50 protein-coding genes (2 of these 50 cut by a window edge) are annotated in these 57,232 nt (G+C 72.8%); 15 read left to right on the top strand and 35 right to left on the bottom strand.

What is annotated here, in order from left to right; translation table 11 throughout:
• Positions 1–52, bottom strand: the 5' end (the start) of a protein-coding gene (locus ACK8HX_RS01850; RefSeq protein ID WP_411938939.1) for an Rne/Rng family ribonuclease. The gene continues 2,900 nt to the left of window position 1, outside the view; 52 of the gene's 2,952 nt are visible here — the first part of the coding sequence; the start codon lies at positions 50–52; its stop codon lies off the left edge, out of view.
• Between the two features lie 157 nt (positions 53–209).
• The gene (locus ACK8HX_RS01845) at positions 210–965 is read right to left on the bottom strand and encodes a TIGR03936 family radical SAM-associated protein (RefSeq protein WP_411938938.1); all 756 of its coding nucleotides are present in this window, start codon (positions 963–965) and stop codon (positions 210–212) included.
• Between the two features lie 153 nt (positions 966–1,118).
• On the opposite strand from ACK8HX_RS01845, the gene ACK8HX_RS01840 reads away from it, so the two are divergent.
• A complete protein-coding gene (locus ACK8HX_RS01840; protein ID WP_411938937.1) occupies positions 1,119–2,486 on the top strand; it encodes a transaminase in 1,368 nt (455 codons plus the stop codon).
• A gap of 119 nt (positions 2,487–2,605) precedes the next feature.
• Here the strand turns inward: ACK8HX_RS01840 and ACK8HX_RS01835 are convergent, their stop codons facing one another.
• Entirely contained in the window at positions 2,606–3,550 is a 945-nt protein-coding gene (locus ACK8HX_RS01835) for an acyl-CoA thioesterase (RefSeq protein WP_411938936.1), read from the bottom strand.
• 19 nt (positions 3,551–3,569) lie between these two features.
• Positions 3,570–5,540: a TIGR03960 family B12-binding radical SAM protein gene (locus ACK8HX_RS01830; protein ID WP_411938935.1), complete on the bottom strand. Its 1,971-nt coding sequence runs from the start codon at positions 5,538–5,540 to the stop codon at positions 3,570–3,572.
• Positions 5,541–5,604: 64 nt separating this feature from the next.
• On the opposite strand from ACK8HX_RS01830, the gene ACK8HX_RS01825 reads away from it, so the two are divergent.
• The gene (locus ACK8HX_RS01825; protein WP_411938934.1) at positions 5,605–6,987 is read left to right on the top strand and encodes a dihydrolipoyl dehydrogenase family protein; all 1,383 of its coding nucleotides are present in this window, start codon (positions 5,605–5,607) and stop codon (positions 6,985–6,987) included.
• Complete coding sequence (locus tag ACK8HX_RS01820; RefSeq protein WP_411938933.1) at positions 6,987–7,568, top strand: protein-L-isoaspartate O-methyltransferase family protein; 582 nt, start codon at positions 6,987–6,989, stop codon at positions 7,566–7,568. Before ACK8HX_RS01825 ends, ACK8HX_RS01820 begins: the two co-directional genes overlap by 1 nt.
• Before the next feature lie 62 nt (positions 7,569–7,630).
• Here ACK8HX_RS01820 and ACK8HX_RS01815 read toward each other — a convergent pair whose 3' ends face one another.
• The 9 genes from ACK8HX_RS01815 to rimP form a co-directional block, all read right to left on the bottom strand.
• Positions 7,631–9,502, bottom strand: a complete 1,872-nt coding sequence (locus tag ACK8HX_RS01815) for an AMP-dependent synthetase/ligase (protein WP_411938932.1) — start codon at positions 9,500–9,502, stop codon at positions 7,631–7,633.
• Between the two features lie 121 nt (positions 9,503–9,623).
• The gene (locus tag ACK8HX_RS01810) at positions 9,624–10,721 is read right to left on the bottom strand and encodes an FtsW/RodA/SpoVE family cell cycle protein (RefSeq protein WP_411938931.1); all 1,098 of its coding nucleotides are present in this window, start codon (positions 10,719–10,721) and stop codon (positions 9,624–9,626) included.
• A gap of 113 nt (positions 10,722–10,834) precedes the next feature.
• On the bottom strand, positions 10,835–11,797 hold the full coding sequence (locus ACK8HX_RS01805; RefSeq protein WP_411938930.1) for a bifunctional riboflavin kinase/FAD synthetase: 963 nt from the start codon (positions 11,795–11,797) through the stop codon (positions 10,835–10,837).
• 10 nt (positions 11,798–11,807) lie between these two features.
• On the bottom strand, positions 11,808–12,743 hold the full coding sequence (gene truB, locus ACK8HX_RS01800) for a tRNA pseudouridine(55) synthase TruB (protein WP_411939335.1): 936 nt from the start codon (positions 12,741–12,743) through the stop codon (positions 11,808–11,810).
• Positions 12,740–13,216: a 30S ribosome-binding factor RbfA gene (gene rbfA / locus ACK8HX_RS01795; RefSeq protein WP_411938929.1), complete on the bottom strand. Its 477-nt coding sequence runs from the start codon at positions 13,214–13,216 to the stop codon at positions 12,740–12,742. The genes truB and rbfA overlap by 4 nt, the downstream gene beginning before the upstream one ends.
• A 203-nt stretch (positions 13,217–13,419) precedes the next feature.
• Positions 13,420–16,254 carry a translation initiation factor IF-2 gene (gene infB, locus ACK8HX_RS01790; protein ID WP_411938928.1) on the bottom strand — a complete coding sequence of 945 codons (2,835 nt, stop codon included), beginning with the start codon at positions 16,252–16,254 and terminating at the stop codon, positions 13,420–13,422.
• Positions 16,255–16,350: 96 nt separating this feature from the next.
• Positions 16,351–16,605: a YlxR family protein gene (locus tag ACK8HX_RS01785; RefSeq protein WP_411938927.1), complete on the bottom strand. Its 255-nt coding sequence runs from the start codon at positions 16,603–16,605 to the stop codon at positions 16,351–16,353.
• Between the two features lie 104 nt (positions 16,606–16,709).
• A complete protein-coding gene (nusA, locus tag ACK8HX_RS01780) occupies positions 16,710–17,783 on the bottom strand; it encodes a transcription termination factor NusA (RefSeq protein WP_411938926.1) in 1,074 nt (357 codons plus the stop codon).
• Between the two features lies 1 nt (position 17,784).
• Positions 17,785–18,306, bottom strand: a complete 522-nt coding sequence (rimP, locus tag ACK8HX_RS01775; RefSeq protein WP_411938925.1) for a ribosome maturation factor RimP — start codon at positions 18,304–18,306, stop codon at positions 17,785–17,787.
• Between the two features lie 102 nt (positions 18,307–18,408).
• Between rimP and ACK8HX_RS01770 the strand changes: the two genes are divergently transcribed.
• The 3 genes from ACK8HX_RS01770 (at position 18,409) to ACK8HX_RS01760 (ending at position 22,436) form a co-directional block, all read left to right on the top strand.
• Complete coding sequence (locus ACK8HX_RS01770; protein ID WP_411938924.1) at positions 18,409–19,437, top strand: hypothetical protein; 1,029 nt, start codon at positions 18,409–18,411, stop codon at positions 19,435–19,437.
• 2 nt (positions 19,438–19,439) lie between these two features.
• Positions 19,440–20,345 carry an aminoglycoside phosphotransferase family protein gene (locus tag ACK8HX_RS01765; RefSeq protein ID WP_411938923.1) on the top strand — a complete coding sequence of 302 codons (906 nt, stop codon included), beginning with the start codon at positions 19,440–19,442 and terminating at the stop codon, positions 20,343–20,345.
• A 105-nt stretch (positions 20,346–20,450) separates the two neighbouring features.
• Entirely contained in the window at positions 20,451–22,436 is a 1,986-nt protein-coding gene (locus ACK8HX_RS01760; RefSeq protein ID WP_411938922.1) for a thioredoxin domain-containing protein, read from the top strand.
• Positions 22,437–22,744: 308 nt separating this feature from the next.
• Here the strand turns inward: ACK8HX_RS01760 and ACK8HX_RS01755 are convergent, their stop codons facing one another.
• The gene (locus ACK8HX_RS01755) at positions 22,745–23,218 is read right to left on the bottom strand and encodes a hypothetical protein (RefSeq protein ID WP_411938921.1); all 474 of its coding nucleotides are present in this window, start codon (positions 23,216–23,218) and stop codon (positions 22,745–22,747) included.
• Between the two features lie 393 nt (positions 23,219–23,611).
• On the opposite strand from ACK8HX_RS01755, the gene ACK8HX_RS01750 reads away from it, so the two are divergent.
• Positions 23,612–25,462, top strand: coding sequence for an alpha-amylase family protein (locus ACK8HX_RS01750; RefSeq protein ID WP_411938920.1), 1,851 nt, complete (start codon positions 23,612–23,614; stop codon positions 25,460–25,462).
• Positions 25,463–25,786: 324 nt separating this feature from the next.
• A complete protein-coding gene (locus tag ACK8HX_RS01745; RefSeq protein WP_411938919.1) occupies positions 25,787–26,719 on the top strand; it encodes a hypothetical protein in 933 nt (310 codons plus the stop codon).
• Between the two features lie 325 nt (positions 26,720–27,044).
• Here the strand turns inward: ACK8HX_RS01745 and ACK8HX_RS01740 are convergent, their stop codons facing one another.
• The 6 genes from ACK8HX_RS01740 to ACK8HX_RS01715 all read right to left on the bottom strand — a co-directional run bounded on the left by ACK8HX_RS01740 (position 27,045) and on the right by ACK8HX_RS01715 (position 32,251).
• Entirely contained in the window at positions 27,045–27,824 is a 780-nt protein-coding gene (locus tag ACK8HX_RS01740) for a TSUP family transporter (protein WP_411939334.1), read from the bottom strand.
• Positions 27,824–28,603 carry an HAD family hydrolase gene (locus ACK8HX_RS01735; protein ID WP_411938918.1) on the bottom strand — a complete coding sequence of 260 codons (780 nt, stop codon included), beginning with the start codon at positions 28,601–28,603 and terminating at the stop codon, positions 27,824–27,826. Before ACK8HX_RS01735 ends, ACK8HX_RS01740 begins: the two co-directional genes overlap by 1 nt.
• Positions 28,600–30,369 carry a proline--tRNA ligase gene (locus ACK8HX_RS01730; protein WP_411938917.1) on the bottom strand — a complete coding sequence of 590 codons (1,770 nt, stop codon included), beginning with the start codon at positions 30,367–30,369 and terminating at the stop codon, positions 28,600–28,602. The genes ACK8HX_RS01735 and ACK8HX_RS01730 overlap by 4 nt, the downstream gene beginning before the upstream one ends.
• Positions 30,370–30,450: 81 nt before the next feature.
• Entirely contained in the window at positions 30,451–30,867 is a 417-nt protein-coding gene (locus tag ACK8HX_RS01725) for a nuclear transport factor 2 family protein (protein ID WP_411938916.1), read from the bottom strand.
• 110 nt (positions 30,868–30,977) lie between these two features.
• Positions 30,978–31,844 (bottom strand): GNAT family N-acetyltransferase, encoded by an 867-nt coding sequence (locus tag ACK8HX_RS01720; protein WP_411938915.1) that lies wholly within the window; start codon positions 31,842–31,844, stop codon positions 30,978–30,980.
• A gap of 11 nt (positions 31,845–31,855) precedes the next feature.
• Positions 31,856–32,251 (bottom strand): DoxX family protein, encoded by a 396-nt coding sequence (locus ACK8HX_RS01715; protein ID WP_411938914.1) that lies wholly within the window; start codon positions 32,249–32,251, stop codon positions 31,856–31,858.
• A 167-nt stretch (positions 32,252–32,418) separates the two neighbouring features.
• Between ACK8HX_RS01715 and ACK8HX_RS01710 the strand changes: the two genes are divergently transcribed.
• The 4 genes from ACK8HX_RS01710 (at position 32,419) to ACK8HX_RS01695 (ending at position 37,953) form a co-directional block, all read left to right on the top strand.
• A complete protein-coding gene (locus ACK8HX_RS01710) occupies positions 32,419–33,690 on the top strand; it encodes an ROK family protein (RefSeq protein WP_411938913.1) in 1,272 nt (423 codons plus the stop codon).
• A 154-nt stretch (positions 33,691–33,844) separates the two neighbouring features.
• Positions 33,845–35,446 (top strand): multiple monosaccharide ABC transporter ATP-binding protein, encoded by a 1,602-nt coding sequence (mmsA, locus tag ACK8HX_RS01705; RefSeq protein ID WP_411938912.1) that lies wholly within the window; start codon positions 33,845–33,847, stop codon positions 35,444–35,446.
• Positions 35,447–35,468: 22 nt separating this feature from the next.
• On the top strand, positions 35,469–36,773 hold the full coding sequence (gene mmsB, locus ACK8HX_RS01700) for a multiple monosaccharide ABC transporter permease (protein ID WP_411938911.1): 1,305 nt from the start codon (positions 35,469–35,471) through the stop codon (positions 36,771–36,773).
• Positions 36,774–36,849: 76 nt separating this feature from the next.
• On the top strand, positions 36,850–37,953 hold the full coding sequence (locus tag ACK8HX_RS01695; protein WP_411938910.1) for a substrate-binding domain-containing protein: 1,104 nt from the start codon (positions 36,850–36,852) through the stop codon (positions 37,951–37,953).
• Between the two features lie 93 nt (positions 37,954–38,046).
• On the opposite strand, the gene ACK8HX_RS01690 is transcribed toward ACK8HX_RS01695, so the two are convergent.
• The 3 genes from ACK8HX_RS01690 to ACK8HX_RS01680 all read right to left on the bottom strand — a co-directional run bounded on the left by ACK8HX_RS01690 (position 38,047) and on the right by ACK8HX_RS01680 (position 40,018).
• Positions 38,047–38,892 carry a GNAT family N-acetyltransferase gene (locus tag ACK8HX_RS01690; RefSeq protein ID WP_411938909.1) on the bottom strand — a complete coding sequence of 282 codons (846 nt, stop codon included), beginning with the start codon at positions 38,890–38,892 and terminating at the stop codon, positions 38,047–38,049.
• 68 nt (positions 38,893–38,960) lie between these two features.
• The gene (locus tag ACK8HX_RS01685; RefSeq protein ID WP_411938908.1) at positions 38,961–39,488 is read right to left on the bottom strand and encodes a hypothetical protein; all 528 of its coding nucleotides are present in this window, start codon (positions 39,486–39,488) and stop codon (positions 38,961–38,963) included.
• The gene (locus ACK8HX_RS01680; protein ID WP_411938907.1) at positions 39,488–40,018 is read right to left on the bottom strand and encodes a hypothetical protein; all 531 of its coding nucleotides are present in this window, start codon (positions 40,016–40,018) and stop codon (positions 39,488–39,490) included. Before ACK8HX_RS01680 ends, ACK8HX_RS01685 begins: the two co-directional genes overlap by 1 nt.
• Before the next feature lie 166 nt (positions 40,019–40,184).
• Between ACK8HX_RS01680 and ACK8HX_RS01675 the strand changes: the two genes are divergently transcribed.
• Positions 40,185–40,724, top strand: coding sequence for an RNA polymerase sigma factor (locus tag ACK8HX_RS01675; protein WP_411938906.1), 540 nt, complete (start codon positions 40,185–40,187; stop codon positions 40,722–40,724).
• On the top strand, positions 40,721–41,356 hold the full coding sequence (locus tag ACK8HX_RS01670; RefSeq protein WP_411938905.1) for a hypothetical protein: 636 nt from the start codon (positions 40,721–40,723) through the stop codon (positions 41,354–41,356). Before ACK8HX_RS01675 ends, ACK8HX_RS01670 begins: the two co-directional genes overlap by 4 nt.
• Before the next feature lie 31 nt (positions 41,357–41,387).
• Here ACK8HX_RS01670 and ispG read toward each other — a convergent pair whose 3' ends face one another.
• Positions 41,388–42,551: a flavodoxin-dependent (E)-4-hydroxy-3-methylbut-2-enyl-diphosphate synthase gene (ispG, locus tag ACK8HX_RS01665; RefSeq protein WP_411938904.1), complete on the bottom strand. Its 1,164-nt coding sequence runs from the start codon at positions 42,549–42,551 to the stop codon at positions 41,388–41,390.
• 34 nt (positions 42,552–42,585) lie between these two features.
• On the opposite strand from ispG, the gene ACK8HX_RS01660 reads away from it, so the two are divergent.
• A complete protein-coding gene (locus ACK8HX_RS01660) occupies positions 42,586–43,545 on the top strand; it encodes a hypothetical protein (RefSeq protein WP_411938903.1) in 960 nt (319 codons plus the stop codon).
• A 31-nt stretch (positions 43,546–43,576) separates the two neighbouring features.
• Here ACK8HX_RS01660 and ACK8HX_RS01655 read toward each other — a convergent pair whose 3' ends face one another.
• The 11 genes from ACK8HX_RS01655 to ACK8HX_RS01605 all read right to left on the bottom strand — a co-directional run.
• Positions 43,577–45,007, bottom strand: a complete 1,431-nt coding sequence (locus ACK8HX_RS01655) for an ArnT family glycosyltransferase (protein ID WP_411938902.1) — start codon at positions 45,005–45,007, stop codon at positions 43,577–43,579.
• Between the two features lie 87 nt (positions 45,008–45,094).
• Positions 45,095–46,522, bottom strand: coding sequence for a hypothetical protein (locus ACK8HX_RS01650; RefSeq protein ID WP_411938901.1), 1,428 nt, complete (start codon positions 46,520–46,522; stop codon positions 45,095–45,097).
• Positions 46,523–46,570: 48 nt separating this feature from the next.
• Complete coding sequence (locus ACK8HX_RS01645; protein ID WP_411938900.1) at positions 46,571–47,935, bottom strand: M50 family metallopeptidase; 1,365 nt, start codon at positions 47,933–47,935, stop codon at positions 46,571–46,573.
• Positions 47,936–49,147: a 1-deoxy-D-xylulose-5-phosphate reductoisomerase gene (gene dxr / locus ACK8HX_RS01640; RefSeq protein ID WP_411938899.1), complete on the bottom strand. Its 1,212-nt coding sequence runs from the start codon at positions 49,145–49,147 to the stop codon at positions 47,936–47,938.
• 43 nt (positions 49,148–49,190) lie between these two features.
• Positions 49,191–50,243, bottom strand: coding sequence for a DnaB-like helicase C-terminal domain-containing protein (locus tag ACK8HX_RS01635; protein ID WP_411938898.1), 1,053 nt, complete (start codon positions 50,241–50,243; stop codon positions 49,191–49,193).
• A gap of 67 nt (positions 50,244–50,310) precedes the next feature.
• Positions 50,311–51,771, bottom strand: a complete 1,461-nt coding sequence (locus ACK8HX_RS01630; protein ID WP_411938897.1) for an NAD-dependent succinate-semialdehyde dehydrogenase — start codon at positions 51,769–51,771, stop codon at positions 50,311–50,313.
• Between the two features lie 92 nt (positions 51,772–51,863).
• Positions 51,864–53,147 (bottom strand): saccharopine dehydrogenase family protein, encoded by a 1,284-nt coding sequence (locus tag ACK8HX_RS01625; RefSeq protein ID WP_411938896.1) that lies wholly within the window; start codon positions 53,145–53,147, stop codon positions 51,864–51,866.
• A gap of 42 nt (positions 53,148–53,189) precedes the next feature.
• Positions 53,190–53,984, bottom strand: a complete 795-nt coding sequence (locus tag ACK8HX_RS01620) for an ABC transporter permease (RefSeq protein WP_411938895.1) — start codon at positions 53,982–53,984, stop codon at positions 53,190–53,192.
• 1 nt (position 53,985) lies between these two features.
• The gene (locus tag ACK8HX_RS01615; protein WP_411938894.1) at positions 53,986–54,900 is read right to left on the bottom strand and encodes an ABC transporter permease; all 915 of its coding nucleotides are present in this window, start codon (positions 54,898–54,900) and stop codon (positions 53,986–53,988) included.
• Complete coding sequence (locus ACK8HX_RS01610) at positions 54,897–56,021, bottom strand: ABC transporter ATP-binding protein (protein ID WP_411938893.1); 1,125 nt, start codon at positions 56,019–56,021, stop codon at positions 54,897–54,899. Before ACK8HX_RS01610 ends, ACK8HX_RS01615 begins: the two co-directional genes overlap by 4 nt.
• Positions 56,021–57,232: the 3' portion of a polyamine ABC transporter substrate-binding protein gene (locus ACK8HX_RS01605; protein ID WP_411938892.1), read on the bottom strand. Its footprint extends 36 nt past the window's final position; the window shows 1,212 of its 1,248 coding nt (coding positions 37–1,248); its start codon lies beyond the right edge, outside the window; its stop codon occupies positions 56,021–56,023. Before ACK8HX_RS01605 ends, ACK8HX_RS01610 begins: the two co-directional genes overlap by 1 nt.

The following is a 57,232-nucleotide window of genomic DNA, read 5'->3' as shown; positions in this document are numbered from 1 at the left end:
GCGCGGCCGGGACCTCGGTGTCGGGGGTGGTCGGGTCGTTCTCGGAAGCCACGATGGCTCCTTCCGTCACCCACGCGATGACGACCACACCGGAGGCCGGGGGACCGGCTCCTCGTCGACCGCGTGGTGTGCGATCGGATCGTGCGGGGGCGCACCCCACACGGAAGTCGACTGCTGCCCCGGAGCGGCTCGCGCGGGCGGCGCGGCACCTATCCGAGGCCGGCGGCGTCCTTGTCGGCGGCCAGTGGGTCGGCCACCCCGGCAGCTGCGCCTCGCAGAGGGCCTTGCGCCAGCCGGGTCACCAGGGGTGGGACCGGCGGCGAGAACCCGGTCACTGCGCGCAGTGCGGTCAGGATGTCGTCGGGGCGCACGGACGGTGTGGTGTGCCGTACGACCATCCGCAGTATCGCACACCCCTCCTCGTCGACCCCGTCGAGCACCAGCGACAGCACCGCGGCGCGCGTGTCGAACGTCCTCGGACCCGTCTTGAAGGTGCGGGTCGTCTCGGCGACCTCGGCGGCGAGGTAGCCGGCCACCGCCTCCTCGACCGCGGCGGGGTCCGCACCGCGCACGACGAGCTGCCACTCACTCGCCTCGAGCCGGTCGGCGAGGGCGCCGGGCCCGGCCTCGACGACCTCGAGGACGTCGAGGCCGTCGGGCAGCGCCTCGTCCAGGGCGGCGCGCACGGCCTCGGCGTCGACCCGTTCGGTGACGCGGATCTCGAAGTACTCGGCCTCGCTGGCCGTGCCGGTCGGCGCCCCGTTGGCGTAGGAGATGAGGGGGTGCGGGTGGAAGCCCGCGGAGAACGCCATCGGGACGTCGGCGCGTCGCAGGGCCCGCTCGAGGGCGCGCGAGAAGTCGCGGGTCGAGGAGAACCGGAGGCGGCCGCGCTTGGCGTACCGGATGCGGAGCTTCTGGACCGCCGGGGCGGGAGGGGGACCCTCGGGGGTGCGCTGGCGGGCCATGGGGACAAGCCTAGGAGCGGGCGCGCTCCTCCACCGAATCGGCGACCCAGCGGGCTCACGCTGCGGATTCCGAGGACGAGGCCCGCCATCCTCCACTGATCCGTGGCGGAAGCGGGGCTGACGGCGCTGCATCCGTGCCGATATCGTGCGGGCATGCCCGAGATCGACAGGTCCCGCCTCGCCGAGCTCCTCGCCGCCGAGCAGAGGACGTACACCGAGCGCCACCCGCGCAGCCGCGAGCTCTTCGAGGCGGGCGGCAACCTCTTCGGCCGCGTCCCGATGACGTGGATGAACAAGTGGAGCGGCGGCTTCCCGCTCTACCTCGACCACGCGCGCGGCAACCGCATCGCCGACGTCGACGGGCACACCTACGTCGACTTCGCCCTCGGGGACACCGGCGCGATGGCCGGCCACTCCCCCCGTGCCACCGTGGAGGCGGTGGGGCGCCGCCTCGGCGACCTCGGCGGCATCACGACGATGCTCCCGACGGAGGACGCGCAGTGGGTCGGCGCCGAGCTGACCGCCCGCTTCGGCCTGCCGCTGTGGAGCTTCACCCTGTCGGCCACCGACGCCAACCGGTGGGCGATCCGCCTCGCCCGCCTCGCCACCGGGCGACCCAAGGTCCTCGTCTTCGCGTACTGCTACCACGGGTCGGTCGACGAGGCCTTCGCGGTCCCGGGACCCGACGGCAAGGCCGAGTCGCGGCCGGGCAACGTCGCTCCCCCGGTCGACCTCGACCTCACCACCCGCGTCGCGACGTGGAACGACCTCGAGTCCGTCGAGCGCGAGCTCGCCCACGGCGACGTCGCGGTCGTCCTCACCGAGCCCGCGCTGACCAACATCGGGATCGTCCTGCCCGAGCCCGGCTTCCTCGAGGGCGTCCGCGAGCTCGCGACCCGGCACGGCTCGCTCCTGCTCATCGACGAGACGCACACCTTCTCGGCCGGATGGGGCGGCGCGACGCGCGAGTGGTCCCTCGAGCCGGACCTGTTCGTCATCGGCAAGTCGATCGGCGGCGGCATCCCCTGCGGCGCCTACGGCCTCACCGAGGAGGTCGCCGCGGCCATCACCCGGCACACCGACGGCGGGGACGCCGACATCGTCGACGTCGGCGGGGTCGGGGGAACCCTCGCCGGCAACGCGCTCTCGACGGCCGCGATGCGGGCGACGCTCGACCGGGTGCTGACGAAGGAGGCCTTCGCGCACATGACCGGGCTGGCGACGGCGTTCACCGAGGGGGTGCAGGCGACCCTCGACGAGCTGGACGTGCCGTGGTCGGTCTCGCAGCTGGGCGCGCGCAGCGAGTACCGGTTCGTGCGCCCCGCGCCGCGCTCCGGCGAGGAGTCGGCCGCCGCGCACGACGACGACCTCGACGCCTACCTGCACCTGGCGATGTGCAACCGCGGCATCCTCATGACCCCGTTCCACAACATGGCGCTCATGTGCCCGGACACCTCGCGGGCCGACGTGGACCGGCACACGGCCACCTTCCGCGAGGTCGTCACCGCGCTCGTGGGCTGACGGCGCGCCCGGACACCCGGCACCACTCCTGGGTTGTCGGGCACATGTCACCGAACCTCCGCCTGGGCACCCGATATCGGGTGCCCAGGCGGAGGTTCGGTGTCCAACGATGCCGTCTGTCAGTCGCCGAAGCGCTCGCGGATCCGGACCAGCTCGACGGCATGGGCGTCGAGGAGGCGGTCCTCGTCGGACACCGGCTCCCACCTCGGGCACGGCACCGCACGCCGCTCGTCGTCGATGCCGACGAAGATGGTCCGGCAGTAGGTCGTCAGCTCCATCCCGGAGGGCCCGGCCGTGGGGTCGCCGGACCGGACGTGGACCCCGATGTGCATCGAGGTCCGCCCCGTGTGCAGCAGCCGCGCCTCGACCTCGACGAGGTGGCCGATCCGCAGGGGCCGGTAGAACCGCACGCCGCCCGTGAAGATCGCGACGTTGGCCGCGTCGCCCGTCCACTGCGTCGCGAGGACGTGGGCGGCCTCGTCGATCCACCGCATGACGATGCCGCCGTGCACCTTGCCGCCCCAGTTGACGTCGGTGGGCGCAGCGAGGAAGCGCAGCCCGACCCGCGGGGCGGTCCCGGCGTCGGTGTACGAGACCCCCGCCATCGCCTCCTCGACCTCGGCACGCAGCTCCGCCCGGCGCACCGCCCAGGCCTGCTGCAGCTCCTCCCCCAGCGTCGACGGCGTGAACGCCCGGACCGGCGTCGAGCGCCCCTCCCCGTCGACCGCGACGAAGACCATGAGGCAACGGGTCGCGGGCGCCAGCTCGCGGGTGCGCGGCGGGCCCGAGGCGAGGTCGACCGTCACGTGCATCGAGGAGCGCCCGGTGTGGACGACGCGGGCGGTCGCCTCGACGAGGTCGCCGACCTCGACCGGACGCGTGAACCGGACGTTCCCGACGTAGGCCGTGACGCAGTACGTGCCGCTCCAGCCGGCGGCAGCGGCGTACCCGGCCTTGTCGATCCACTCCAGGACGCGCCCCGCGGACACCGAGCCCGACCGGCCGGCATCCGTCGGGGCGGCGAGGAACCGCAGGGTGATCTCGGCGGACGGGGACGCGCTCACACCGAGCAGTGTGCCCGGGTCAGGCGTGCGAGTGCTCGCGCATCGCCTCGCGGCCCGACCCGAGGACCGTGAGCGGCAGCAGCGTCTTGCCCGTGGGGCCGATCTCGATCTCGGTGTTCATCTGCGGGCAGACGCCGCAGTCGAAGCACGGGGTCCAGCGGCAGTCCTCGACCTCGGTCTCGTCGAGCGCGTCCAGCCAGTCCTGCCAGAGCCACTCCTTGTCCAGCCCGGAGTCGATGTGGTCCCAGGGCAGGACCTCGGTCTCGCCGCGCTCGCGCGTCGTGTACCAGGCCACGTCGACGCCGACGGCCGGGAGCTCGGAGGCCGCGGCCGCCATCCAGCGGTCGTACGAGAAGTGCTCGGACCAGCCGTCGAAGCGCCCACCGTCACGCCACACGGCCTCGATGACGCGACCGACCCGGCGGTCACCGCGCGAGAGGAGTCCCTCGACGATGCCGGGCTTGCCGTCGTGGTACCGGAACCCGATCGAGGAGCCGTACCGCCGGTCGGACCGGATGGCGTCGCGCAGCTTCTGCAGGCGCGCGTCGGTCTCCTCGGCGCCGAGCTGGGCGGCCCACTGGAAGGGGGTGTGCGGCTTCGGGACGAACCCGCCGATCGAGACGGTGCACCGGATGTCGCGGCGCCCGCTGACCTGGCGACCGGTCTCGATGACGCGCTTGGCGAGCTCGGCGATCTGCAGGACGTCGTCGTCGGTCTCGGTGGGGAGGCCGCACATGAAGTAGAGCTTCACCTGCCGCCAGCCCGCGCCGTAGGCGGCCGAGACGGTGCGGATCAGGTCGTCCTCGCTCACCATCTTGTTGATGACCTTGCGGATCCGCTCGGACCCGCCCTCGGGGGCGAAGGTCAGGCCGGAGCGGCGCCCGTTGCGCGTCAGCTCGTTGGCGAGGTCGATGTTGAAGGCGTCGACGCGCGTGGAGGGAAGCGACAGACCGGTGTTCGTGCCCTCGTATCGGTCGGCGAGGCCCTTGGCGACGTCGGCGATCTCGGAGTGGTCGGCACTCGACAGCGAGAGCAGCCCGACCTCCTCGAACCCCGTTGCGGCAAGGCCGCGCTCGACCATCTCGCCGATGCCGGTGATGGAGCGCTCGCGGACCGGGCGGGTGATCATCCCCGCCTGGCAGAAGCGGCAGCCACGCGTGCAGCCACGGAAGATCTCGACCGACATCCGCTCGTGGACCGACTCGGCCAGCGGCACGAGCGGCTGCTTCGGGTACGGCCAGGCGTCGAGGTCCATGACGGTGTGCTTCGAGACCCGCCACGGGATGCCGTGCTGGTTCGGAGCCACCCGCTGGATGCGCCCGTCGGGCAGGTAGGTGACGTCGAAGAACGCCGGGACGTACACGCCACCGGTGCGCGCGAGCCGGAGCAGCACCTCGTGGCGACCGCCGGGGCGGCCCTCGCGCTTCCACGCCGACACGATGTCGGTGACGGCGAGGACGGCCTCCTCGCCGTCGCCGACCACGGCCGCGTCGACGAAGTCGGCGATCGGCTCCGGGTTGAACGCGGCGTGCCCGCCGGCGACGACGATCGGGTGGCTCTCGTCGCGGTCGCGCGCGTGCAGCGGGATGCCCGCGAGGTCGAGCGCGGTGAGCATGTTCGTGTAGCCGAGCTCGGTGGAGAACGACAGGCCGAACAGGTCGAAGTCGCCGACCGGGCGGTGCGCGTCGACGGTGAACTGTGGGACGCCGTGCTGACGCATCAGCGCCTCGAGGTCCGGCCACACCGCGTAGGTGCGCTCGGCGAGGGCGTCCGGGCGCTCGTTGAGCACCTCGTAGAGGATCATGACGCCCTGGTTCGGTACCCCGACCTCGTAGGCGTCCGGGTACATCAGGGCCCAGCGGACGGTGGCGTCGCCGGCGAGGTCCCAGTCCTTGACCGTCGAGTTCAGCTCGCCGCCCACGTACTGGATGGGCTTGCTCACCTGCTCGAGCAAGGGCTCGAGGGAGCGGAAGACGGACTGACCGGGCATCCCCCAAGGGTAGGTCGGGTCGTGGCCGTCCCCCAAAACGGCCCGGAGCGCCCAAGATGGGGGCATGAGCACCGACGCGCACGTCGACCTCGTCGTCCTCGGCCTCGGGCCCGGCGGTGAGCACCTCGCCACCGAGGCCGCGAGGGCCGGCCTGACGGTCGTCGCCGTCGACGAGCGGCTCGTCGGCGGCGAGTGCCCGTACTACGGCTGCATCCCCTCGAAGATGGTGGTCCGTGCTGCGGGCACCCTCGCCGAGGCCCGCCGCGTCGGCGTGCTCGCCGGCGGCGCCGAGGTCGCACCCGACTGGTCGGTCGTCTCCCGGCGCATCCGCGAGGAGGCCACGGACGACTGGGACGACCGGGTGGCCGTCGAGCGCCTCGAGAAGGCGGGGGCCCGGTTCGTCCGCGGGCACGGACGGCTCGACGGCCCCGGGGCGGTCGTCGTCGGTGACCGGCGGTTCGTCGCGAGCCGCGGCGTCGTCCTCAACACCGGGACCGCCCCGGCCGCGCCCCCCGTCGACGGGCTCGCCGGCACCCCGTTCTGGACCAACCGGGACATCCTCGCGACCCCCGACCTGCCGGCCTCGATGGTCGTCGTCGGTGGCGGCGCCATCGGGGCCGAGCTCGCGCAGGCGTTCGCCCGGTTCGGCACCGAGGTCACCATCGTCGAGGTCGCGCCGCGGATCCTCGCGCTCGAGGAGCCCGAGGCGTCCGAGGTCGTGGCGAAGGCCTTCGCGGCCGAGGGCGTGCGCGTCCTCGCCGGCGCCGCGATCCACCGCGTGGGCCACGCCGACGGCCGGTTCACCGTGGCGGTCACCGACGCCGGCGGGACCGACCTCGACCTCACCGCCGAGCGCCTCCTCGTCGCCGCGGGCCGGCGCCCCAACCTCCACGACGTCGGCCTCGACACGGTGGGGCTCGACCCCACCGCCCGCAGCATCGACACCGACGAGCGGATGCGGGCGGGCGACCGGCTCTGGGCCGTCGGCGACATCGCCGGCCACGGAGCCTTCACCCACCTGTCGACGTACCAGGCCGGGATCGCGCTGGCCGACGTCCTCGGCGACGCCGACGGACCCGTCGCCGAGTACCACGCCGTCCCCCGGGTCACCTTCACCGACCCCGAGGTCGGCTCGGTGGGCCTGTCCGAGCAGCAGGCCCGCGACGCCGGGCTCGACGTGGCCGCCGCCTCGACCCCGATGCAGGCCTCGACCCGCGGCTGGATCCACGGTCCGGGCGGCGAGGGCGTCGTCAAGCTCGTCGCCGACCGGGAGGCAGGGCACCTCGTCGGCGCCACGGCCGTCGGCCCGAGCGGCGGTGAGGTGCTCTCGATGCTCGCCACCGCCGTGCACGCGAGGGTGCCCGTCGCCGCCCTGCGCGGCCTGGTCTTCGCCTACCCGACCTTCCACCGCGCCGTCTCGACCGCCCTGGCCGACCTGGACCTCTGATGGGGCGCAGCGAGCGGGTCGCCGCCGCACTGGCGGCCCAGCCCCGGGAGCGCTTCCTCCCCCGGGCGGTGCGCCGGGACGCCGGCTACGACGGCCCGCTGTCCATCGGGCACGGGCAGACGAACAGCCAGCCGCGCACCGTCCTCGCGATGCTCGAGCTGCTCGACGTGCGGCCCGGTCAGCACGTCCTCGACGTCGGGTCGGGGTCGGCGTGGACCACGGCCCTCCTCGCCGAGCTCACCGGCCCCACCGGGTCGGTCCTCGGGGTCGAGCGGGTGCCCGCGCTCGTCGCGGTCGGCCGCGAGAACCTCGACCGCACCGGGCTGCGCCACGCGCGCATCCGCGAGGCCGACCCCGACCGCCTCGGCGCCGCCGACGACGGCCCCTTCGACCGGATCCTCGTCTCGGCGATGGCGACGCGCCTGCCCGAGGAGCTCGTGGCCCAGCTCGCCGAGGGCGGCGTCCTCGTCCTGCCCGTCGACGGGGTGATGACGCGCGTCGTGCTCGACGCGGCCGCGCCCGGAGGACGCGTGGTCACCACCCACGGCCGCTACCGGTTCGTCCCCCTCGTCGGCGGGTGACACGACGACGCCCGGGCCGGTATGAGGACGGCCCGGGCGTCGCGGTTCGTGGCTGCTGGGGCCTAGCCCGAGTAGTGCGCGTCGAGGAGGTCCTTGTACTTCTCGGCGACGACCTTGCGCTTGAGCTTGAGCGAGGGCGTGAGCTCACCCTCCTCGACGGTGAGGTCGTGCTCGAGGATCGTGAACTTCTTGATCGTCTCCCAGCGGTTGAGGCCGGCGTTCAGCTGGTCGACGTAGCCCTGCACCATCTGCCGGCACGCGTCGGAGGAGACGATCTCCTCGTAGGACTTCCCCTCCATCCCGTTCTGCGCGGCCCAGCCCTGGATCGCGTCGGGGTCGAGGGTGATGAGGGCGGAGACGAAGTTGCGGTCGGCCCCGTAGACGACGAGCTGGCTGGCGTAGGGGCACAGGCCCTTGAAGGTCGACTCGATGATCGAGGGCGCGACGTACTTGCCACCGCTCGTCTTGAACAGGTCCTTCTTGCGGTCGGTGATCTTGAGGAAGCCGCGGTCGTCGAGCTCGCCGATGTCCCCGGTGTGCAGCCACCCGTCGGCGTCCAGAGCCTCGGACGTCGCCTCGGGGTTGTTGTGGTACCCCTCCATGATGCCGGGACCGCGCAGCAGCACCTCGCCGTCCTCGGCGATCCGGATCTCGGTCCCCGGCAGGGCCCAGCCGACCGTGCCGTACCGGTAGGCCTTGGTGCGCGCGACGAAGGAGGCGGCGCTGGACTCGGTGAGGCCGTAGCCCTCGGCGATCTGCATCCCCATCCCGTCGAACCAGCGTGCGACGTCGCCGTTGAGCGCGGCCGAGCCGGAGATGAAGAAGCGGATGTTCCCGCCGAAGCGGTCCCGGATCTTGGTGCCGATGATCTTGTCGGAGATGGCGTACTTGCGGGCGAGCATCCCCGAGGGGTTCTTGCCCTGTTCGCGCAGCTCGCTGACCTCGCGGCCGACACCGCTGGCCCACACGAAGAGCTTGTGCTTGAGGCCGCCCTCGCCGGCCATCATCGTCTGGATCCGGCCGTAGGCCTTCTCGAAGATGCGCGGGGCCGCACCCATGAAGGTGGGTCGGACGACGGCGAGGTTGTCGACGATCTTGTCGATCCGCCCGTCGATGGCCGTGGGGAAGCCGATCTGCAGGGGCAGGGTGAGCAGCACCTTGCCGAAGACGTGGGCGAGCGGCAGCCAGAGGTACTGCAGGTCGTCCTCGGCGAGGATGTTGATCGACGCGACGGCGGCCGACTCGTAGGTCCAGGCGCTGTGCCGCAGGCGGACACCCTTCGGGCGACCGGTCGTGCCCGAGGTGTAGATGATCGTCGCGAGCTGGTCGGGCTGGATGCGGTCGATGCGCGCGTCGATGGCGCCGGGGTCGCCCTCGAGGTACTCGCGGCCGAGGGTGCGGACGTCGTCGAGGCCGAGCGTCCACGCGTCGTCGTCGGACCCGCCGTCGAAGACGACGACCCGCGAGACGCCCGGGATCTGGCCGCGGATCGAGCGCAGCTTCTCGAGCTGCTCGGCGTTCTCGGCGAAGACGACCTTGGTGCCGGAGTCGGCGAGGATGAAGGCGACGTCGTCGGCGATCGTCGTCGGGTAGATCGTCGTCGTCGCACCGCCGCTCACCATGATGGCGAGGTCGGCGAGCGCCCACTCCCAGCGGGTGCTCGACGCGATGGCGACCCGGTCCTCGGGCTCGACGCCGAGGGCGACGAGGCCGGCGCCGACCTCGCGGACGACGGTGTCGACGTCACGCCAGGTCTCGGTGACCCACTCGTCGCCGGAGGGGGTGACGACGGCGTGCATGAAGGCCGGGCGGTCCGGGGTCGCGGCGACGCGGTCGCGGAAGAGGTGTCCAACGCTCGTGGCCCGCTGCTCCAGCACGGACTGGTCGACCGGCTCGTCGGCGGGAGCGTGGATCTGGGGGGAAGCAGTGAGCATCGCGGCATCGTCCTCGACATTGGGGGCGGGTGAGCGAATGCTGTCACAGGAGGGGCACAGAGGGGAACGCCTTGTTACCGGCGAGTCGGATTCGTGACCACCGGGTCGCCCGGGCGTCGCGTCACCGGTCCCGGTCGGCGCTGTGGGCGGCGTCGACGAGCCCGACCGCGAGCCACGAGACGACCATCGAGGACCCTCCGTACGACACGAACGGCAGGGGCAGGCCGGTCACCGGGAGCAGCCCGAGGTTCATCCCGACGTTCTGCACGACCTGGACCGCGAGCCAGGCCGCGACCCCCACGGCGACGAGCCTCCCGAACGGGTCCGCGACCCGCGCCGCCACGCGCAGCACGCGCAGGACGACGAAGGCGAGGAGAAGCAGCAGGCCGGTGGCGCCCACGAAGCCGAGCTCCTCCCCCGCGACCGAGAAGACGAAGTCGTTGAGCTGGTAGGGCACGTCACCGCCCTGGGTGCGCTCCCCCGCCATGAAGCCCTGCCCCCACAGACCGCCGCCGCCGATGGCGAGCCGCACCATCCGGGTCTGGTAGCCGCTGCCCTGCGGGTCGGCCGACGGGTCGGCGAACGCGGTGAGTCGGTCGCGCTGGTAGTCGCTGAGCAAGGGCGTCGTCAGCGCGGCGACGACGACCGCGACCCCGACCAGCCCCGCGACGAGGAGCCACCGCCGCGGGACCCCGGCGACCGCGACGACGACGGCGCCCATCGCGAGGACGACGGCCGCCGACCCGAGGTCGGGCTGGAGGAGGACGAGCCCCACCGGGAGCGCGACGAGGGCACCTGCAGCGAGCACCTCGCGCGTCCCCGGCGTCAGGCCGCGCTCGGCGGGGCCGGCGAGGAGCACGGCGAGGACGACGCACAGGCCGACCTTGACGAGCTCGGCCGGCTGGAGGGTGAAGCCGCCGACGAGCGGGATCCACGAGCGCGACCCGTTGACGGTCAGCCCGATCGGCGTGAGGACGAGGACGAGGGCGATGAGGGCCAGGGCGTAGACCACCGGGGCGGCGAGGCGGACCCGCGCCTGGCCGGCCCGCGAGACGAGGACGGCGAGCCCGAACCCGACGGCGGCGGCGACGAGGTGCCGGACGAGGTAGGCGCTGCCGTCGGTGCGCGCCGTGGCCGACCACACGAGCAGGCCACCGACGACGGAGGTCCCGGCGGCGGCGAGGTAGAGCCCCACGTCGTGCCGGACCCAGCTCGTCACCCGGGTGGGCTCGCCCGGCCGGGTCAGGCGGGCGGGCCCACGCGCTGACACGGTCGCTCGCGACCGGGTCAGGCGGGCGGGCCCACGCGCTGACACGGTCGCTCGCGACCGGGTCAGGCGGGGACGATCTTCGTGAGGAGCTCGCGGCACCGCGCGACGTCCTGGGTCATCGCGGCGGTCAGCTCGTCGACGCTCTCGAACCGCACGGTCGGCCGGATGTGCGCCGTGAACTCGACCATGACGGTCTCGTCGTAGAGGTCGAGGTCGTCGCGGTCGAGGACGTACGCCTCCACCGTGCGGCGGTCGTGGGTGTCGAACGTGGGGTTGGTGCCCACGCTGATGGCGCAGGGCATCGTGCGGTCGGTGTCGGCCTCGGGCCGGTCGACCCGGGTCAGCCACCCGGCGTAGACGCCCTCCTGCGGCACGAGCCCAAGGGAGTCGGCGGACAGGTTGGCCGTGGGGAACCCGAGGTCGCGGCCGCGGTGGTTGCCGTGGACGACGGTGCCGACGACGCGGTGCGGTCGGCCGAGGATCCGTGCCGCCCCGGCGACATCGCCCTCGGCGAGGAGGCGCCGGACGGTGGAGGAGGAGAAGCGCTCGCCCTCGCCGACGTCCTCGAGCGCCACGACCTCGAAGCCGTACCGGTCACCGAGCCCGACGAGCGTGGCGACGTCGCCGGAGTTGCGGTACCCGAACCGGGTGTCCCGGCCGACGACCACGGCGCGCGCGCCGAGGCCCTCGACGAAGACGGTCCGGACGAACTCCTCGGGCGACTGGTGGGCGAACTCGCGGGTGAACTCCAGGACGAGGAGCCCGTCGAGGCCGGTGTCGGCGAGGAGCTCGTCGCGCTGCTCGGCCGGGGTGATGAGCTGCGGGGCCTCGTCGGGGCGCAGGACGGCCACCGGGTGGGGGTCGAAGGTCACCGCGACGGCGGGCAGGTCGAGACGGTGGCCGGCCTCGACGAGGGCGGTGAGCACGGCCCGGTGTCCGCGGTGCACACCGTCGAAGTTGCCGAGGGTGACGACGCAGGGCGTGAGGTCTGCGGGCGTCTCGGCGGCGTCGGTCCAGCGGTGCACGGGGGACACTCTATGTAGTGGCCGGGGCGAACACGACGAGGCTGCGTGCCGTGGACCGCGACTCGTCGAGCATCGCGACGAGGGTCCCGTCCGGGGCGATGGCGGCGACCGGCTCGGCGCGTCCGGGGAGCGCCGAGGGCAGCCGCTGCCCGAAGCCGAGGGTGCGCGCCTCGGCCTCGTCGACCTCGCGCACCGCGAAGGCGGCGCGGGCGGCGTCGGCGAGGGGCGTGACGGGCATCGGCTCGCCCGCGGTGTGCCGCGCCTCGAGATCGGCGAGGGGGTGGGCGGCCTCGATCGTGAACCCACCGACCCGGGTCCGGCGCAGGGCCGTCAGGTGGCCGGCGGTGCCGAGGGCCGCCCCGAGGTCGCGGGCCAGGGCGCGGACGTAGGTGCCCGAGGACACGGTGACCTCGACGTCGACGTCGAGGACCTCGACGTCGCGGCCGCGCTGGTCGTCCCGCGCGGTGCCCCCTCGGACGTCGAGGACCTCGAACCTCGACACGGTGACGGCGCGGGCGGGGATCTCGACCGACTCCCCCGCCCGCACCCGGTGGTAGGCGCGCTCGCCCTTGACCTTGATCGCGCTCACCGCGCTCGGGACCTGCTGGATGGCGCCGGTGAGCCCGGCGACGGCCGCGCGGACGTCCTCCGCCCGGGTCGCCCCGACGCCGGGGGTCGCGGTGACCTCGCCCTCGGCGTCGTCGGTGAGCCTGGCCTGCCCGAGCCGGATCGTCGCGGTGTAGTCCTTGTCGGCACCGACGAGGAAGGTCAGCAGCTTCGTCGCGCGGCCCACACCGAGGACGAGGACGCCCGTCGCCATCGGGTCGAGGGTGCCGGCGTGGCCGACCTTGCGGGTGCCGCACAGCCGCCGCGAGCGGGCGACGACGTCGTGGCTCGTCCAGTCCTGCGGCTTGTCGACGACGAGGAGGCCGTCGGTCGCGGTCAGCGGACGTCCTGGCGCTCGTCGGCCCCGTCGAGCGCGTCGTCGAGGTCGTCGTCCTCGCGCTCCTTCTTGTACGGGTCGGCCTCACCGGCGTACCGGGCGCCCGCGGCGGACGCGGCGACCTCGGCGTCGCGCTCGCGGGCGGCGCGCAGCAGGTCGTCGATGTGGGCCGCGTTCTCGGGGATCGCGTCGGCGATGAACTCCAGGGTCGGCGTGAGCCGGATGCCGAGCTGCTTGCCGACGAACGAGCGCAGCCGCCCCTTGTGCTCCTCGAGGATGCGGGCGGTGGTCGCGCGCTGGGCCTCGTCGCCGAACACGGTGTAGAAGAGCGAGGCGTGCTGGAGGTCGCCGGTGACCCGCACGTCGGTGAGGGTGACGAAGCCGAGGTCGGGGTCCTTGACGATGCTGCCGAGGTTCGCGGCGGTGACCGTCTTGATGCGGTCGGCGATCTTCTGGGCGCGGGCGGTGTCAGCCATCGAGAACTCCTTCGTCGGGGGGACGTGGGGCGTCTCTCACTCTAGTGAGACGCGCTGGTCACGCGAGCGGGCGGCACCCCGTGAGGGGTGCCGCCCGCTCGTGCGTGCCGTGGGGAGGGCGCTCCGGGCCATGACCCGGACGAACCTCCCCGCGACGGGTCAGGCCCGGGGCTTCGCCCACGCGAAGCGTGGGGCCCGCCGCATCACGCTCGCGGCTTCTCCCGCATCTCGTACGTGGAGATGAGGTCCTCGAGCTGCAGGTCGTTGTAGGACCCGAGGTTGATGCCGCACTCGAAGCCCTCGCGGACCTCGGTGACGTCGTCCTTGAACCGGCGCAGACCGGCGATCTCGACGTTCTCGGCGACGACGACGCCCTGGCGCGTGATCCGCGCCTTGGTGCCGCGCCTGATCTCGCCGCTGCGGACGATCGAGCCGGCGATGTTGCCGAACTTGGAGGAGCGGAAGATCTCGCGGATCTCGGCGGTGCCGAGCTCGACCTCCTCGAACTCCGGCTTGAGCATGCCCTTGAGCGCCTGCTCGATCTCCTCGATCGCCTGGTAGATGACCGAGTAGTACCGGATCTCGACGCCCTCGCGCTCCGCGACCTCGGCGTTCTGGCCCTCGGCGCGGACGTTGAAGCCGATGATGATCGCCTGCGAGGCCATCGCGAGGTTGATGTTGTTCAGCGTGATGGCGCCGACACCGCGGTCGATGATCCGCAGGTCGACCTCGTCGCCGACGTCGATCTGGAGCAGGGCGTCCTCGAGCGCCTCGACCGAACCCGACACGTCACCCTTGAGGATGAGGTTGAGGGTGTCGACCTTGCCCGCCGCGAGGGCCTCGTTGAGGTCCTCGAGGGAGATGCGCTTGCGGGCCTTGGCCAGGGACGCCTGACGGTCGGCCGCCTCGCGCTTCTCGGCGATCTGGCGCGCGGTGCGGTCGTCCGGGGCGACGACGAAGGTGTCGCCGGCCCGCGGGACCGAGGACAGGCCGAGGACCTGCACCGGCCGCGACGGGAGCGCCTCCTCGACGTTGGCGCCGTGCTCGTCGAGCATCGCGCGGACGCGTCCGTGCGAGGAGCCCGCGACGATGGCGTCACCGACGCGCAGCGTGCCCGACTGGATGAGGACGGTCGCCGTGGCACCGCGGCCCTTGTCGAGGTTGGCCTCGATCGCGACACCACGGGCGTCACGGTCGGGGTTGGCCCGCAGGTCGAGCGCGGCGTCGGCGGTGAGCAGGACGGCCTCGAGCAGCTGGTCGATGTTCTGCCCCTGCTTGGCGGAGACGTCGACGAACATCGTCTCGCCGCCGTACTCCTCGGCGACGAGGTTGTACTCGGTGAGCTGCTGGCGGATCTTGCTCGGGTTCGCACCCTCGACGTCGATCTTGTTGACGGCAACGACGATCGGCACGTCCGCGGCCTGGGCGTGGTTGAGCGCCTCGATGGTCTGCGGCATGACGCCGTCGTCGGCGGCGACGACGAGGATCGCGATGTCCGTGACCTTCGCACCACGGGCACGCATGGCGGTGAACGCCTCGTGGCCCGGGGTGTCGATGAAGGTGATCGGACGGTCGACGCCCTCGTGCTCCTTGTGGATCTGGTAGGCACCGATGTGCTGGGTGATGCCGCCGGCCTCGCCCGCCGCGACCTCCGCGTTGCGGATGGCGTCGAGGAGGCGCGTCTTCCCGTGGTCGACGTGACCCATGACGGTGACGACCGGCGGGCGGGCCTCGAGGTCGTCCTCGTCCTCGCTGTCGACCCCGATCTCGAGGTCGATGTTGAACGAGTCGAAGAGCTCGCGCTCCTCCTCCTCGGGGGAGACCATCCGGATGTCGTAGCCGAGCTCGGTGCCGAGCACCTTGAAGGTGTCCTCGTCGAGGCTCTGCGTGGCCGTGGCCATCTCACCGAGGTGGAACAGCACGGTGACGAGCGACGCCGGGTTGGCGTTGATCTTGTCGGCGAAGTCGGTGAGCGAGGCGCCCTGGCGGATCTGGACGATCGTGCTGCCGTCGCCGCGGGGGACGCTGACGCCGCCGATCGAGGGAGCCTGCATCTCCTCGAACTCGAGACGCTTCGCGCGCTTGGACTTGCGGGCGCGACCGGGACGGCCACCACCGCGGCCGAAGGCACCAGCGGTGCCGCCGCGACCGGTGAAGCCACCACCACGACCGCCGCCGCCGGGACGACCGCCGAAGCCACCGCCACCACCGCCGGGGCCACCCGGACGACCGGGACCACCCGGACGGCCGGCGCCACCGCGGGCGGGGCGCTCACCGGGACGGGCGACCGCGCTGCGGTCGGGCATCATGCCCGGGCTCGGGCGCGGGCCACCGGGCCGGGGACCACCCGGACCCGCGGGGCCACCGGCGGGACGCGGCCCACCGGGACGGCTCTGCGGGCGCGGCATCCCCTGGCTCGGCGCGAACGGGTTGTTGCCCGGGCGCGCACCACCCTCGCGCTGGCGACCCATGCCCTGGCTCGGCGCGTAGGGGTTGTTGCCCGGACGCGGGGCGCCCGGACGGGGGCCGCCGGGACGCGGGGCGCCCTGTGCGGAGCCACCCTCTCGGGCAGCCGGCGCAGCCGGAGCCGCAGGGGCAGAAGGCGCCGGGGCGCTCGGGGCCGGAGCCGCGGGCGCCGGAGCCGCGGGAGCCGGCGCGGCCGGGCGCGACGGGGCCGGAGCACTCGGCGCGGGGGCCGACGCAGCCGGAGCCGGCGCGGGGGTGGCCGGCGCCGGCGGAGCGGAGGGGGCGGCGGGAGCCGCCGGGGCGGCCGGAGCAGCAGCGGCGGGGGCCGACGGGGCGGCCTCCTTCGCGGCGGCCGGCCGGGCGGGTGCCGGCTTCGCAGCAGCCTTCTTGGCCGGCGCCTCGGCCTTGGGGGCCGCTGCCGGGTACTTCTCGTTGTAGCGCCGGACCACCGGCGCCTCGATCGTCGAGCTGGCGCTCTTGACGTACTCGCCCATCTCGTTGAGGCGCTCGAGGACGATCTTGCTCGTCTCTCCGCGCTCCTTCGCGAGGGCGCTCACACGGACCTTCGACAAAACTTCTCCTTGTCCGGGTCCGTGCCGTCGTGGCGCGGACCGTCGTTACAGCTGGGGGGTGCTCATCGCTGAGTACTCATCGGGTGCTCATCAGCGTCAAACCCGCTTCCGGTCGTGGTGCTCTCCAGAGTGCTCTGGCTGGTCTTCCTGCGCGTGGGCCCTGACCCAGCCCTCGACCGCGGAGAGCTCGGGCGGCGTGCTGCTGCGCAGCGCGCGACCGAACGCCCGGCGGCGGACGGCGAGGTCGAGGCACGAGACGGTGGGGTGCAGCCATGCGCCGCGCCCCGGCCGAGCCCGCTCGGGATCCGGGACGACGACCGGACGGCCGTCCTCCGCGGGTCCGAGGACCACTCGCAGGAGTGTCGACCGGCTATCCGCCCCGCGACACCCGATGCACGTGCGCACCGGGCCTTGCGGCCGGAGTCCAGTCCGGTCGATCTGCACCAGTCTACCGCCTACCTGCGGTCGGGCGCGTCACCGGCTCCCGCCGCAGGTGCCCCACCGGCCCCACCCGGCTCGACGTCGGGGCGGATGTCGATGCGCCAGCCGGTGAGCTTCGCCGCGAGCCGCGCGTTCTGTCCCTCGCGCCCGATGGCCAGGCTCAGCTGGTAGTCCGGGACGATGACGCGGGCACTGCGCAGCTGGCGGTCGACGACCTCCACGGCGCTCACCCGGGCGGGCGAGAGGGCGGCCGCGATGAAGGTCGCAGGGTCCTCGTCGTAGTCGACGATGTCGATCTTCTCGCCGTGCAGCTCGCTCATGACGGCCCGCACGCGCGCACCCATCGGGCCGATGCAGGCGCCCTTGGCGTTGAGGCCGGGGACCTTGGTGTGGACCGCGATCTTCGTGCGGTGGCCGGCCTCGCGGGCGAGGGCCTCGATCTGGACGCTGCCGTCGGCGATCTCGGGCACCTCGAGGGCGAAGAGCTTGCGCACGAGGTTGGGGTGGGTCCGCGACAGGCCGATCTGCGGGCCACGCGGGCCGCGCTTGACCGACACGACGAAGCAGCGGATCCGCTGACCGTGCACGTACTGCTCCCCCGGCACCTGCTCGGCGAGCGGGAGGATCCCCTCGACCGAGCCGAAGTCGACGGTGACGTGGCGCGGGTCAGGGCTCTGCTGGATGATCCCTGCGACGATGTCGCCCTCACGGCCCTTGAAGTCGCCGAGGATCGCGTCGTCCTCGATGTCGCGCAGGCGCTGGACGATGACCTGGCGCGCGGTCGCGGCGGCGACGCGGCCGAAGCCGGTCGGGGTGTCGTCGAACTCGGGACCGACCTCGCGGCGCGGGCGCGCCGGGTTGCCCTCGTCGTCGACCTCGCCCTCGGCGGGCTCGACCTCGTGCTCCTCGCGGGCCCAGATGACGACGTGCCCGGTCTTGCGGTCGAGCTCGGCGCGCGCGTGGCGGTAGTGCCCCTCGGTGCGCTGGTAGGCGAGGACGAGGGCCTGCTCGATCGCGGGGATGAGGACGTCGAGGCTGATCCCCCGCTCGCGCTCCAGGGCGCGCAGGGCGCCGAGGTCGATGTCCATGTCAGCTCTCCTTGGACTCGTCGTGGCGGGCGAACTCGACCTGGACGACGGCCTTGGTCGCCGCGGCGTAGGCGATGGTCTCGGTGCGGGCGGGGGCCTTCTTCACGGCCGGCACCTCGAGGGTGGCCTCGGTGCGGCTGGCGGCGGTCAGGCGTCCGGTGGTCTCGCCGTCGGCGGTGTGCACGGCGATCAGGCGGCCGACGTTGCGGCGCCAGTGGCGCGGCTCGGTGAGCGGGCGGCCGACACCGGGCGAGGACACCTCGAGGGTGTACGGCTGCTCGCCGAGCGCGTCGGAGGCGTCGAGGGCGTCGCTGACGAGACGGGTCGCGTCGGCGACCTCGTCGAGGGAGAGGGGCTCGGTGGGAGCGGTGACGACCTCGGGGTCGTCCGGGAGCGCGCGGTCGACGAGGACCTTGACGACGCGGCGGCGTCCGGCGGGGGTGACCGTGACGTCCTCGAGGACGAGCCCGCTGGGCGCGAGCGCCTGCTCGAGGTCGGGGCGGATCTGCTCGCCGGTGGCCATGCGCTCCCAGTCCTCTCTGCAGTTAGGTGCCGGCGGCGGGCCGGCTCCCCTCACTCTAGGCCACGGCCGTGGAGGGCTCGAAACGCGTGCGACGATGGGCCCATGGCGCAGCGCGATGGGGGTGTCGGGCGCCGCGTGGTCCTCACCGCCGCCGTCGTGGCGGCCATCTCACCCGCCACCGGGTGCGGCATCCGGCTCGAGGACGACGCCCCGCGGGTGCCCCTCGTCCCGACCCGGACCCCGCTCGCCGCGGAGGACGCGCTCGTCGCCCTGACCCGCGACTGCCTCGCGCTCGCCTCGGCGGCCGAGGGGCTCCCCGGCGAGCTCGGCGCCGAGCTCGCGGCGCTGCACCGGCGCCAGCACACCGTCCTGCGGACCACCCTGGTGCGCCGGCAGGTCCCGCCCGCGGACCTCGACGCCGGGCCGTCGCCGACGGGGTCCGCCTCGGGGACACCGTCCGGCTCGGGCACACCGGCGGGGTCGGCGACCCCGACCGCCTCGCCATCGTCCGAGCGGTCACCGTCGGCCGCACCCTCGCCCTCGTCGTCGCCCGACCCGCAGGAGACCCGCACCGCCCTGGCCGCTGCCGAGGCCGCTGCTGCCGCCGCCGCCGGCACCCTCGCGGGGGTCGACGCCGACCTGCGCGCCACGGTCGCGGCCCTCCACGCCCAGCGCTACGCCGCGGCCACCCTGCTCGCCGGCCGTCCCCCCGACGTCCCGGCCGACCCCGTGACCGGCGAGGCCGTCGTCGGCCTCGTCGCCCGCACCGAGGCCGCGACGTGGTTCCTCGAGGTGGTCGTCGCGCGGTCGGCCGGTGCCCAGCGCCAACGGGCCGACGTCTCCCTCGCCGCCCTGCGGGCGCTGCGGGGCGACCTCGTGGCCGGCGGCTCGCGCGCCGAGGCGGCGATCGGCCACCCGCTCCCCTTCCCCGTCGCCACCGCCGCCGACGCGGCCCGCCTGGCCCGCGAGGTGCTGACGACCCTGCGCACCGACCTCGGCGCCGTCCTCGACCCCCTCGTCTCCGCCCACGGGGCCCTCGGCCTCGCCGCCGCGACCCGCTGGCTCGGCACCGTCGAGGTCGAGGCGCACCGGTGGGGCGTCGACCTGGCGCCGTTCCCGGGTCTGGCCTGACCGTGCCCGAGGTCCCGGTGATCCCGGCCGGGTGGCTGGCCTGGATCTCCCGGCTGCCCCCCGAGGGCGGGCCGTCGGGTGCCGACTGGGCGCTGCGTGCACCGCGCCTGCTCGCCGAGGCCTTCGAGCGGTGGGGCCTCGAGCCGGACGGCGTGGTCCGCACCGGGTGGACCGCCGTCGTGGCACCCGTCCTGCGCGACGGCGTCCCGCTGGCCCTCAAGGTGGTCAGGCGCTCGGTCGACACCGACGGGGAGCCGCTCGCCCTCCGGCACTGGGACGGGGACGGTGCGGTCCGGCTCGTCGCGGCACATCCGGCCCAGGGCCTCCTCCTGCTCGAGCGGCTCGACGCGGCGACCGACCTCACCACCCTCGATGCCGACGCGGCCGTCGAGGTGGTCGGCGGGCTCGCGGCCCGGTTGCACGTCCCCGCGCCGCCGTCCCTCCCCCGGCTGACGCCGTGGGCCGCCGGGTGGCTCGAGGAGGGGGCCCGGCGAGACACGCTGCCCCGGCGGATGGTGGCCCGCAGTGCCGGCCTGCTGCGCGACCTCGCGTCCGACCCCGGTGCCGACGCGACCCTCGTGCACGGCGACCTGCACTTCGAGAACGTCCTCGCCGGGGGACGCGAGCCGTGGCTCGCCATCGACCCGCAGCCGCGGGCCGGCCATCCCGCCTGGGACCTGCACGCCGTCCTGCGCAACCGCCGCGAGGAGCTCGGGACCGGCGCGGCCTTCCGCTGGTCGGTGCGCCACCGGACGCAGCTGTGGTGCGACGCGGCCGGGGTCGACGAGGAGGTGGCGCGCCGCTGGACCGTCGTGCGGTGCGGGGTGGAGGCCGTGTGGGCCCTCGACGACGACAACCACGACGAGATCTCGTTCAGCATCGCCCTCGCGAAGGCCCTCGACGGCTGACGCCCCGCCCGGACCCGCCCCGGCCCTCCCGGGTCGTGTGTTCGGGTGGCCGCCCGGGCAGCCAGCTCAGCACACGACCCGGCGCGGCAGTGGGAGGGTGGGGTGATGGCGAACCGGCTCGCGGCCTCCCTCTCCCCCTACCTCCTCCAGCACGCCGACAACCCCGTCGACTGGTGGGAGTGGGGCGAGGAGGCGTTCGCCGAGGCCCGACGCCGCGACGTCCCCGTCCTCCTCTCCGTCGGGTACGCGGCCTGCCACTGGTGCCATGTCATGGCGCACGAGTCCTTCGAGGACGACGAGGTGGCCGCCGCCGTCAACGACCGGTTCGTCGCGGTCAAGGTCGACCGCGAGGAGCGACCCGACGTCGACGCGGTCTACATGGCGGCGACGACCGCCCTGACCGGGCACGGCGGGTGGCCGATGACGTGCCTCCTCACGACCGGCGGCGAGCCGTTCTTCGCCGGCACCTACCTGCCCAAGCCGCAGCTCCTCCAGCTGCTCGGCCAGGCCGACCACCTCTGGCGCACCGACCGCGACCGGGTGCTGGCGTCCGGGTCGCACGTCGCCGCCCGGCTGCGCGAGGTCACGACCCCACCGCCTCCCTCGACGGTCGATGCGACGGTTTGCGACAGCGCCGTTCGGCGGCTGCGGGCCGAGTTCGACGACGCGAGAGGCGGATTCGGGACGGCGCCGAAGTTCCCCCCGTCCTCGGTGCTCGAGTTCCTCCTCCGCCACCACGCCCGCACCGGCGACCTTGACGCGCTCGCGATGGTCCGGGGCACGGCCGAGCCGATGGCGCGCGGCGGGATGTACGACCAGCTCGCCGGCGGATTCGCCCGGTACAGCGTCGACGCCGACTGGGTGGTGCCGCACTTCGAGAAGATGCTCTACGACAACGCCCAGCTGCTTCGCGTGTACGCGCACCTCTGGCGGTCCACCGGCGACCAGCTCGCCCGCCGCGTGGCCGAGGAGACGGCCGACTTCCTCGTGCGCGACCTGCGCACCGCGCAGGGCGGGTTCGCCTCCGCCCTCGACGCCGACACCGTCGTCGACGGCCACTCGCACGAGGGCCTCACCTACGCGTGGACACCGGCACAGCTCGTCGAGGTGCTCGGTACGGAGGACGGCGCACGGGCCGCCGACCTCCTCCACGTCACGGCGTCAGGGACGTTCGAGGGCGGCTCGAGCACGTTGCAGCTGCGCCGCGACCCGGAGGACCCTGCCTGGTGGGAGGACGTCCGCGGGCGACTCCTCGCGGCCCGCGACCTGCGGCCCCAGCCGGCGCGCGACGACAAGGTCGTCGCGGCGTGGAACGGCCTGGCGGTGGCCGGGCTCGCGGAGGCCGGCACCCTGCTGGGTCGGCCCGACCTCGTCGACGCGGCGCAGGAGGCGGCCGCCCTCGTCCTGGGCCTCCACGTCGTCGACGGCCGCCTGCGGCGGACCTCCAAGGATGGAGTCGTCGGCGCGAGCGAGGGGGTCCTCGACGACCACGCCGACCTCGCCGAGGGGCTGCTCGCCCTCCACCAGGCGACGATGGAGCGCCGCTGGCTGGACGCGGCGACCCTGCTGCTGGACGACGCCCTCGACCGTTTCGTCGACGGTGACGGCACCCCGCACGACACGGCCCACGACGCACCGACCCTCTTCGCCCGGCCGGCGGCGCGGACCGACCTCGCCGAGCCGAGCGGCGCCTCGGCCCTCGCCGGCGCGCTGCTCACGTCCGCGGCACTGACCGGGTCCGTGCGGTACCGGGAGGCCGCGGGGCGGGCGCTCGACGCCTGTGGGTCGGTGGCGGGGCGGGACCCCCGGTTCGGCGGCTGGTCCCTGGCCGTCGCGGAGGCCCTCGTCGCGGGTCCGCTCGAGGTGGCCGTCGTGGGGTCGGGTCCGCGTGCCGCGGCACTGCTGGAGGTGGCGCGGAGGTCGACGTCGCCGGGTCTCGTTCTCGCGCACGGCGATCCGGATGCCCCGGGCATCCCCCTGCTCGCAGACCGCCCGCTCCTGGAGGGGTCGCCGGCGGCCTACGTGTGCCGCGGGTTCGTCTGCGAGCGCCCCGTGGCGCGCGAGGACGAGCTGACCGCCCTGATCGGCTGACGGGCGTCCCCCGGACGCGGCTCCCGCACGAGGAGCCGCGACCGAGCGGGGACCGCGGCCGTGGGTCCCGGCTGGCGGCACCCACGGTCGCTGTTCACGCCCCGTGCGGATGCCGAGAGGCACAGAGGAAAGACGTCCCGGTCGGGCGTGCGTCCCGGTCGGGGCGCCGCCGTCTCGGCATCCGCCAGCCCCCCCGGGCGGCCCGAGGTCCCTGGGGACGAAGGGCAGCCCGACGGAGCTGTTGGGCGCACGCCCCGAGGGGCGTACGTCCGACCACCTGACCCTGGGTCAGGCGATGCTCATGACCGTCAGCCGGGCTGGCAGTCGCCGGTGACGTTGCCGGACGAGATGTTGCCCGACTTGATCACGACCGACCCGCTGTTCAGCCCCGCGGTGAACGAGATGAGGAGGTTCACCGTGCACGACTGCGTGTTGAGCAGGTACACCGTGATGAACCCGTTCTCGGCCGCACACTGGCCACCCTCGAAGACGATCTGCTCGATCGGCTGGCCGTTGGCGAGCTCGACGTTGGTGATGCACACCGTGTCGGTCGCCGACAGACAGTTGTTGAGGTCGACCACCTTGAGGCGGAGCTTCATGTTCTTCTTGCCGTTGTCCGTCGTGCTGCCGTCACAGCACTTGAACGAGCCCTCGAGATCCACCTGGAAGTCGGGGACACAGTTCTGGCTGGCGGCGGCGAGTGGAGCAGTGGCTCCGACGGCGATGACCGGGACCGCCCAGGCGGCTCCCGTGGCAATGGTGCGACGACTCGGTCGCCGCACCCCAATCCCCTGCGATTGAGACATGGCACTACCTATTGGCTCAACGCCGTGTTCCCCTGCTGAAACCCGGCTGAGTACTCCCGAGGGTAGAGCACCGCCCTACCACCTGCGCAAGGGCTTTCACACGCCGACGCGGGCGCGCCTGCCCTGATGGCACGGCGTGTCGCTGCGACACGCCGAGGCCCGGCGGCGTGCGGTCGTCGTGTCACGGGTCGGATCCCGCCGTGCAGGGTGTGGAAACGGTTGCGCAGTTCCGACAGAATGCGGCGTGTGAGTGCACCGGTGCCCCCTCCCCCGTCCCCGGTGTCCGCGCCCCCGAGCGCCTCGCCCCAGCCCTCCTCGTCCTCGGCTCCGCCGCCCTCCCCGCACCCGTCCTCCGACGACCGTCGCACGATGTTCGAGGCGCGGGTGGAGCGCTGGCTCCCCGACCTCGTCGACGGCCTCGCCGCCCTCTACGGCGCCGAGCGGGCCGCCGCGCTGGCGGCCGACCTCGTGGGGCTCGCCGACGAGGCGTACCGGGCCCGCCCCGACCACCTCCACCGCCGCGACCTCACCCGGATGCTCCGTCCGGACTGGCTCCAGGACCCCGCCCTCGTCGGGTACGCCGCCTACACCGAGCGGTTCGCCGGCGACCTGCACGGCGTCGCCGACCGGATCCCCTACCTCCACGAGCTCGGCGTCAGCTACCTCCACCTCATGCCGCTCCTGCGGCCGCGCGACGGCGACAACGACGGCGGGTACGCCGTCGCCGACTACCGCGCCGTCCGCGCCGACCTCGGGTCGATGGACGACCTCGAGGCGCTCGCCGGGAGGCTGCACGAGGCGGGCATCAGCCTCGTCCTCGACCTCGTCCTCAACCACGTGGCCCGCGAGCACGAGTGGGCGGTCCGCGCGCGCGGCGGCGACGCCACGTACCGCGAGTACTTCCACGTCTTCCCCGACCGCGAGATGCCCGACGCCTACGAGCGCACCCTGCCGGAGGTGTTCCCCGACTTCGCCCCGGGCAACTTCACCTGGGACGACGAGCTGGGCGGGTGGGTGTGGACGACGTTCAACGAGTTCCAGTGGGACGTCAACTGGGCCAACCCGGCGGTCCTGCGCGAGTACGCGGGCATCATCCTCGACCTCGCCAACCGCGGGGTCGACGTCTTGCGGCTCGACGCGATCGCCTTCATGTGGAAGCGCCTCGGCACCGACTGCCAGGGCGAGCCGGAGGTCCACGCGATCACGCAGGTGCTGCGGGCCGTCACCCGGATCGCCTGTCCCGCAGTCGCGTTCAAGGCCGAGGCCATCGTGGCGCCCACCAAGCTCCTCGCCTACCTGGGCACCGGTGCGCACACCGGCAAGGTCAGCGACCTCGCGTACCACAACACGCTCATGGTCCAGGTCTGGTCGATGCTCGCGACGAAGGACGTCCGGCTCGCGGCCCACACCCTCGCCGCGCTCCCGCCGAAGCCGCCGACGGCCACCTGGCTCACCTACCTCCGGTGCCACGACGACATCGGCTGGGCGATCATGGACGAGGACGCCGCCGCCCTCGGGCTGAGCGGCTTCGCCCACCGCTCCTTCCTCGCCCGCTGGTACGCCGGCGACTTCCCGGGCTCACCGGCCCGCGGCCTGGTGTTCCAGCACAACCCCGACACCGGCGACATGCGAACGAGCGGCAGCGCGGCCTCCCTGGTCGGGCTGGAGGCCGCTGCCACACCTGGCGAGGTCGACCTCGCCGTCGCCGCGCTCCGGCTCGCGCACGCCCTCGTCATCGGGTGGGGCGGCATCCCGGTCATCTGGAGCGGCGACGAGCTCGGACAGCCGAACGACCCCGACTGGGCCTCCGAACCGGGCCACGAGGACGACAACCGCTGGGCGCACCGGCCGCGGCTCGACACCGCCCGGGTGGCCACCCGGCACGACCGGACGACCGTCGCGGGGCGGGTGTTCGAGGACGTCGCGGGGCTCGTGCGCACGCGCGCCCGGCTGCCCCACCTCCACGGGTCGGTCGAGACCAGGATCGGGCCGGTTGACGACCCCGGCGTCCTCGTCACGGTGCGCGAGCACCCCGTGGGCCGGTTCGTCGGGGTGCACAACGTGACGCCGGAGCCACGCCCCTGGTACGAGCACCGGGTCCACGCGCTCGGTGTCGCAGACGCGCGCGACGAGCTGACGGGCGAGCCGCTCCCCTGGCGGCACGGCACCGTCGTCCTCCCGCCCTACGGCGTCCTCTGGCTCACCACCCCGGACACCTGAGTCCCCTCGGGCACCTCAGCTCCCTGCGGGCGAAAGGCCGAAGGGGCGAACGGGCGCCTGGGCGCCTGGGCGAAAGGACGAACGGGCGGGCGGGCGGGCTGGCGGGCTGGCGGGCGGGCGGGCGGGCGGGCTCGCGAACGTGGGTGAAAAGCGTCGGTGGGGCGACGATCTTCACCCACGTTCGCGATGCACCCCCCGCCCCCCGGCCGAACGTGGGTGAAAAGCGTCGGTGGGGCGACGATCTTCACCCACGTTCGGGGAGGGCTCAACTGGGCCTGTGGATGACGCCCGCGGCGCCCCCCGTGTGTCCACGATGCTCGGGCGATGAGCGGGAGCCAGCGCGCGGGCCGTCCGGGGCGGCGTCGAGCCGCTGCGCGCGCGGCCCGGGACTTCGAGGGCGTGCTCACGAGGAGCCGCCTGGCAGCCTTCGGGTACGACCACGCGGCGATCCGCCGCGAGGTGGAGGCCGACCGGTGGCAGGTCCTCGGGACGCACACGGTCGCCCTGCACACGGGAGTGGTGTCCGGGGCCGCTCTCCGGTGGTGTGCCGTCTGGGAGGTCGCCGAGACCGTCGCTCTCGTCGACGGTGCCAGCGCGCTGGAGGTGGCCGGATTGAGGGGGTTCGAGGAGCAGGACGTCCACGTCAGCGTCCCACGGGGCGCGCAGTGCCCCGACGTCGAGGGCGTGCGGATCCACCGGGTGACGAGACGACCGGGCGAGGCGGCACCCGGCGGGTTGCCCCGCACCCGGGTCGAGGTCGCCGCCCTGCGCGCCGCCGCGTGGGCACGGACCGACCGGCAGGCGGCGCTCGTCCTGTGTCTGGCGGTGCAGCAGCGGCTCACGACCGGGCCACGCCTGCTGACGGCGTTCCGCACCGTGCGCAACCGGGGACGCCGGCCCTTCGTGCGGCAGGTGCTGCGCGACATCGCCGACGGAGCCCACTCGCTCGGCGAGCTGGACTTCGCCGCCATGTGTCGTCGCCACGGCATCCAGGCCCCCGACCGCCAGGTCATCCGCCGCACCGCCCTGGGCAGGGTGTACCTCGACGCCCGGTGGGACGGGAGCGACGTGGTGGTGGAGATCGACGGTGCCGGCCACCGCGTCGGGCTGGCGGTCACCGACGACAACCTCCGGCAGAACGAGGTGTCGCTCGGAGGTGACCGGTTCCTGCGGATGGACCTCGTCGGGCTGCGCGTCCACGAGCTCGCCTTCATGGCCCAGCTGCACCGCGCCCTCGCCCGTCGTCGAGCGGCCTGACGCCGCGGGCGGTATCCCCTCGCCCCCAGCACGCGAACGTGGGTGAAGATCGTCGGCCTGGCGACACTTTTCACCCACGTTCGGGCAGCTCCGCGTCGGGCGCACGCGAACGTGGGTGAAGATCGTCGGCCTGGCGACAGTTTTCACCCACGTTCGCAGGACGGTGGGGAGTTCGCGGGACGGTGGGGAGTTCGCGGGACGGTGGGGAGTTCGCGTGGGTGGGGTGCTCGCGTGGGTGGGGTGCTCGCGTGGGTGGGGTGCTCGCGTGGGTGGGGTGCTCGCGTGGGTGGGGTGCTCGCGTGGCCGGCCTCGGCCGGGGGTGGGGTCACCAGAAACCGAGGAGGTCGCCGCCGATCCGGATGACGAAGGCGCCGACGATGAGGACGAAGACCGTGCGCACGAACCGGCTGCCGAGCCGCACGGCCGTCCGGGCGCCGACCCAGCCGCCGAGCAGGTTCGCCGCCGCCATGACGATCCCGACGGTCCACACCACGTGCCCGCCGGGGGCGAAGACCGTCAGGGCGCCGAGGTTCGTCGCGAGGTTGGCGATCTTCGCCTTGGCCGACGCCTCGAGGAAGGCGTACCCCATGAGGCCGACGAGGGCGAACACGAGGAAGGACCCGGTCCCCGGCCCCAGCGCCCCGTCGTAGACGCCGATGACGAAGCCGGTCAGCATCGCGGCCACGGTGTGCCGGTGCCCAGACCACCGCAGCTGCGTGGCCTCCCCCAGCGACGGCTTGAGCAGCGTGTAGGCCCCGACCGCGACGAGCAGGACGAGGATGATCGGGTTGAAGAGCGACTTCGGGATGTGGAGGCCGATCAGCGCGCCGCCGACCGCCCCGACGTAGGCGACGGCGGCCATCGGGAGGGCGGTGCGCAGGTCGGGCCGCACACGGCGCCAGTAGGTCAGCGAGGCCGTCGCGGTGCCCCACACCGAGCCGAACTTGTTCGTCGCGAGCACCTGTGCCGGGGTCGCGCCCGGCAGGCCGATGAGGAGTGCCGGCAGCTGGACGAGGCCCCCGCCGCCGACCACGGCGTCGACCCAGCCGGCGACGAACCCGGCGAGGCCGAGGAGAGCGACGACCTGGACCGACGGGTCGTCGATCACGACCGCGGCTCGCGGGCCCCGGCCTCCGCGCGCCACTGGTCGACGATGCCGAGGACGTCGAGCAGCTCGTGGGCGCGTGCGTCCGGGACCGCGTCGACCTCGACCCTCTGGTTGACGGGGATGTCGCTGTGCGGCACCCAGATCGCACGCATCCCGACCTGCTGGGGGCCGTGGACGTCCTCGAACAGCCGGTCGCCGACGTAGACCGAGCGCGACGGCTCCACCCCGAGCGCCCGGCACGCCGCGAGGAACGCCTCCGGGTGCGGCTTCACGTGGTCGATCTCGCTCGAGTAGACGTCGGCGTCGAGGAGGTCGAGCACGCCGTCGCGCTCGAAGATCCCTCGGTGGTACTCGCGCGACCAGATGGTGTTCGACAGCACGCCGACCTTGATCCCCCTCTCCCGCAACCCTTCCCACAGCGGACGGACCTGCGGGTCGGTGAGGGTGTGCGGTTCCCAGAAGCCCCGGTAGGCGGCGAGGGCGAGGTGGTGCCGGTCGTGCTCGGCGTCGACGCCGGCCTCGTCGAGGATGTCGACCAGGGCAGCGCTCGAGTGCTCGTCACGGCCGCGACGCCAGGCGGCCGACTCGACCTCGAGGATGCGGTCGGCGAGCCGGTGCGCCTCGGCGAGGTCGTCCTCCGACACCTCCGACGACCCGAACGGCACCCCGTGGACCTCGCGCGCGAACACCCGCCACTGCTCCGGCAGGTCGACGTCGTGCCAGGGCGTGAGCGTGCCTCCCCAGTCGAAGACGACGGCATCGACGGGACCGGTCACGCGCGGCCGACCTCGGCGAGGATCTCCGCGACTGCCGACCCCACCGGCACCTCACGCCGCTCGCCCGACCGACGGTCCTTGACCTCGATGACGCCGTCGGCGAGCCCACGCCCGAGGACGACGATCGTCGGGACACCGATGAGCTCGGCGTCCTTGAACTTCACTCCGGGAGAAGCCTGTCGGCGGTCGTCGAGGAGGACCTCGACCCCCGCGGCCTCGAGCTCGCGGGTCAGCTCCTCGGCCTTGGTCAGCACCGCGTCGTCCTTCCCCGTCGCGACGACGTGGACGTCGAACGGCGAGATCGCCCGCGGCCACACCAGGCCCAGCTCGTCGTGGTTGCCCTCGGCGACGCAGGCCACGGCCCGTGAGACCCCGACCCCGTACGAGCCCATGATGACGGTGCGCAGCTTGCCGTTCTCGTCGAGGACCTTGAGGTCGAGCGCCTCGGCGTACTTCGTGCCGAGCTGGAAGATGTGGCCCATCTCGATGCCGCGGGCCGACTCGAGCCCGTGCCCGCACGACGGGCAGGCGTCGCCCGGACGGACCTCGGCGGCCTCGATCGTCCCGTCGGCCGTGAAGTCGCGACCGGCGACGAGGTCGAGGACGTGCTTGCCGCTCGCGTCGGCGCCGGTGACCCAGGCCGTGCCGTCGACGACGCGCGGGTCGAGGAGGTAGCGGATGCCGGACGACTGCTCGAGCCCGAGCGCGCCGGGGCCGATGTAGCCCTTGGCGAGCATCGGGTACCGCGCGAAGTCCTTCTCCTCGAAGGCTTCCACGCGCGCCGGCTCGACCTGTGCGCCGAGCCGCTTCTCGTCGACCTCGCGGTCACCCGGGAGGCCGATGGCGAGGGGCTCGCGCGTGCCGTCGGGCTGGACGAGCATGACGACGACGTTCTTGAGGGTGTCGGCGGCCGTCCACGAGCGGCCGTCGGAGCGCGGGAACGCGGCCTCGAGGTGGTTGACGAGCGTCTCGATGGTCGGGGTGTCCGGGGTGTCCTCGACGTGCGCCGACGGCACGGCCGAGGCGTCCACGGCGTCGGGCACCGGCACCCGCACGGCCTCGACGTTGGCTGCGTAGCCGCAGCTCGCGCAGCGCACGTACGTGTCCTCGCCGTTCTCGGCGGTCGCGAGGAATTCCTCGGACTTGGAGCCCCCCATCGCGCCCGCCATCGCCTGGACGATGACGTAGTGGAAGCCGAGCCGGTCGAAGATCCGGACGTAGGCGTCGCGGTGCAGCTGGTAGCTCTTGTCGAGGCCGGCCTCGTCGATGTCGAAGGAGTAGCTGTCCTTCATGACGAACTCGCGTCCCCGGAGCACTCCCGCGCGCGGACGGGCCTCGTCGCGGTACTTGTTCTGGATCTGGTAGATCGAGAGCGGGAGGTCCTTGTACGAGTTGTACAGGTCCTTGACCGCGAGGGTGAACATCTCCTCGTGGGTCGGCCCGAGGAGGTGGTCCGCGCCCTTGCGGTCCTGGAGCCGGAAGACGTTGTCGCCGTACTCCTCCCAGCGACCGGACGCCTCGTAGGGCTCCCGCGGCAGCAGCGCCGGGAAGAGCAGCTCCTGCGCGCCGATGGCGTCCATCTCCTCGCGGACGATCGCCTCGACGCGGCGCAGGACCTTCAGGCCGAGCGGGAGCCAGGTGTAGATGCCGGGGCTGACCCGTCGGATGTAGCCGGCCCGGACGAGGAGCTGGTGGCTCGGGACCTCGGCGTCCGCCGGGTTCTCGCGAAGGGTTCGCAGGAACAGGGACGACATGCGCATGGCCACGGGGGTGCTCCAGGGGGTCGGGTGGGCAACCCGGCAAGGATAACGAGGCGAAGGACCCCACGCCGCGCCGGTCGCGGACGCTCAGCCGGCCGGCAGGCCCAGGTCGTTGCGGTAGGTCCGAATGCCGGCGATCCGCCCGTCGAGGACCGTGAACAGGAAGCAGACCATGCTCACGTGGTCGCGCCCCCGGTGGTGGATGGTCGAGCGCTGCTCGACGAGGACGTCGTCACCCGCGCGGACGACGTTGACGTTCTCGGTCGTGAGGCTGGTCCCCTGGTTGATCGGCGCCTGGAGCCGCTCGATGATCTCGTCGGCCGTGTTGTGCGCGACCCGCCACGGGTCGTGCCCCCACGCCGACGCCAGCCGGACCGACGCGTCCGGGTGGAAGAAGGCCCGCACCGCGGTGAAGTCGTCGGCATCGTGGGTCGAGCGCGCCCGCTGGGACGCCTCGATGTAGCCGGTGACGACGCTGATCGGGTCGGCTGCCTCGTCCGCCATGGGGCCATGCTCCCATCACGGGCCGTGGCCGACCAGCGGGACGCAGGTCACCGGCTGACCCTCCGGGTCAGCGCACGACCGACGAGGACGTCGCTGGCTGACCCTCCGGGTCAGCGCACGACCTCCTCGTACCTCGCGCGCAGCCCAGCGTCGCGGAACCCCACCCGCAGGTAGAGGTCGTGGGCGGGGTTGTCGACGTTGACCGTCAGCCACGCCTGCTCGCACCCGGCCTTGCGCAGCGCCCGCAGCGACCGCACGACGAGGTGGGCCCCGAGACCGCGTCCGCGCCACTGCGGGACCACGCCGACCTGGTCGACCCAGTCGTCGATGAGGTTGACGAAGCCGACCGGTTCCCCGTCGGCGTCGAGGACGACGCGCGAGGCGGACGCGCGGAACCCCTCCTCCCCGGACACGTCGGCGACCCACTGCTGCATCGGCGGGTCCGGGAAGCCCGGGCGGGCGGCGAAGGAGCGGCGGTAGGCCTCGTAGAACAGGGGCGCCGTCTCCCTGGTCCACGGCTCGGAGCGCAGTCCCGCGGGGCGCCGCACCCGCGGCACGTCGAGGAGGTCGTGGCGCATGACGTGCTCGGCGAAGGTGCGGACCAGCCCGAGCTCGGCGGCGAGCGCGTCCCACTCCCGCGAGGTCGTCTCGACGGCCACCCGCAGCAGGACCCCGCCCGACCGCTCGCGGCACCAGGCGACGAGCTCGTGTCCGTGTCCCTGGCCCCGGGCCGAGGGGTGGACCAGCCCGGTGGCGGTGCGGTGGCCGGAGCCGTCGACGAAGACCGAGGCCGCCGCGACGACCTCACCCGTCTCGTCCCGCCCGGTGATGCCGGACCCGCCGAGGAAGTACCGGCGCAGCATCGGCTCACCGGCGAGGTGCGGGAGCCCGCCGTCGTGCTCGAGGCACCGCCGGGCCAGATGGGCCAGGGCCGGGAGGTCGGCCTCGGTCACGGGCTGCCAGGCCAGGGTCGACACCGGCCGCCTCCTCAGCGGCCGGCAGCGCGCAGCGCGGTACGGACCAGCGGCCACTGGAGCGGCAGGCGGCCCAGCGTCGCGGCGAACGACGCGCGCGAGGACGCGTCGCCGCGGCGAGCAGCCCGACGGCCGTGGTCGACGCTCATCTGCACGTTCGCGGGGAAGACCGCGACGAGCACCGCGGCCGACGCCCACCCGGCCACGCGGCGGGTCGCGGGGTGCAACAGCCCGGCGGCACAGGCGATCTCGGCCACACCGCTGACGTACACCAGGGCTCGCTTGCGGGGAAGCACGTGCGGCACCATCCCCTCGTAGACGTCCGGCCGGACGAGGTGGACCACACCGGAGGTCGCGAGGAGCGTCGCCAGCCCGGCGACGTCGCGGGTCAGGGGCGGGGCGGTGGCCATGCCCGATCCAACCATCCGGCGCTCGCGACGCACAGCCCGGCCACAGGAGCAGCCTCGAGGAGGGGGTCCCACCCGCACCACCGCGGCCGGGCTCGCAGCGGGTCACGGCGGCGCGTCATTTGTTCTTCGGGTGAACCAAAGAGCCGGACGGGTCTATCGTGACGCCCATGTCGACGTCGACGCGCCGGGGCGGCTCCGGGCCCACCCTCCCCCGCGGGGGTGGCGCGGGCGCGGCGCGCCAGTCGACCCTGCGCGAGCACAACCTCGCCGTCGTCCTCGAGCGCGTCATCGGCGCCCACGCCGTGGGGACCCCCCTGTCCCGCTCCGGGATCGCCGGCGAGGTGGGACTGGCCCGCGCCACGGTCTCGGACCTCGTCGACCGCCTCATCGGGGCCCGGCTCGTCACCGAGCTCGACCCGCTGACCTCCCCCGGCGCCGGCCGGCCCGCGGTCCCCCTGGCGCCGACCGCACGATCCGTGGTCGGGCTCGGCCTGTCCGTCGGGACCGACCACCTCGCCGCCCTCGTCGTCGACCTCACCGGCCTCACGGTCACCCAGCGCGTCGTGGAGGCCGACCTGCGCGGCCGGGACCCAGCGGAGACCTTGGCCCAGCTCGCCGAGCTGGCGGCCGACGCGCGCCGGGCCGTGCTCGCCCAGGGCATGGTCGTCGCCGGCGCCTGCGTCGCGCTCCCGGGCCTCGTGAGCCGCGAGTCGGCCCGGCTGCGGTACGCACCGAACCTCGGCTGGCAGGACCTCGGCGTCGACACCGCCCTGCACGCCCACCCCGACCTGGCATCGCTGCCGGTCACGGCCGCCAACGACGCCGACCTCGCGGCGCGCACGGAGGTCGAGGAGCGCCGCCGGCGCGAGCGGGCGCCGGTCGAGGAGCAGAGCTACCTCTTCGTCTACGGCGCCGTCGGGATCGGGTCGGCCGTCGTCCTCGGCGGCCAGGTCTTCGGGGGCCTGCACGGGTGGAGCGGGGAGATCGGCCACGTCCTCGTCGACCCCAAGGGGCCCCCGTGCCACTGCGGGTCCGACGGCTGCCTCGAGCCGTACGCCGGGCGCGAGGCCCTCGCGACCTGTGCCGGGCTCCCGCTCGACACCAGCGTCCAGGCCCTCGCCCACGCCGCCGCGGCCCCCGGCCCGGTCGCGGACGCCGTCGCGGCCGCGGGTGCATCACTCGGGCAGGCCGCCGCCACCGTCGTCAACGTCGTCGACGTCGACGAGGTCGTGCTCGGAGGCATCTACGCCCCGCTCTTCGCCGGCCTCGCGCCCACGGTGCTCGCCGAGCTCGAGCGCCGGGCGCTCATCGCCCGCTGGTCCAGCATCCGCCTCACGAAGGCGGTCGGCGGCACCAACGCCGCTGCCCGGGGGGCCGCCCTCGTGGTCCTCGACGACGTCGTCGCGGACCCGAGCCGCTGGCTCGGGGGCCCGACGTGAACGCCGGGTTACCCGATCGTTACGGGACAACGGCTCGACAGGTCTTGCCACGCTCGGCCGTCTCCAATACGTTCACCCGCAGAACAATTACGTCGTGGCCCGCTCCTGCGGGCCGGACGACGACGGACCTGGTCCCTCAACGGCGAGGACGCGCATGAGCAACGACGCACCGGTGAGCACGACGCACGCCCCCCAGGCCGGCACCCACGAGGTCATCCTCGAGATGCGCGGCATCACCAAGGAGTTCCCGGGCGTCAAGGCCCTCTCCGACGTCGACATGACGGTCCGCCGCGGTGAGATCCACGCCATCTGCGGGGAGAACGGCGCGGGCAAGTCGACCCTGATGAAGGTCCTGTCGGGGGTCCACCCGACCGGCTCCTACTCCGGCGAGATCCTGTGGAACGGCGAGTCCGCCCACTTCTCCACGATCCGCGACAGCGAGCACGCCGGCATCGTCATCATCCACCAGGAGCTCGCGCTCATCCCCGAGATGTCGATCGCCGAGAACATCTTCCTCGGCAACGAGCAGACCCATCGCGGGGCCATCGACTGGGTGCTGACCCAGCGCAAGGCCGCCGAGCTGCTCGAGCGCGTCGGCCTCTCCGAGGACCCGATGACCAAGGTCAAGGACATCGGGGTCGGCAAGCAGCAGCTCGTCGAGATCGCCAAGGCGCTCTCGAAGGACGTCAAGCTGCTCATCCTCGACGAGCCGACGGCCGCGCTCAACGAGTCCGACTCCCAGCACCTGCTGCAGATCATGGACGGCCTGCGCCGGCGCGGCGTCACCTGCATCATGATCAGCCACAAGCTCAACGAGATCGAGCAGATCTCGGACGCCATCACCATCATCCGCGACGGCCGCTCGATCGAGACCCTGCGGGTGCGCGAGGACGGCGTCGACGAGAACCGGATCATCCGCGGGATGGTCGGCCGCGACCTCGAGTCCCGCTTCCCGGACCACACCCCCGAGATCGGCGAGGTCTTCTTCGAGGTCAGGAACTGGCGGGTCCAGCACCCTGTCCGTGCCGACCGCCTCGTCGTCAAGAACTCCAGCTTCTTCGTCCGCCGCGGCGAGATCGTCGGGTTCGCCGGGCTCATGGGCGCCGGGCGCACCGAGCTGATGCGCAGCATCTTCGGCCGCTCCTACGGCAACGTCCTCGGCGGGCAGATCATCAAGGACGGCAAGGAGCTGCACCTCAAGCACGTGCGCGACGCCATCGACGCCGGCCTCGCCTACGTCACCGAGGACCGCAAGTCCCTCGGCCTGAACCTCCTCGACGACATCAAGCGCACGACCGTGTCGGCGAAGCTGTCGCGAATCACCGACGGGCTCGTCGTCAACGAGGCCGAGGAGTTCCGCTACGCCGAGATGTACCGCAAGGACCTGCGCACCAAGACCCCGACGGTCGAGGAGGGCGTCGCCAAGCTCTCGGGCGGCAACCAGCAGAAGGTCGTCCTCGCCAAGTGGCTGTTCACCGAGCCCGACCTGCTGATCCTCGACGAGCCGACCCGCGGGATCGACGTCGGCGCCAAGTTCGAGATCTACGGGATCATCCAGCGCCTCGCCAGCCAGGGCAAGGGCGTCATCGTCGTCTCCTCCGAGCTGCCCGAGCTGCTCGGTCTCTCGGACCGGATCTACACGATCTTCGAGGGGACGATCACCGGCTGCCTCGACAAGGACGAGGCCGACCAGGAGTCGCTCATGCGCCTCATGACGAACACCACCACCCGGCCCGAGACGCCGGCCGCCTCCTGACCCCCACGACCCCGAGGACACCATGAACTTCCTGCGCAAGATCTTCGGCGGGGACATCCGCCAGCTCGGCATGGTCCTGGCGCTCGTCGCGCTCATCGCGTACTTCCAGGTCAAGACGGGCGGCCTGACGCTGGACCCCAACAACGTCAACAACATCATCCAGGGCAACGCCTACATCCTCGTCCTCGCGATCGGGATGGTCCTCGTCATCATCGCCGGGCACATCGACCTGTCGGTCGGGTCGATCTCGGCGTTCGTCGGGATCGTCGTCGCCATCGCGATCCGCGACTGGGGCATCCCGTGGCCGCTGGGGATCCTCCTCGGCCTCGCCCTCGGAGCGCTCGTCGGCGTCTGGCAGGGCTGGTGGGTCGCGCGGGTCGGCATCCCCGCCTTCATCGTCACCCTCTCCGGGATGCTCCTCTTCCGCGGCGCCAACCAGTACGTCGGCAAGTCCAACACCGTCCCGGTCCCCGAGGGCTTCCAGGTCATCGGCTCGGGGTCCCTGCCCGAGGTCGGCCCCGACACCGGGTACAACAACCTCACCCTCCTGCTCGGCATCGTCGGGTGCGCGGCCATCGTCTACGGCGCGCTCAGCGGGCGGGCCCGCCTGAAGAGGATCGGCGCGCAGGTCGAGGAGTCGTGGGTGCTGTGGACCCGGCTCGCCCTCGTCTGCGTGGCCATCATGGGGGCGATGCTCCTCATCGCCTCCGGGCGCAAGGGCTTCCCGGTCTCGGGCCTCATCCTCGTCGTGCTCGTCCTCGTCTACGGCTTCATCGCGAGCAAGACCGTCCTCGGCCGGCACATCTACGCGGTCGGCGGCAACCGGCACGCGGCCGAGCTCTCGGGCGTGAAGAGCCGCACCATCAACTTCTTCGTCATGGCGAACATGGCGGTGCTCTCCGCCCTCGCCGGGATGATGTTCGTGGCCCGCTCCACGGCCTCCGGCCCGTTCGACGGAGTCGGCTGGGAGCTCGACGCCATCGCCGCGGTCTTCATCGGCGGCGCGGCCGTCACCGGTGGCGTCGGCACCGTGATCGGGTCGATCGTCGGCGGCCTCGTCATGGCCGTGCTCAACAACGGCCTCCAGCTCGAGGGCGTCGGTGCCGACGCGACGCAGATGATCAAGGGCCTCGTCCTCCTCATCGCCGTCGCCTTCGACGTCTACAACAAGCGCCAGGGCAAGCCCTCGATCATCGGGCTGTTCATGAGGAACCGCGACCGCAACCGCGGCGGTGACGGCCCCGGCGAGGGCACCGCGCTCTCCGAGCAGAACCCCGCGGAGGCCGCCGTCCAGTCCACCTCCGCCACCATCCGCTCCGAGGGCTGACCGGCCCACCGGTCGGCGTCCGCCGGCCGCCCCCGACCCCGCGTCCGCAGGGACGCGCGAGCAGAAAGAAGCACAGATGCGAAACCTCACCAAGGCACTGGCCGTCACGGCGATCGCCGGCCTGGCCCTCACCGGCTGTGGCCGCTCCGACTCCGACAACACCGCCGCCACCTCCGGCAGCGGCGGCTCGGCGGCCGCGGGCTTCGCCGCCGACTCGGTCATCGGGATCTCGCTGCCGCAGAAGACCTCCGAGAACTGGGTGCTCGCCGAGCAGCTGTTCAAGGACGGCCTGACCCAGGCGGGCTTCAAGGGTGACGTCCAGTTCGCCAACGGCGGTGTCTCCGAGCAGCAGAACCAGATCCAGGCCATGGTCACCAAGGGCGCCAAGGTCATCGTCGTGGGCGCCATCGACGGCTCCCAGCTGGGCACCCAGCTCAAGGCCGCGAAGGAGTCCGGCGCGACGGTCATCGCCTACGACCGCCTGCTGACCAACACCCCGGATGTCGACTACTACGTCGCGTTCGACAACTTCAAGGTCGGCGTCCTCCAGGGCACCGCGCTCCTCGAGGGCATGGCCAAGAAGAAGCCGAACGGGCCGTACAACATCGAGCTCTTCGCCGGCTCCCCCGACGACAACAACGCCAAGGTCTTCTTCGACGGCGCGATGAGCGTCCTCCAGCCGAAGATCGACGACGGCACCCTCAAGGTCGTCTCGGGCCAGACCAAGTTCGAGCAGGCCGTCACCCAGGGCTGGGAGGCCGGCAACGCGCAGACCCGCATGGACACCCTCCTCGCGGGCTCCTACGCGAGCGCCGAGATCGACGGCGTGCTCTCGCCGAACGACAACCTCGCGCGGGCGATCATCACGGCGACCAAGCAGGCCGGCAAGGACCTCCCGGTCGTCACCGGTCAGGACTCCGAGGTCGAGTCGGTCAAGTCGATCATGGCCGGCGAGCAGTACTCGACGATCAACAAGGACACCCGCAACCTCGTCAAGGAGACCCTCGCGATGGTGTCGGCGCTCCAGAAGGGCGAGAAGCCGACCGTCAACGACGAGAAGTCCTACAACAACGGCGTCAAGGTCGTCCCGGCGAACCTCCTCGCCCCGGTCATCGTGACCAAGGACAACGCGGCCGAGGCGTACGCCAACGACCCGACGCTCGGTCCGCTGACCAAGTGACGCGCCGGGCCTGACCCCGCAGACCCCGGAGGGTCCGTCAGCATCGGCTGGCGGGCCCTTCGGCCTGCCGGGGCGCCGGCACCCTGGAGACGGTCAGAGCAGGACGGTCGTGAAGTCCCCCACCTCGCGGAAGCCGAGGCGCTCGTAGGTGGCCCGGGCCGCGAGGTTGAAGTCGTTGACGTACAGGGACACCATCGGCGCCTGCCCCACCATGACCTGCTCGACGACGGCGGCGAGCATCGGGACGGCGAGGCCCTGCCCGCGCAGGCGCGGCGCCAGCCACACGCCCTGGAGCTGGGCGCACCCGAGGGCCAGGCTGCCGACGTCGGTCTTGAACACGACCTCGCCGTCCTCGATGACGACGTAGGTGTGGCCGCGGGCCACGAGGGAGGACAACGAGCCCCGGTAGCCACGGTCGCTCCCCCGGTACGGCGGGTAGCCGATCTCGGCGGTGAACATGTGCTCGGCGGCGGGGAGGACGAGGTCGACCTCGTCGAGCCGGGCGGGCCGGACCCGCACGTCGAGCTCGACGCCGAGGGCCGAGGGCGGCCGGTCGGCGACGAGCAGCGGCTGGCGCTCGCGCACGGCGCGGGCCGGGCCCCAGTAGGGCGCGAGGTTGCGCCAGAGGCCGTCGACCTCCTCCCGCGGGCCGAAGAGCGACGCGCAGCGGCCTCGCCAGCGGCGCACCCGCTCGGCGAAGGCGGGGCGGCTCTCCTCGGTGGTGCCGACCGGGACGACGTTCGCGCTGGCCCAGCACAGGGAGGTCAGCTCGCCGTCGACCCGGTGGCCGAGCACCGACGACAGTGACCCCGTGCGAGCCCCCTCGAGGACGCGTGCGGCGACGAACACTCCCCGAGGGAGGTCGCGGGCGCACACGGCGAGGGCCTCGTCGCGGTCGGCGAGCGACAGTGGACGGACCGGGGAGCGCGTGCGCAGCACGAGGTCAGCCTAGGCCCCGGCGGCGCCGGCGACCCGGGCCTCACGGCATCCGGGTCGCCGGGGTCCCACTAGGCAGCGACCGGCACGCCCGCGGGACCGTCCAGCCGGGCGCCGGCCACCGGGGCCGGGCGCCACCGCCGGACCAGCTCGCGCGCCGCCAGCCCCTCGACGACGAGGCACCCGAGCATCACGGCGACACCGGCCCCGGACCGTGCCGAGGGCGGCCACCCGATCTCGGCGACGACGGCACCGACGGACACCGCGACGAGCACGACGCCGGGCACGGCCAGCCAGCGGCGACGGTCGGCGAGCATGACGACCCCGACGACGCCGGGCAGGAGCAGCATCCCGGCGGCGCCGAAGAGCACGACGAACGGGAGCCCGAGCAGGCGCCACCAGCGGGAGCGGCCCGACAGTCGCTGCGAGCGGACGACCGCCACGAGCGCGCCCACGACGCCCGCGGACAGGACGATCGAGAGCGTCCCGGACCACGTGAACTCCGGGGTGTCGGTGAGCAGCCGCATGAACCCGCGGGCGACGACACCCCAGAGCAGCCCGAGGACGAGCCCGACCCCTGCGGCCCGCGCGACGCGCATCACCACTCCACCGGGAGGCAGGCCAGGCGCGGGCCCGCGGCGCCGGTGTGGTGGTCGGTCGCCATCGCGTGGACCACGACCGAGCGCGCACCCGGCGTGGGGAGGAACGGCACCGAGGCGGTCGAGGTCCCCGCGCCGTCCTCGACGGTCAGGTCGAGCCACACCTCGGTGTCCTCGCTGATCTCGACCGGGGTGACCCCCGCGACGAGGTCGGTGTTGTAGTGCGGTCCTGCTGCCGCTCCGTTGCCGGCGACGCACGGCCCCGCGTGCAGGTGCGCGCCGAAGGTCGTGCCGTCCGGTGCCGCGATCCCGGTGACGCGCAGGACCGAGTGGCTGCCCCGTGCGGACGCCACGAGCTGGTACGAGGCCCAAGCACCGTCGAGGGGCCCGGCGACCGCGGGCGCGAAGTCGCTGACGGTGCCGGACGAGCGGACGACCGGGCCGCGATCGGCCGAAGCGGGCGTCGCGGGCAGGGTGGTCAGTGCCACGATGACGGTGGCGACGAGCAGGTGGCGGGAGGTGGTGGTCATGGGATTTCCTTCCGGTCGGGTCCGCCGGCGGGCGGACACGAGGAAGACGTCCGAGCCCGGCCTCCCGGGTGACCCCCGGGAGCCGCACACCCTGACGAAACGACGCGACCGAAATCGTCAGGACCACGTGTCACCCGAACCGCCGTCTCGGTCGTCCGTCCCCATGATGGAGGTCGCGTCCGCGTTCCCGGTCGACGGCGTCCTCGCCGAGGTGTCGGCGGGGCCGCCGGACGTCGCTGCGCTCTTCGATGCCGAGGCCGCCTCGCTCACCCGCCTGGCGCGCTTCTACGTCGACGACACCACGGCCGCAGAGGACCTCGTGCAGGAGGCCTTCATCCGCTTCGCGCGCAGCAGCGGTCGGCTGCGCGACACCGACCGGGCTGCCGCCTACCTCCGCTCGATCGTCATCAACCTCGCGCGCGACCACAACCGGCGCGGGTTCGTCTCGTGGCGGCACCGCCCGCCGGCCCACCCGGACGCCCCCAGCGCCGCGGAGACGGCGGAGGAGCGCGCCGAGAGGGCGGCCGTCATCGCAGCGCTGCGCGCCCTCCCCCGCCGCCAGCGCGACTGCGTGACGCTGCGCTACTACTACGACCTGCCGGTCGCGGAGATCGCCGCGACCCTGGGCCTGTCGGTCAACACGGTCAAGACCCACCTCCAGCGCGGTCTCGACACCCTCGGCACCACCCTGGAGGACCAGCGATGACCCACCTCGAGGACCGCATCACGAACGCGCTCCGCTCCTCCCCCACCCGCCCCTCGTCCGACCTCTTCGAACGCGTCGTCGACAGCATCGAGGCCGACCGCCGCCGGCGGCGCACGACCCTCGCGGTCGTGGCGGGCACGGCGGCCCTCATCGCCACGGCGACGACCGCCGTACTCACCCTCACCCCCCGCACCCCGGACGGAGACCTCGCCATGCCCTGGTGGATCCTCGAAGTCGGCACGATCGCCGTGCTCCTCGCCCTCGCGTTCTGGCTCGGGCCCTTCATCAAGCGGTTCGGCCGGGCCTACGCCGCCGACGTCTTCCACGACAACCCGATGACGGGGAAGAGCTACATCGTCCTCACCGACATCGTCTACTACCTGATCTTCGCCGCGTACATCCTCTTCTCCACCCAGGTGGCGCCGATGGAGGACTGGGCGGAGACGGTGACCCCCGGGCAGGTCACCTACGAGCTGGGCCGGATCGGCGGCATCCTGCTCGTCATCGGGGTGCTGCACGGGCTCAACATCGTCCTCATGCCCGTGCTCGGCCGGCTGTTCTCGCTCAACCGGTCGCTGTCGGGGGCTCCCCGGCGCGACCGGCACACCGACCCGGTCGACCTGGACCGCTGAGGCCGCGCCCCCCGACGGCGCGAGGGTCCGGTCAGCCGCTGACGGTGACGGTGGGGGCGCCGACCGCCTCGTCGTCCATCGGCTCGCCCATCTCCTCGGCGATCCGCATGGCCTCCTCGATGAGGGTCTCGACGATCTGGCTCTCGGGAACGGTCTTGATGACCTCGCCCTTGACGAAGATCTGGCCCTTGCCGTTGCCCGAGGCGACGCCGAGGTCGGCCTCGCGGGCCTCGCCCGGGCCGTTGACGACGCAGCCCATGACGGCGACGCGCAGCGGGACGGTCATCCCCTCGAGGCCGGCGGTGACCTCGTCGGCGAGCTTGTAGACGTCGACCTGGGCGCGGCCGCACGAGGGGCACGAGACGATCTCGAGCTTGCGGGGGCGCAGGTTCAGCGACTGGAGGATCTGGATGCCGACCTTGACCTCCTCGACCGGCGGGGCCGAGAGGGAGACACGGATCGTGTCGCCGATGCCCTGGGACAGCAGGGCCCCGAACGCGGTCGCCGACTTGATGGTCCCCTGGAACGCGGGGCCGGCCTCGGTGACGCCGAGGTGCAGGGGCCAGTCGCCCCGCTCGGCGAGGAGCTGGTAGGCGCGGACCATGACGACCGGGTCGTTGTGCTTGACCGAGATCTTGAAGTCGTGGAAGTCGTGCTCCTCGAACAGCCCTGCCTCCCAGACGGCCGACTCGACGAGTGCCTCGGCGGTCGGCTTGCCGTACTTGTCGAGGAGCCGCTTGTCGAGGGACCCCGCGTTGACGCCGATCCGGATGGAGACCCCCGCCTCCTTCGCGCGCCGCGCGATCTCGCCGACCTGGTCGTCGAACTGCCGGATGTTGCCCGGGTTGACACGCACCGCGGCGCAGCCGGCGTCGATCGCCGCGTACACGTACTTCGGCTGGAAGTGGATGTCGGCGATGACGGGGATCTGCGACTTGCGGGCGATGGCCGGCAGTGCCTCGGCGTCGTCCTGGCTCGGGCAGGCCACCCGGACGATGTCGCAGCCCGCAGCGGTGAGCTCGGCGATCTGCTGCAGCGTCGCGTTGATGTCGGTCGTGGGGGTCGTCGTCATCGACTGCACCGACACGGGCGCGTCGCCACCGACCTCGACCTTGCCGACCCTGATCTTGCGGCTCTGGCGGCGGGGAGCGATGACGGGCGGCGGCGCGGCGGGCATACCGAGGGAGACGGACATGGAACCAAGCCTACGTGGGCCCCCTCGGAGGGCCATGATCGACGTCGTGGAGACCAGGGAGGCCCTCGACCGGGCCGTCGCCGCCGACGAGGAGGCCACGCACCTGCGAGGCCTCCTCCGTTCGCTGCGGGAGGAGGTCGAGGACGCGCGCCGGGCGCTCGACTCCCTCCGTCGCCGGCACGCCCTCGAGGAGGACGACGTGCGGCGCCTCGACGGTGTCACCGTGTCGGCGCTGCTCGCCGCCGTGCGCGGCACGCGGACCGGCGAGCTGACGCGCGAGCGCGCCGAGGAGGTCGCCGCGCGCTACGCGCTGCAGACCGGCCTGCAGGGGCTCCAGTCGGTGGAGGCGCGCCGGGAGGAGGTCGACCGGCGCCTCGCGCAGCTCGGCGACACCCGGGCGCTTCGGGAGCAGCGCACCCAGGAGCACGCCGAGGCCCTGCGCGCCGCCGGTCCGGGCGCCTCGCCCCCGGGGCTCGAGCGGGTGCTCGACGAGCTCGCCGCGGTGCGCGCGGAGGCGAGCGAGGTGGACGAAGCCCTGGGTGCCGGACGGCGCGCGGCCTCGCAGCTCGACGCTGCGTCACGACACCTGGGCTCGGCCGACTCGTGGTCGGCCTACGACACGTGGTTCGGCGGTGGCCTCGTCGCCTCGGCCGTCAAGCACGACCGGCTCGACAGCGCGGCGGGCGCGATCCGCGGCGCCCAGGAGGCGATCGCCGACTTCGCCCGCGAGCTCGCAGACGTCGCCCCGGCGCACCGGCTGCGCTCAGACCTGGGCATCAGCCCGACGACGCGGGCCTTCGACGTGTGGTTCGACAACGTCTTCAGCGACCTGTCGGTCCGCTCGCGCATCAAGGAGTCGAGCGCCGACGTCGCGGCCACGGCCGCCTCGGTGGCGGCGGCCCTCGACGGACTGACGACGCGGCGGGCCGACCTCGCCGCACGCGAGGAGGACCTCGTCGCCGAGCGCGACCGCCTCCTCGCCCCCTCGACCTGATGGCAGGGCACGCCACTGCCCGGCCGAGTCGTCATCGGCACACGTGGATCCGTGCGTCGGCCACCACCATCGGGGAGGCGCACGACGCGTTCAGGTAGTCGAGCAGCACCGTGTCCTGCGCGGGCCGGAGCGCGGACACGCCGTTGAGTACGACGACCTCGGGTCGCCGCGCGACGATCCCCCACATCTCCTGGTCCCGGGTCGTCCCACGGGCCGCGGTGTACTTCGCGCTCGTATGGTGACTCGGAAAGAAGAACCGGGTCGGTGGCTCGGCGCCGGAGAGCAGGTAGAGGTGGATGTCGCGCGTGTACATCACCCGGTCCGGACCGACGAGATCTCGAAGGGCCTCGGCAGTCCGAATGCGCGGGTCGGTGCGGTCAGGACCGAGGTCGTGCTGTCGGGCGATCGCCGTCGCACCGCGGGCCAGCCATGGAGCCGTCGGCACCAGCACACCCCAGGCGGTCACAGCCGCAGTGAGGGCAGCCACACCGACGGCGTGCGGGCGCGGCAGCTCACGCAGCTGCGCCGCGAGCAGTCCGATGAGGGCTGGCGCCAGCAGAAGGGCGTAGTGGCGGTAGAAGAACTGGTTCAGTGACACCGTTGCGACAGTGAGGGCTCCTAGGGCCCACCACGCCGCCGCGGCGCGGGTTCGCGCGTTCGGGTTCAGGACCGCCACCGCGGCGGCGACGACCAGGGCGAAACTGGACGGACCCAGGAACGCCTGCCACGCTGCGAGCAGCGCGGGTTCGGACGTCGAGGTGGGCTCGTAGCCGCTGAGGAAGTCAGCCTGCAGCCCGAAGTAGTCACCCAGGTCCGACCAGATTGCGACCGGGGCAAGGAGCGCAGCCGTGACGCTGACGAACCCCACGACCGAGGAGAACCACGCCGCCGGCAGGCTCCGGGTGCGCCAGAAGAAGGCGAGGCCGAGGGCGGCCACGACGGGTCCCACGAGGTAGTTCGTCCCCACCGAGAGCGCCATCAGGGCACCAAGGCCGAGCGCCACCGGGACGCCCGGTCGAGCGAGCAGCAGCAGCGCCAGCCCGAGCAGGTGGACATCGAGGAGGTGCTCGCTGATCATCGCCAGGCCGCCGTTGCCCACGGTGAACCATCCGTACGTCACGGCGAGGAGGACGGCAGCGACCGGCGGTGCTCCTAGCCTGCGGGCAAGCGCGTGTGCCAGCAGGTAGCCGGCGCTCGCCGTCACGAGGGCGAGCGCCCGCAGTCCCGTCACGGAGTCGCCGAACATGACGACAGCCAGAGCGAAGGGCAGGTACAGGCCGACCGGTTTGTGGTCGAAGGCCACCGAGTAGGGCCAGTTCCCTTCCGCCAGCTCCCGGCCGATGACGGCATAGGCGACCTCGTCAGGTCCGAGGCCGACCACCGGGAATGCAAGCACCCGAGGTCCCACGGTGGAGACGAGGAGACCGAGCACCACCAGCGCCAGGCCCCGCACCCGCTGCATGCCGATGCAGTGTAGGAGCATCGCGCGAGGGTGGGAACAGCCACGACGTGTGCCGCCCACCAGGGGGCGAGGATCCGGAAGACCGGGTCAGCGGCAGACCCAGATCCTCGCCTCCTCGACCCGCAGGGGCGGGTCGCACGACCGCTCCAGGTAGCCGAGGAGGACGCCGTCCTGGGCGCGTGGCACCGTGGCGACCTCGTCGAGGACGACGGCCACCGGACGCCGGGCCACGACGCCCTCCATCTCCTCGGCGAGCGTCGTGTCACGGACCGCGGTGTACCGCTCGAGCAGGTGGTGGCTCGGGAAGAAGAACCGGGTGGGGGCCTCCGTACCGGTCAGCAGGTAGTAGTGGACGTCGCGCGTGTAGACCACCTCTCCGCGGCCCACGACCTCGCGCAGGGCCAGCGCCGCCCTCATCCGCGGGTCCGTGCGGTCGGAGGCGAGGTCATGCTGTCGCGCGATGCTGCGGGCGCCCACGGTGAGGGCCGGCACGGTCGGCAGGGCCAGGCCCCACGCGGTGGCGGCGGCCACGAGTGCCGCGAGCCAGGCCGCCTCCCGTCCGGTCAGCTCGCGCAGCAGGACCGCGAAGAGCCCGACGACGACCGGCGCGAGGAGGAGCGCGTAGTGCGGGTAGAAGAACTGGTTGACCGACACCGAGACGGTCGTCAGGCCCGCGAGCGCCCACCACTTGAGCGCCGCCGCCGTGCGGGCGCGGGGGACGACCGCGACCACGGCGCCGGCGAGCGCCAGCACCGAGAGCGCCGGAGCGAGGAACCGCTGCCACGCGGAGATCCGCGCCGCCTGGGAGGCCCACTCCGGCTCGTACCCGCTGAGGAAGCTGTACTGCAGCCCCAGGTAGTCGCCCAGGTCGGACCAGAGGGCGACGGGAGCCAGCAGCGCCGCCGTCACGGCGACGAAGCCGAGCGCGGACCACGCCCACAGCGAGGGTCGCCTCCGGCTGCGCCAGAGGAAGAACAGCCCGATGGCGGCCACCACCGGGCCGATGAGGTAGTTGGTCCCGAACGCCAGGGCGACCAGGCCGCCGACCGCCGCGGCCACGACGGCGTTGACGCGGACGAGGAGCAGCCAGACGAGGGCGAGCAGGTAGACGTTCAGCAGGTGCTCGCTGAGCATCGCCAGACCGTCGATCCCGAGCGTGAACCAGCCGAAGGCCGCGGCGAGGAGCACGCTGGGGAGGACGGCCAGGCGCAGGCGACGCGCGACGGCGTAGGCCAGCGCGTAGCCGAGCACGCCGGTGACGAGGGCCAGGACCCGCAGCCCCGTCATCGAGTCCTCGAAGAGGGCGACCGCGGGGACGAAGGGCAGGTACAGGCCGACCGGCTTGTGGTCGAAGGCCACGCTGTAGGGCCAGTGGCCCTCGGCGATCCCCCGCGCGATGAGCCCGTAGGCGACCTCGTCGGGCCCGAGGTCCACGACGGGGAACGCGAGCAGCCGCGGGACGACCGTCGAGACGAGGAGGCCGAGGGCCAGCAGTACGAGTCGACCCACGGGCATGGTGCCGAAGTCTAGGCCGGGCCCGGACCGGACCCGGTGACCGGCACGTCAGCCGCCGAGGTTGACCGGCTTGACGAGGTCGGCGTAGATGAGCAGCAGGGAGGCGCCGAGCAGCACGACCGAGACGGTGTAGGCGACCGGGAGCGCCTTGGCGACGTCGACGTAGCCGGGGTCCGGTCGGCCGAGCAGGCGGGCGAGCCGGCGCTTCAGCCCCTCCCACAGGGCCCCGGCGACGTGGCCGCCGTCGAGCGGGAGCAGCGGGATGAGGTTGAAGACGAAGAGCATGAAGTTCAGCCCCGCGAGCAGGCTGACGAGCGTCCAGAACTTGTCGGCCGCACCGTCGCCGACGAGGAAGTCGTACTTCCCTGCCCCGACCTCCCCAGCAACCCGCCCGACGCCGACGACCGACATCGGGCTGTCGATCTCGCGCTCGGCGTCTCCGAAGGCCGCGTGCCACACCCCGACCATCCGCTCGGGGATGTGGACGAGGGCCTCGGCGGTGCGGCTCACGTAGGTCCAGATGATGCCGGGCACCGCCGACACCGGCTGCTGCACGTACGCGGTGGGTGGCGCCGACCGCACGCCGAGGAAGCCGGCCTCCGTCGTCGCGAAGGTCCCGTCCTCGCGGACCACGGGGAGGCCGTCGGCGTCGAGCACGGGGACGACGTTGCGGATCGGGGTCGCCGTGAGCGTCAGCTGCTCTCCGTCGCGGACGACGACGACGTCGATCGCCTCACCGATCCGCGGACGGACGATCGCGCCGACGTCGGACGTCTCGTCGACGGGCTGCCCGGCGATGCTGACGAACCGGTCGCCGGGGCGCAGCCCGGCCTCGAGCGCCGGGGTCGGCGGCAGGCCCTCGCACGAGGTCGTCGTGGCGGCCTCGGTGACCGGCGCGACGCACGTGGAGACCGTGGCGACCTCGGCGCCGGGCTGCGCCGTCGCGAGGCCGTGCACGGTGACGACGATCGTCAGGAGGACGACGCCGATGAGGAGGTTCATCACGGGGCCGCCGAGCATGACGACGAGCTTCCTGGGCACCGACAGCCGGTAGAAGACGCGGTCCTCGTCGCCGGGGCGGACCTCCTCGAGGCTGGCGGCGCGGGCCTCGTCGACGAGCTGGCTGAGCCGGCCGGTGCTCGAGACCCGGACGGTGCCGGGGTCCTGGCCCTTGCGGGGCGGGAACATCCCGATCATCCGGATGTAGCCACCGAACGGGATCGCCTTGATCCCGTACTCGGTCTCGCCGCGACGCCTCGACCACACCGTGGGGCCGAAGCCCACCATGTACTGGGTCACCCGCACGCCGAACCGCTTGGCGGGGACGAGGTGGCCGACCTCGTGCAGGGCGATGGACGCGGCCACGCCGAGCGCCATGAACAGGACGCCGGCGACGAAGGCGAGGATGCTCACTCAGGCCCCCTGGGAGCTGGACGGCTGCGCCGCCACGAGGCCGAGCAGCTCGGCGGCACGGAGGCGGGCCCACCGGTCGGCGGCGAGCACTCCGTCGACGCTCGAGGCGTCGTGGGAGTTCCCGTCGTGGTCGGCGACGACCCGCTCGACGGTGTCGACGATGTCGGTGAAGGAGATGGCGCCGTCGTGGAAGGCGTCGACGCCGACCTCGTTGGCCGCGTTGTAGACCGCCGGGTAGGTCCCGCCGGCCTCCCCCACGTGGCGGGCGAGGCGTACGGCCGGGAAGGCGTCGTCGTCGAGGGGGTGGAACTCCCACGACTGCGGGGACGACCAGTCGCACGGGACGTCGACGTCCTCGAGCCGCTCCGGCCACGACAGTCCGAGCGCGATGGGCACGAGCATGCGCGGCGGCCCGAGCTGGGCGATCGTCGAGCCGTCGTGGAACTCGACCATCGAGTGGATCTGCTGCTGCGGGTGGACGACGACGTCGATCCGGTCGAACGGCACGTCGAACAGCAGGTGGGCCTCGATGACCTCGAGGCCCTTGTTGACGAGGGTGGCCGAGTTGGTCGTGATGACGCGGCCCATCGCGAAGTTCGGGTGCGCGAGCGCCTGCTCGGGGGTGACACCGGCCAGCTCGGCCCGGCTGCGTCCGCGGAACGGGCCGCCGCTGGCGGTGACGACGAGCCGGCGCACCTCGTCGGCACGGCCGCCGCGCAGGGCCTGGGCGATGGCGCTGTGCTCGGAGTCGACGGGGACGATCTGGCCGGGGGCGGCGGCGCCCTTGACGAGCGGGCCCCCCACGATGAGGGACTCCTTGTTCGCCAGCGCCAGGACCGACCCGGCGGCGAGGGCGGCGAGCGTGGGGCGCAGGCCGATCGAGCCGGTGACGCCGTTGAGGACGACGTCGGCACCACACCCTGCGGCCACGGTGGCGGCGCCCTCCCCCGTGACGACCTCGGGGCGGGGGTCGCGCCGGCCGAGCGACGCGGCGGCCGCGGCGACCGCCTCGCGGACCTCTGCGGGCGTGGCCGAGGCGACGGCGACCAGCGGCACCTCGTGCTCGACCACCTGGCGCGCGACGAGCGCGAGGTTCGACCCCGCCGACAGCGCGACGACCCGGAAGCGCCCCGGGTGCCCGACGACGACCTCGAGGGCCTGGGTGCCGATCGAGCCGGTGCTGCCGAGGACGGCGACGGAGCGGGTGGTCACCGACCCATTGTCCGTCGTCCACGCCCCTGGTGGCGACCGGGGGTCACGTCGTGAAGACCCGTTCCTCGATGAGCTGCTCGGCGATGACCTGCGCGTCGGGGTGGAAGCGCCCGTGCTCGAAGTCCTTCTGGACCTCGAGCTCGACCTGGCCCAGGCCGTGCCGGTTCTTCTCGACCGTGATGACGGCCCAGCGGCGGAACCGCTTGACGCTGCCGAGGTCGTAGACGAGGTGCTCGCGCGAGACGACGTGCTCCTTGCTCGACAGGATGAGGACGAGGTCGGCCTCGTACGCGAGCGCCGAGCTGCCGCGCAGGTCGCGGGTGCGCATGCGGTGTCCGGCGCCCAGTCCCTCCCGGTCGGCGGCGGTGATCGCGACGACGGGGCACTTGAGGTCCAGCGCCATGTCCTTGAGCGTCTCGGTGACCTGGGTGACGCGGGAGACCTCGTCGCCGACGTGGCCCGCCAGCGGGATCTTCTGCAGGTAGTCGACGAGGACCATCGGGGGCTCGCCGGACTCCTCGGCGACCTCGGTGATGAGCCGCGCGATCTCCTGCGGCGTCGTCTCCTTGTTCGACTCGTGCAGGTGCAGCCGCGGTGCGTAGTCCTGCACGGCGAGCAGCGCCTGCACGCCGTAGGGCACACGGGCCATCGCGTGGGCGAGGCCGCGGCGGTCGGGGTCCTCGGCCTCGAACACGGCGCGGACGGCGTGGACGTCGGCCGCAGCGGACTGGTGCTGGCCGGCGATCGTCGCCGACATCGCGGCCTCGAGGGAGATGAGGCGCTGGAGGAGGGTGACGGCCTCGTGCTCGAAGGAGAAGACGATGGCGTGGCGGCCCGAGCGGACCGCGTTGCGGACGAACTGCGCCGCCAGGGTCGTCTTGCCCGACCCCTCGCCACCGCCGATGAGGACGAGCTCGCCCGAGCGCAGCCCGCCGTCGAGCGTGGAGTCGAGCAGGTCGAAGCCGGTGGGCCACACCTGGGCGCCGGGGCGCGTGCCGCTGCGCAGCGCCTCGTCGGTCTCCTCGAGGATCGTCTGGATGCTGCGGCGGCGCTCCGGACCGTGCGAGGACCGGTCCTCGCCCGTCGTACTCGTCATGACCGATATGACAGCATCCGGGCGGCCCCGCCCGCAGCAGTTCGACGACTTCGAGCCGTTCGGCCGGTCACAGCGCGAGCCCGACGTACTTGGTCTCCAGGTACTCGTCGATCCCCTCGAACCCGCCCTCGCGACCGAAGCCGGACTGCTTGACCCCGCCGAAGGGCGCCGCCGGGTTGGACACGATGCCCGTGTTGACCCCGATCATCCCGAACTCGAGGGCCTCGGCGACCCGCAGGACGCGTCGCTGGTCGTTCGTGTAGACGTAGCCGACGAGGCCGTACTCGCTGCTGTTCGCCTTGGCGACGGCGTCGGCCTCGTCGGTGAACGTCGCGACCGGCGCCACCGGCCCGAAGATCTCCTCGGCGAGCAGGCGGGCGTCGCCCGGGACGTCGGCGAGGACGGTCGGCTCGTAGAAGTACCCCTTCCCCGGCACCGGCCCGCCACCGGTGAGGACCGACGCGCCGCGGCCGACGGCGTCCTCGACGAGCTCGTGGACCTTCGAGCGCTGCTTATCGGTGATGAGCGGGCCGACGTCGACGCCCTTCTTCGTGCCCTTGCCGACGACGAGGGCGCCCATGCGCTTCGCGAGCTTCGCGGCGAACTCGCCCGCCACCGACTCGTGGACGTAGAACCGGTTGGCGGCGGTGCACGCCTCACCGATGTTGCGCATCTTCGCGAGCATCGCACCGTCGACGGCGGCGTCGACGTCGGCGTCCTCGAAGACGAGGAAGGGGGCGTTGCCGCCGAGCTCCATCGACAGGCGGAGCAGCTGCTCGGCCGACTGCTCGACGAGGACCTTCCCCACGCCCGTCGACCCGGTGAAGGTCAGCTTCCGCAGGCGCGGGTCCCGGATGAGCGGCTCGCACACGTCACCGCTGTGGGTCGTCGTCACGACGTTGAGGACGCCGTCGGGGAGGCCGAGGTCCTGCAGGACCTTCGCGAGGAAGAGCATCGTCAGCGGGGTCTCGTGGGCGGGCTTGACGACCATCGTGCAGCCGGCCGCGATGGCCGGGCCGATCTTGCGGGTCCCCATCGCGAGCGGGAAGTTCCACGGCGTGATCATCAGCGTGGGGCCGACGGGCTGCTTCATCGTCAGCAGCCGGGTCGCGCCGTTCGGCGCCACCGAGTAGCGCCCGTGGACGCGCACGGCCTCCTCGGCGAACCAGCGGAAGAACTCGGCGCCGTAGGCCACCTCGCCCCTGGCCTCGGCCACGGCCTTGCCCATCTCGAGGGTCATGAGCAGGGCGAGGTCGTCGGCGCGCTCGGTGAGCACCTCGAACGCCGAGCGCAGGAGCTCGGAGCGGTCGCGGGGCGGGACGGCGGCCCACGACGCCTGGGCCTCGTGGGCGGCGGCGAGCGCGGCGAGGCCGTCGTCCGGGGTGGCGTCGGCACAGGTCGTCAGGCGCGAGCCGGTGGCGGGGTCGGTGACGTCGAAGCGTCCTCCCCCGCTCGCCTCGCGCCACCGGCCGCCGATGAGCAGTCCGGTGGGCACCTCATCGAGCAGTGCCTTCTGGGTCAGGGCCATATCGGGTCGTCCTCCGTGGTGGGTCGCGGGCTTCGGTGGCGCGCCGCTGTCGACCCTATGCCGGGTCGGGCGGCGCGGTCACGGGGCAGTGGTCAGCGGTCCTCGAGGCCCCACGGCGAGCCGTAGCCCGCCGGCTTCGGGGCGGCGAGGAGGTCGAGGAAGGGCACGGCGTCGAACGCCTCGGGCCCGAGGACCCCCGAGCCCGTCCACGTGCCGTTCGCGAGGAGCTCGAGGGCGACGACGGGGTTGACCGCCGTCTGCCACACGACGCACTGGGCCTCGTAGTCGCGCATCGTGTCGGCGTTGTCGGACACGTGGTACAGGTACGTCCGCCGCGGGTTCCCGTCCTTGCCGGTGCCGGTGACCCAGAGACCCGCGCAGGTGCGGCCCTCCATCCGCGGCCCGATCGTCGCGGGGTCCGGGAGGACGGCGGCGACGACGTCGCGCGGGCTCACCTGCACGCCCTTGACCGTCACCGGGTCCGTGCGGTCGAGACCGAGGGTGTGGAGGGTGCGCAGGATCGAGATCATCTCCTCACCGAGCCCGTACTTGAAGGTCACCTTCTTCGCGTCGACCCAGCGGGGCATGAGGAGGACCTCCTCGTGCTCGACGTGGACGCACTCGACCGGGCCGATGCCCCCGGGGAAGTCGAAGACCTCGGGCTCGCTGAACGGCGGGAGGGTGAAGAAGCCGGCCTCGACGTCGTACGACCCGTCGGGGCCCACCGCCCGCTCCCGCTCCCACACGACCGGCGGGTTGAGGCACTCCTCGATGATCGTCCACATCGAGAACCCCGGCGCGAAGACCTCGTTGCCCTCCTCGTCGCGGATGACGAGGTTCGCCCCGTCGCGGGTGCCGAGCTCGTCGATCGCGCTGAACAGGTGGTCGGCGGCGTACCGGGCGAAGACGTCGGACAGGCCCGGCTCGACGCCGATGCCGACGAGCGCGAGGCGCCCGTCGGCCTCCCACTCCCCCGCCTGGGCGAGCTGCTCGTCGCCGAGCTTGACGCCCACCTCGGCGTACGGCTCGCTCGGGTGCGGCTGCGACAGGCTCATCGCCATGTCGAGGTAGTCGGCGCCGGCCGCCCGGGCGCCCTCGAACAGCGGCATGACGAACCGCGGGTCGACGGCGTTGAACACGTGCGTCGCCCCGACCTCGGTCGCCAGGGCCGTCACCGCCGCGGCGTCGGACGCGTCGACCCGGGCCGCGGAGAACCGCGACTCCCCGGGGTGCCGGCCGGCCACCGCGGCCACAGTGCGCTCGGCGCGGGCGAGGTCGTGGTCGGCCACGACCCACGCCTCGAAGAAGGGCCGCTCGGCGGCGATGCGGGCGGCGGCGTCGCCGACGCCCCCGGCCCCGACCATGAGGACGCGCATGGGGAGGTGAGCCTCTCGATCCGGTGGGGGTGGGTGGTGGGGTCAGGCGCGGGCCCGCTCGCGCCGGGCCGAGAGGAGCTGGCCGGCCACGACGACGCCGAGCGCGAGGAGGAACATCAAGGTGCCGATGACGTTGACCTGCACCGGTGCACCGCGCTGCGCCGCACCCCAGACGTACATGGGGAACGTGATCGAGCTCGGGCTCGCGTTGAAGTTCGTGATGATGTAGTCGTCGAAGCTCAGCGAGAAGGCGAGCAGCGCACCGGCGAGGATCCCGGGGAACGCGAGCGGCAGGGTGACCCGCAGGAACGTCTGGGCCGGGTTCGCCCCGAGGTCGGCGGCGGCCTCCTCGAGCCGTGGGTCGAGGGTGGCGACCCGCGCCTTGACGGCGACGACGACGAACGAGGTGCAGAACATGATGTGCGCGATGGTGATGGCCAGGCTCCCGGCCGGCAGCCCCATCATGAGGAACAGGGTCAGCAGGCTCGAGCCCATGACGACCTCGGGGGTCGCCATCGGCATGAAGATCAGCAGGTTGGTGCCCGCGCGGCCGCGGAACCGGTAGCGCCCGAGGGCGAAGGCGACCATCGTGCCGAGCACGGTGGCCGCCAGCGAGGCGACGAGCCCGATCCGCAGGGACAGTCCCAGGGAGTCGCAGATCCCCTGTGCCCCACAGGGATCGGTCCAGGCGTCAGTCGTGAACGAGGTCCACGTGTAGTTGTAGCGACCGACCGGGTCGTTGAACGAGAACACCGCGACGACGATGTTCGGGATGAGCATGTAGAAGAGCACCCCGATCGACGCGAGGAGCAGCAGGTTGCGGCGCAGCCAGGCCATCTCAGACCAGCTCCTCGGTGCCGGCGCGGCGGACGTAGGTCGTGACGAGCACGAGGATCATCACGAGGAGGATGAACGACAGCGCCGCGGCGAGCGGGTAGTCCAGGACGCGCAGGAACTGGCTGTCGATGACCTGCCCGATCATCACCGTCTGGGTGTTGCCCAGCAGGCGCGAGTTGATGAAGTCGCCCGCCGCCGGGATGAAGGTCAGCAGCGTGCCGGCCACGACACCCGGGAGGGAGATCGGCCACGTGACGTGCCGGAACGCCTGCCACGGGCTGGCGTACAGGTCGCCCGCCGCCTCGACGAGCCGCGGGTCGAGCCGGTCGAGGGAGGAGAACAGCGGCAGGATCATGAACGGCAGGAAGTTGTAGGTCAGGCCCGCGATGACGGCGAACTTCGAGGACAGCAGGCTGTCGTTGGCCGTCAGGGTGAGGAACTGGAGCACGTCGGTGATGTGCAGCGCCCGGGCCACCTCGGCGACCGGCCCGGTGTCGGAGAGGATCGTGCGCCACGCGAGCGTGCGGATGAGGAAGCTCGTGAAGAAGGGCGCGACGACGAGGACGAGCATGACGTTCTTCCAGCGTCCCGCCTTCTGCGCCATGTAGTACGCGAGCGGGTAGGCGAGCAGGAGGGCGAAGACCGTCGCGGTCCCCGCGTACCCGACCGAGCGGAGCAGGTGCGGCCAGTAGCGCTCGAAGGCGTCGAGGTAGATGCCGACGTTGCCGGTGAAGACGTAGCCGGTCTCGACCGAGCCCTCCTGGAGCGACTGCGAGCCCAGGGTGACCATCGGCACGACGAAGAAGACGAAGAGCCAGAGCAGGCCCGGCGCGAGCAGGGCGTACGGCACCCAGTTGGCGCGGCGCCTCGGCCTCGCCTCGGGCGCGCCGACGGCCAGCGGCGCTGCGGCCGTCATCCGACCGCCTCCGCTGCCTCCTTGGCGGCCTCCTCGTCGGGGTCGACGGCGAAGGCGTGGGCGGGGTCCCAGCCCAGCCAGACGACGTCGCCGGGGCGGACCGTCTGCGGCTGGACGTCGAGGTTCTGCTCGTACACCGCCCAGGTGGCGCCGCTCTCGGTGGTCACCTGGTACTGCGTGGCCACCCCGGTGAAGGAGACGTCGGTGACCGTCGCCTTGAGGTCGTTGCCGGCGCCGACGGGCTGGTTCTCGTGGATCCGGACCTTCTCGGGCCGCACCCCGAAGAAGATCCTCCCCTCGGTGCGGGTGCTGCGGGCCGCCGGGACGCGAACGCGGGTGCCGCCGACCTCGGCGACGAGGTCGTCGCCGGCGCGGTCGACGACCTGCCCCAGCCCCATGTTCGACTGCCCGACGAAGTTCGCGACGAACGCCGACCGCGGCAGGTCGTAGAGGATCTCGGGCGCGCCCATCTGCTCGATCCGCCCGTGGTTCATCACCGCGACGGTGTCGGCCATGGTCATGGCCTCCTCCTGGTCGTGGGTGACGTGGATGAAGGTGAGCCCGACCTCCTGCTGGATCCGCTTGAGCTCGATCTGCATCTGCCGGCGCAGCTTGAGGTCGAGGGCGCCGAGCGGCTCGTCGAGGAGGAGGACGTCCGGGCGGTTGACGACCGCGCGGGCCAGCGCGACACGCTGCTGCATGCCACCGGACAGCTGGTTCGGCCGCTGGCCGCCGGCGTGGCCGAGCTGCACGAGGTCGAGGGCCTCCTGCGCCTTGGTCCTCGCGTCCTTGTCGCCGCGCCGCCTGAGGCCGAACGCGACGTTGTCGAGGACCGTCATGTGCGGGAACAGCGCGTACGACTGGAACACCGTGTTGACGTTGCGCTGGTACGCGCGGGTCGACGTGATGTCCCGGTCGCCGATGTGGATGCTGCCCGCACTCGGCGGTTCGAGCCCCGCGATCATCCGCAGGGTCGTCGTCTTCCCGCAGCCCGAGGGGCCGAGGAGGGCGAAGAACGACCCCTGGTCGATCGTCAGGTCGAGCGGGTGGACCGCGTGGAAGTCGCCGAACGACTTCGCGAGCCCCGAGAGCCGGAGGTCACCGGCGGCGTGCTCCGCCATCAGCTGGACGTGAGGTCGGAGAAGGCCCGGGCGAAGCTGGTCTCCTCCTCGGCGGTGAGCCCGCGGAAGACCTTGGCGCGCGAGAGGACCTCGGGCGTGGGGACGATGAGCTCGTTGGTCGCGAGCTCCTCGTCGATCTTCGTCAGCTCGTCCTTGGTGCCCTTGACCGGCGGGATGTAGTTGACCCACGCCTCGACCTCGGCCATGACGGCCGGCTGGTAGTAGTAGTCGATGAGCTTCTCGGCGTTCTTCTTGTGCTTGGCCATCGCCGGGATGACGAAGTTGTCGGACCACAGGGTGAACCCGGCCTGCGGCAGGACGTACTGCACCTTCTCGTTCTCGAACTGGAGCTGGACGACGTCGCCGGTCCAGGCGACGCACGCCGCGATGTCGCCCTTGGTGAGGCCGTCGGTGTAGTCGTTGCCCGTGAAGCCCTTGAGCTGCCCGGCGTCCTTGGCCTTCTGGATCATCTCGATCGCGGCGTCGAAGTCGGCCTTGGTGAAGTTCGAGGGGTCCTTGCCCATCTCGCACAGGACGAGCCCGACGGTGTCACGCATCTCGGACAGCAGCGTCACCTTGCCCTTGAGCGAGGGGTCGGTGAGCAGCTGGGTCATCGTCTCGATCTTCTTGCCGCCGGTGGCGTCGAGGTTGTAGGCGATGCCCGCGAACCCGCTCTGCCACGGGAGGGAGAACTTGCGGCCCGGGTCGAACTCGACGTTCTTCAGCGAGTCCTCGAGGTTGGCCTGCCCGTTGGGGATGTTCGCGTAGTCGAGCTGCTGGACGTAGCCCTGGCGGATCAGGCGCGCCACCATCCAGTCCGTGCTGCACCAGACGTCGCGACCGGTGTCCTCGCCGGCCTCGAGGAGGGGGCGGACCTTGGCGTAGAACTCGTCGTTGTCGTTGTAGTCCTCGGTGTAGTTGACCTTGATGCCCGTCTCCTTGGTGAAGGCGTCGAGGCTCGGGCGGGACTTCTCGTCCTCGGAGACGTCGATGTACGAGCTCCAGTTCGACCAGTTGACGACCTTCTCGGAGTCGGACATGTCCTGCGCCGCCTTGGCGGTCGGCGTCGCGGCACCGGACGCCGAGGGGTTCGTGCCACCGCGCGGGGCGCTGCCACAGGCCGCGAGGGCCACGGAGGCGCCGACGCCGAAGGCGCCGGTCATGAGGCTGCGCCGGGTCGTCAGGCCGCGCAGGAGGGCCGCGCGCATCGC

This window comes from Oryzobacter faecalis, from assembly GCF_046764005.1.
Lineage (GTDB): Bacteria > Actinomycetota > Actinomycetes > Actinomycetales > Dermatophilaceae > Oryzobacter > Oryzobacter faecalis.
This window is presented reverse-complemented; position numbering and strand designations above follow the sequence as displayed.

Excerpts from the sequence above, each read along its gene's own strand:
- nusA (WP_411938926.1), bottom strand. The coding sequence starts at position 17,783 with ATGGACATCGACCTCGGCGCCCTGCGCGCCCTGGAGCGCGAGCGGGGG.
- ACK8HX_RS01620 (WP_411938895.1), bottom strand. The coding sequence starts at position 53,984 with ATGGCCTGGCTGCGCCGCAACCTGCTGCTCCTCGCGTCGATCGGGGTG.
- ACK8HX_RS01845 (WP_411938938.1), bottom strand. The coding sequence starts at position 965 with ATGGCCCGCCAGCGCACCCCCGAGGGTCCCCCTCCCGCCCCGGCGGTC.
- ACK8HX_RS01685 (WP_411938908.1), bottom strand. The coding sequence starts at position 39,488 with ATGCGCGTCGCGCGGGCCGCAGGGGTCGGGCTCGTCCTCGGGCTGCTC.
- ispG (WP_411938904.1), bottom strand. The coding sequence starts at position 42,551 with ATGTCCGTCTCCCTCGGTATGCCCGCCGCGCCGCCGCCCGTCATCGCT.
- rimP (WP_411938925.1), bottom strand. The coding sequence starts at position 18,306 with ATGGCCACCGGCGAGCAGATCCGCCCCGACCTCGAGCAGGCGCTCGCG.
- ACK8HX_RS01610 (WP_411938893.1), bottom strand. The coding sequence starts at position 56,021 with ATGGCGGAGCACGCCGCCGGTGACCTCCGGCTCTCGGGGCTCGCGAAG.
- ACK8HX_RS01725 (WP_411938916.1), bottom strand. The coding sequence starts at position 30,867 with ATGGCGGACGAGGCAGCCGACCCGATCAGCGTCGTCACCGGCTACATC.
- ACK8HX_RS01635 (WP_411938898.1), bottom strand. The coding sequence starts at position 50,243 with ATGACGAGTACGACGGGCGAGGACCGGTCCTCGCACGGTCCGGAGCGC.
- ACK8HX_RS01660 (WP_411938903.1), top strand. The coding sequence starts at position 42,586 with ATGATCGACGTCGTGGAGACCAGGGAGGCCCTCGACCGGGCCGTCGCC.
- ACK8HX_RS01750 (WP_411938920.1), top strand. The coding sequence starts at position 23,612 with ATGTTCGAGGCGCGGGTGGAGCGCTGGCTCCCCGACCTCGTCGACGGC.
- ACK8HX_RS01825 (WP_411938934.1), top strand. The coding sequence starts at position 5,605 with ATGAGCACCGACGCGCACGTCGACCTCGTCGTCCTCGGCCTCGGGCCC.
- ACK8HX_RS01820 (WP_411938933.1), top strand. The coding sequence starts at position 6,987 with ATGGGGCGCAGCGAGCGGGTCGCCGCCGCACTGGCGGCCCAGCCCCGG.
- ACK8HX_RS01715 (WP_411938914.1), bottom strand. The coding sequence starts at position 32,251 with ATGGCCACCGCCCCGCCCCTGACCCGCGACGTCGCCGGGCTGGCGACG.
- rbfA (WP_411938929.1), bottom strand. The coding sequence starts at position 13,216 with ATGGCTGACACCGCCCGCGCCCAGAAGATCGCCGACCGCATCAAGACG.
- ACK8HX_RS01745 (WP_411938919.1), top strand. The coding sequence starts at position 25,787 with ATGAGCGGGAGCCAGCGCGCGGGCCGTCCGGGGCGGCGTCGAGCCGCT.
- ACK8HX_RS01840 (WP_411938937.1), top strand. The coding sequence starts at position 1,119 with ATGCCCGAGATCGACAGGTCCCGCCTCGCCGAGCTCCTCGCCGCCGAG.
- ACK8HX_RS01710 (WP_411938913.1), top strand. The coding sequence starts at position 32,419 with ATGTCGACGTCGACGCGCCGGGGCGGCTCCGGGCCCACCCTCCCCCGC.
- ACK8HX_RS01830 (WP_411938935.1), bottom strand. The coding sequence starts at position 5,540 with ATGCCCGGTCAGTCCGTCTTCCGCTCCCTCGAGCCCTTGCTCGAGCAG.
- ACK8HX_RS01680 (WP_411938907.1), bottom strand. The coding sequence starts at position 40,018 with ATGACCACCACCTCCCGCCACCTGCTCGTCGCCACCGTCATCGTGGCA.
- ACK8HX_RS01815 (WP_411938932.1), bottom strand. The coding sequence starts at position 9,502 with ATGCTCACTGCTTCCCCCCAGATCCACGCTCCCGCCGACGAGCCGGTC.
- ACK8HX_RS01625 (WP_411938896.1), bottom strand. The coding sequence starts at position 53,147 with ATGCGCGTCCTCATGGTCGGGGCCGGGGGCGTCGGCGACGCCGCCGCC.
- ACK8HX_RS01770 (WP_411938924.1), top strand. The coding sequence starts at position 18,409 with ATGGCGCAGCGCGATGGGGGTGTCGGGCGCCGCGTGGTCCTCACCGCC.
- ACK8HX_RS01655 (WP_411938902.1), bottom strand. The coding sequence starts at position 45,007 with ATGCAGCGGGTGCGGGGCCTGGCGCTGGTGGTGCTCGGTCTCCTCGTC.
- ACK8HX_RS01675 (WP_411938906.1), top strand. The coding sequence starts at position 40,185 with ATGGAGGTCGCGTCCGCGTTCCCGGTCGACGGCGTCCTCGCCGAGGTG.
- mmsA (WP_411938912.1), top strand. The coding sequence starts at position 33,845 with ATGAGCAACGACGCACCGGTGAGCACGACGCACGCCCCCCAGGCCGGC.
- mmsB (WP_411938911.1), top strand. The coding sequence starts at position 35,469 with ATGAACTTCCTGCGCAAGATCTTCGGCGGGGACATCCGCCAGCTCGGC.
- ACK8HX_RS01695 (WP_411938910.1), top strand. The coding sequence starts at position 36,850 with ATGCGAAACCTCACCAAGGCACTGGCCGTCACGGCGATCGCCGGCCTG.
- ACK8HX_RS01615 (WP_411938894.1), bottom strand. The coding sequence starts at position 54,900 with ATGACGGCCGCAGCGCCGCTGGCCGTCGGCGCGCCCGAGGCGAGGCCG.
- ACK8HX_RS01670 (WP_411938905.1), top strand. The coding sequence starts at position 40,721 with ATGACCCACCTCGAGGACCGCATCACGAACGCGCTCCGCTCCTCCCCC.
- ACK8HX_RS01760 (WP_411938922.1), top strand. The coding sequence starts at position 20,451 with ATGGCGAACCGGCTCGCGGCCTCCCTCTCCCCCTACCTCCTCCAGCAC.
- ACK8HX_RS01650 (WP_411938901.1), bottom strand. The coding sequence starts at position 46,522 with ATGCCCGTGGGTCGACTCGTACTGCTGGCCCTCGGCCTCCTCGTCTCG.
- ACK8HX_RS01630 (WP_411938897.1), bottom strand. The coding sequence starts at position 51,771 with ATGGCCCTGACCCAGAAGGCACTGCTCGATGAGGTGCCCACCGGACTG.